Below are 57,671 nucleotides of genomic sequence, written 5' to 3' on the forward strand. Positions count from 1 at the left end.
CACCCTTTCTGCTGCTGGGTGACTACAACGTCATCCCGGATCCCGTTGATGCTGCACGCCCGGACGCCTGGACAGACGACGCCCTGTTTCAGCCTGAAAGCCGCCAGAAGTTTCGTACCTTGCTGAATCTCGGCATGACAGAGACTGTCCGCGCCTGTTCTGAGGCACCGCAAACCTACACCTTCTGGGACTATCAGGCAGGTGCCTGGCAAAAGAACAACGGCATCCGCATTGATCATATTCTGCTGTCGCCAGAGGCCACGGACCGGCTGAATGGCTGCGGGATCGACAAACACGTTCGCGGCTGGGAAAAACCCTCTGACCACGTGCCGGTCTGGGTTGATCTGGCCGCCTAAGTGAATTCTGCTTCCCCGGCAGAAAAGGCCGAGCATTTCTCAGTCTTTTGGAGACACTGGATATGGATTTCGCATCCTTGGCGCTTTTCGCCACCGCGCTCTTCCTGGCCGCTGGTTCCCCTGGCCCAAGCATCGCTGCGCTCGTTTCGCGTGTCATCACGCGTGGCCATCGCGATGTCCTGCCTTTCCTCGCCGCCATGTGGATTGGTGAGGCGATCTGGCTTTCCTGTGCCGTCTGGGGCATGTCGGCTCTGATCGAAACCTTTCAACCCGCTTTCTTTGTGATCAAATGGCTTGGCGTCGCTTATCTTCTGTTTCTTGCCTGGAAGATGTGGACCTCGCCTGACCATACCGACGCCGGCGTGGAATTGCCTAAAACACCCCCGCTTCAGATGTTTCTGAGCGGGCTTGCCGTCACGCTTGGCAATCCCAAGATCATGCTGTTTTACGTCGCGCTTTTGCCGACGCTCATAAGTCTCAAGGGAATGACCCTGGGAAGCTGGGGCAGCCTGGTGGCTGTGATGATCGCGGTCCTGCTCACGATCGATCTAATCTGGATTTTCGCGGCCTCTCAGGCCCGGCGCCTCTTACGCAATGCAAGGGCAGTGCGAATGGCCCACAGGATAGGCGCCGGCATGATGACCGGAACGGCGGCGGCGATCGCTACGCGCTGAGCAAAAGCTGCGGGCCTTCTCTTACCCCTCTGCTGCATGCTATGTTTTTGAGGCGATGGGATAGTCAAACGGCGCTTGCTGCCCGCATTGGCGCAAATCGGGCACATCTTCAGCTTCAAGGTTTTGCCAGTGGCGACCTTTGGAGGCATCTCGTTTTTGGCTGGTTCAGCGGTAGATGCGGCAGATTGCACCTGTCGCCATCTCGGACTGGACTATCAGGTGGGTGCACAGATCTGCCTGAAGAGCCCTGCAGGGAAGCGCGTCGCCGTCTGCGGTATGATGTTGAACAACACGTCCTGGAAGATAACGGACACGCCCTGCCCCAGCGCACATTTCACCCCGAAGCCAAAGGCGACGGAAAAGAAATCAGGCTGATCGATTGCCGCTCCAAAATCTCAATTGCCCGCCGCCTGACCAAGACATGCATTGGCCCGGAGCCACGGCAAGAATGCGCCAGATGGCCTACTGCGTGGTCTGCTGAGCCGCAGTCGTTGCCTGCATCAGATCAGGCCGATTGGTGGATATCCACGTATCGGTCATGGAGCTTGCCAGACGGCGGACGGGCTCACTTGCATGGGCAAAATACTGCTCGTGGAGATCGCCAATCCAGGCGACCGCCGGTTCGCCATCGGCCTGAATGCGGGCAATGCTCATCCACATCAGGCCACGCGCCTTGCGACTGTCGGATTGCCCCATCGTATAGAGCGTCTCTCCAAGGCGTGCCTGCGCACCAATATGGCCCTTGATCGCCGCGAGATTAAACCAGCGCACGGCCAGTCGGTTGCTGCTGGACTGGTAGATGCGCCCCAACTCATACTGGGCGTCCGGATCTCCAAAATAGGAGGCCGCATGGGTAAAGATCTGTTTGGCGCGCGTCACATTGCGCGGAACGCCCTCAGTAATACCATTCAGATAGTAGCTTCCCAACGCTACGAAGGCACTTGCCACAAAGGGCGCATCGGGCGCATCGGGGCGATCATCGCCATGCTCGCGCACAACCTGAGTGTAATACTGGAAGGCCTTCATGTCGTCTTCCTGAACACCGTCGCCGGTCGCGTACATTTTGCCGAGCTTCCAGGCTGCCATCGGTTGACCGTTTTCGGCCGCGTATTGCAGTGAGCTCAAGGCACCAGTCTTGTCACCTGAATAATACTGCCTCGCACCGGCGCGCAGGGCCTCGGTCGGGCTAACGTCACTTGGGCCAATCGACTTGTTCGGCGTCGGTGTCCCGTCAAAGGCATAGGCCCCGGGAACAATTCCGACGGTCAATGCCGTCACCAAGATAAGTTTCCGCAATGCGGACATGATCAAAAACTCTTTCAGCCTGTTTGTTTCCCTCGCCAACCGTGGGAAACAGTAAGAGCTCTTTTCGGCCAGAGTGCGGCCTTTCCGGTCAGGAATGTGGCAAGAGGTTGGATTCATCCTGTCCATGCGGCTTGCCAAAAGCCCTGACTGAATGGATCCGAAACGCAATTCCTGCTCCTGACGCTTCATTTTACCGGTCTTTCCGTCCTGCCTGGTGCAGAACCGGACACGAGGTTCATGCCTCAACCGACGTTATCGAGATGAAGGTGAAACATGGCCGAACCACGGCAGCAATCCCAAGAAGGCGCAACAGGTGCGAGTCTCGTTTCGACTGTTGCCAGAAGGACACAAATCAGCCGAACAAGGCGATCAACGCCGCGCATGACATCAACGCAAGCGCACAAAACAAGTCTAATTGAGACCGAATTTGAGAGTACCTGGACCGTGACATTCGATTTTCCCCCATCGCCGCCGCCGATCTCCGGCTGACGTCTTTTCCCTGACACTGATCCAATCACAAACCGGTTGACATTCCCTTGCCACAATCAACGCAGCTTTAGCGAAGCTGTTAAAAACGGGGGCTTTTGGCGGGAACGCTTTGCTGTTCCGGCTTTGTCCTGAGACAATCAGGTTTGATTCGGCTATAGAACCCGTCAACCCATTGAGATCAGCCCTCACTCTCAGGCATTTCGGCAACACTAGGTGGACCAGTCAGCATGAGTGCAAAGAACGATCTGTTTGCAGGCAACGCAGCCGCGAAGTCCGTAGAAGATGCGCCTGACGCCACACCTGCTGCAGCGCCAAGCAAACAAACACCCCGCCCCACCCCGGTACCGGCCGCGCCTGTGAGCCAGGAAGATGGAGCCTATTCTGCCGCCGACATTGAAGTTCTCGAGGGACTTGAACCAGTTCGCCGTCGTCCTGGCATGTATATCGGCGGCACCGACGAAAAGGCCCTGCATCACCTTTTTGCCGAAGTCATAGACAACTCTATGGATGAGGCTGTGGCTGGGCACGCGACCTGGATTGACGTCTCGCTTGGCGCCGACGGCTACCTCACCGTGACCGATAACGGACGCGGTATCCCTGTCGATCCGCATCCGAAGTTCAAGGACAAGTCGGCGCTCGAAGTCATCATGACGACGCTTCACGCAGGCGGAAAGTTCGACAGCAAGGTCTATGAGACCTCCGGCGGGTTGCACGGCGTTGGCGTTTCGGTGGTCAATGCGCTGTCGGAAGATCTGGTTGTTGAAGTTGCACGCTCGCGCAAGCTCTATCGTCAGACCTTCCAGCGCGGCCATCCTCAAGGCGGGCTTGAGCTGGTCGGAGACACACAGAACCGCCGCGGGACGCAGGTTCGTTTCAAGCCGGATCACCAGATTTTCGGCAAGGGCGCAAAGTTCAAGCCTGGCCGCCTGCTGACCATGGCACGCTCCAAGGCCTATCTCTTCGGCGGTGTCGAGATCCGTTGGCATTGCGACCCGGAACTCATCGGCGAAAAAGACACAACACCGGCGGAAGCGGTCTTTCATTTCCCAGGAGGTCTTCGCGACTTCCTGGCCGAGCGGCTTGAAAAAGAACGCAGGGTCGTTGACGACATCTTCGCAGGACGCACCGCAAAGACCGGAAGTCACGGCGCTGTTGAATGGGCCGTTACATGGTTTGCAGGCGACGGCTTCATCAATTCCTATTGTAACACCGTCCCAACCCCCGAGGGCGGCACTCACGAAGCGGGCCTGCGCTACGCATTGTTGCGCGGCCTGAAAGCCTATGGCGAGCTGACCAACAACAAGAAGGCGTCGCTGATTACCGGCGACGACGTTCTGACCTCGGCCGGCGGCATGCTCTCGGTCTTCATTCGCGAACCCGAGTTCGTCGGCCAGACCAAGGACAAGCTAGCGACCAATGAAGCGACCCGGATCGCGGAAACGGCCGTCCGTGATGCGTTCGACCATTGGCTGACGGCGTCGCCGAACCAAGCCAACAAGCTTCTTGAATGGGTCATCGACCGTGCAGAAGAGCGGCTGCGGCGCCGACAGGAGAAGGACGTCGCCCGCAAAACAGCCGTGCGCAAGCTTCGCCTTCCCGGAAAGCTTGCCGATTGCTCCGCCAACCAGTCTGACGGGACAGAGCTGTTCATCGTCGAGGGTGACTCAGCTGGCGGCTCAGCAAAACAGGCAAGAAACCGGAAGAACCAGGCTGTTCTGCCTCTGCGCGGCAAGATCCTCAACGTGGCCAATGCCGGCCGTGACAAACTTGTTGCCAATCAGCAGTTGGCGGATCTTTCACAAGCGCTCGGCTGTGGCTCGCGGTCTCAATATCGGGATGAGGATCTGCGCTACGAGAAGGTCGTGATCATGACCGATGCGGACGTCGACGGCGCCCATATTGCGTCCCTGCTGATCACCTTCTTCTATCGTGAAATGCCCAATCTCATTCACAACGGGCATCTGTTCCTTGCGGTCCCCCCGCTTTACCGCCTGAGTCAAGGCGGCAAGACGCTCTACGCGCGAGATGATGCCCACAAGGATGAACTCCTGAGCACTGTCTTCAAAGGCAAATCGAAAGTGGAAATCGGGCGCTTCAAAGGCCTAGGCGAGATGCTTCCGGCGCAGCTCAAGGAAACGACAATGGACCCGGCGAAGCGGACCATGCTCAAAGTGGCGGTCACGGGCGATACGGAAGCCCTGACGAACGATACGGTTGAACAGCTGATGGGCAACAAGCCTGAGGCACGTTTCCGCTTCATTCAGGGAAATGCCGAGTTTGCCCACGATCTCGACATCTAAGCCGCGAGAAACGACATTTCCGGGGTCGAAGACATGTTGAAACAATGTGTGAGCCGGTCTGAAGGTGACGTGGCCATTGTGAAGTTGTAAGGTCTGCTGGTTGCTCACTTCAGGATTGTCGTTTAGGTCGTTCAAATGTTGAACACTTTGTATTCCGTATATGATCGGCAACGGCGCCCGCTTCGCGATCATCATTTCATGGTTTTTCCGGACGTCGGACTTGCTTACGCCCGGGTCCCTGGCGACCCCTACCGGGCCGTGACCGGAATCCTCAACCGTCTGGTCGCCGGCTCGGCATCTGAGCGGAAGAGTGTAGACGGTGCACAGGGCATCGACAGCTGGGTGGGCGACATCGAAATCGTCACTGCGCGGCAACTGAAGCGGCGCTTTCCCGATCTGTGCACATTCGCCGTGGTTCAGTCGCCGGCTGAGCGGATACTGTCTGCCTATCGATCGCTGATGGAGGGCGACACGAGCCTGCCAACCTATTTCGACCTCAACCGTTTCGACAAGTCGATGAGCCTTGTGGATTTTGTGTCCCATGTCGCGGCGATCGGGGATATGGGCACCGACAACTTGCTGCGCAGTCAGTCAGCAATCCTAAGCCACCGGTCCAAGCTTGTACCCGATATCGTGGTTGATCTTGCGTCCCTCGCACACACACCGGCCGTGTTGCTCGATCAGCTCTCCGACCGGGCAACGTCACCAGTCGACCTGACCGACGTGGAAATTGACGTTCCGGATCATGATCCGGAGCACTGGGAAATCATGCAAGGGCTTGCTGTTCGCGCGGCACTGAAACAACGGTACAAAAAAGACTACCGCATGTTTTTTGAAGAGCAGAGCGAGATTTCCAGATCTCTCGCATCAAAAACACGCGACACTGGTCTGGCCTTCCAATAGCGGTCGCGTTTTTGAGTAGCCAATACCTGCAGAAGGCCTCGCACCCTGCTCCTTTAAAGTCGGATGTATTGTTTTGACCAAGTCGAAACAAAATAGCTCGCGGCTTTTTTAAATGACCGGAGCACGAATATTTCGCTTTGTCGAAGGCACGTTCGGTGGTTTTCGGGACCGCTGTTAACTGAAATACTTCTCTTACCTGAGCCAGGCGGCTATTTATCTGTTTTTCGGCAAACAGAACGTTGACACTTGGCCCAACAAATGTAGGGTGAGCCTCGAAACGCGCCGAAATTCCGCGCAAACCGTCATCCGTGCAATAACTTACGTGGGCTCTATCGCTCTATGTCATTTAATACTCTCGGCCTTAGCGAGAAGGTTCTCGCTGCAGTTGAAGAAGCTGGTTATTCTGAACCTACCGCAATTCAAGCTGGCGCTATTCCTCAAGTCCTGGAACGCCGGGACGTTTTGGGCATCGCCCAGACAGGAACGGGCAAGACGGCAAGCTTCACACTGCCAATGCTCACGCTTCTGGAAAAGGGCCGCGCTCGTGCCCGTATGCCAAGAACGCTGATCCTTGAGCCGACCCGCGAACTGGCGGCTCAGGTCGAAGAGAATTTCGAGAAATACGGTAAAAATCATCGACTTAACGTCGCGCTTTTGATCGGAGGCGTGTCCTTCGGCGAGCAGGACAAGAAGATCGACCGTGGCGCAGACGTACTTATCGCGACACCAGGTCGACTTCTTGATCATGTTGAGCGCGGCAAGCTGATGCTTCAGGGTGTCGAGATCCTCGTCATCGACGAAGCCGATCGCATGCTGGACATGGGCTTCATCCCCGATATCGAACGCATCTGCAAGCTGATCCCGTTCACCCGTCAGACCCTTTTCTTCTCGGCAACAATGCCGCCGGAAATCCAGCGCCTGACGGAGACTTTCCTTCAGAATCCGGCAAGCGTCGAGGTGGCACGGACATCCTCCACTTCAGACAACGTCACACAGCGCCTGAAAGCTTCTGAGAGCAAGGACTTCGAAAAGCGCGCAGCGCTTCGTGAGCTGCTGGAGCAGTCTGAAGATCTCAAGAATGCGATTGTCTTCTGTAATCGGAAGCGCGACATCACGACCTTGTTCCGGTCGCTTGAGCGCCACGGCTACAACGTCGGCGCCCTGCATGGCGACATGGATCAGCGCACGAGAATGATGATGCTCGACAATTTCCGGAAGGGAAATGTCACGCTTCTCGTTGCCAGTGACGTTGCCGCGCGTGGTCTGGACATCCCCGACGTCAGCCACGTCTTCAACTACGACGTCCCGAACCACGCCGAGGATTATGTCCACCGGATCGGCCGCACAGGCCGTGCGGGACGATCTGGCGCAGCCTTCACGATCGTCACGCCCGATGATCAGAAGTACCTGTCAGCCATCGAAGGCCTGATCGAACAAAATATTGAGTGGATCGGTGACCCGGTTGACTTCGAAGCTGCTGCCGCAGACCGAAAGGCTCGCCGCCGCGGTGGTAAGAGCGCTCCCAAGAGCGCGGATGCAGCCCCGATCGAACAGGACAATCAGGAAACTCCGAAGAAGGCACCTTCGCGCCGCGGTCGGCGTCCGGCTGCTGAAGCTGCCGTCGACGCAGCACAAAGCGAAGAAGCGCCCGCAACCAGGTCACGGCGGCGTCCGGCAAAGCAGGAAGCCGGCGATTCGGCTCCAGCCGCTGCACCGAAGCCTTCTCGCCGCGGAAAATCCGAAAAGAACGAACCGGCCTTCGGAGTTGGCGGTCACATTCCGGCGTTCCTTTTGCGCGAACCACGTCCGAAAAAAGCGTCCTAGGGGAAGTTGTTCCGGGTTAACGCCTAAGCTTAACTTGACCTTAAACCTTACTGTAGAAATTGACAGGTGTGAGCAAGTCACCAGTTCCCGGTGGCTTTACGGCTCTAACTGCGGGTTTTTACATGGCGGAAGAAGACGACCATAAGCGGACCATCGTATACGGTGAGTCTGCCCTCTCCTATATCAAGAGGAACACCCTTCCCGCCTATCCGCGTGCGTACGAGCTTTGGTATACGTATTCGGCCGGTTACAATCATGGGCTGAACCGGGCTATCAATCAGGTCATCAAGACAAACGGTCGCATTTCCACCGAGGAGATGCAGTCAATCTATGGCAAGTTCCTCGCACCAACCCGGCTTGGCGACCGCCTAAGCGACGTTGGTGCGAAGGTCAATCAGGAGGTCGAGGGACTGGTCGATGCGCTAAAGATGAGCGCCGATGCGACTTCCGACTACGGCAACTCGCTCGAGAAGGCCGAGTCCAAACTCAAGTCCCTCAAAGACCCTGCAAAACTTCAGCGTTTTGTCACCAACATGGTGCAGGCGACCCACAATGCGGTGGCCTCTAACAAGCAGCTTGAAACGCAACTTCTCGAATCAAAGAGTCAGATCGAAAGCCTTCAGGCAAATCTTGAAGCAATCAGATATGAATCGCTGACCGATGAGCTGACGACTCTGAACAACCGCAAGCATTTTGACAGTTCAATCGAGCGGACGGTCGCACAGGCTGCGGACAGTTCCTCGTCCTTCGCGCTCCTGTTGACCGATATCGACCACTTCAAGAAGTTCAACGACACGTTTGGCCATCAGACCGGCGACCAGGTGCTCAGACTGGTTGCCCTGGCCGTCAAGCAAAACGTCAAGAGCCACGACACAGCCTGCCGTTATGGCGGCGAGGAATTTGCGATCATCCTGCCTCAGTCTTCGCTGGCTGAAGCCGCCGAGATTTCAGAAAAGATCCGGGTCGCCGTCATGTCCAAGGAACTGGTTAAACGCTCTACCGGCGAGAACCTTGGCCGGATTACCATTTCCATCGGGATCTCGACGTTCAAGCCCGGAGACTCCGCGCACAGTCTCATTGCCCGCGCTGATGAGGCTCTCTATGCCGCCAAGCGCGGCGGGCGCAATAGGGTGAGAAGTGAAGAAGACCTGGCGAAAGAAGACGGTTCAGAGGTCGCCTGACGCGTCTCAAACGCGCCAGACTTTGGTCAACTATCCAGTCCCATTTGCCAAAAATCGGCTTCTAGACGACTTGCCTGATTGAAAATCTCGGACAGAGCGGCAAAACGTGGCTCTGCCATGTAGATTTCGGCTGTTTGATCGATCCAGTTCGAGAAGCCCTGCGCGACCGACTGATAGTCGTCGCCACCATATTCATCAAGCCAACGCCGATAGGCGCTTGCTGCCGGCCCGGTCGGCTTTGCAAGGGCGTTTTCCTGCGCGATTTCTCCATAGCCGACAATGCAGGGTGCCAGTGCCACCTGAAGATCGAGGAGATCACCGCGCAGGCCGGTCTCCAGAACGAAACGCGTGTAGGCCATGGTCTCACTCGCTTCCGGCAGCTTCTCCAGTTCATCGCGTGAGATGCCCCAGCCGGCGCAAAGCTCGATATGAAGATCCATCTCCACATCCATGATCGCCTTCAGCCCTTCCAGCGCATTTTGCATGTCGGAAAGCCGCGGCGACTTGTAGACCGCCAACGCATAGGCGCGCGAAAAGTGAATCAGAAAGAGATAGTCTTGCTGCAGGTAGGTGCGGAACGCACGCTCGGGCAACTCACCGCTCGCAAGCTGCTGCACAAAGCTGTGCCGAGTGTAGGCTTGCCAATCCTCAAGGTTTTCGGCCTTCAGCCGGTCAAACAAGGACATGGATTACGCTTGCGGCGCAGCGAAGTTCGGATCAGCGGCTTGGAGAGACACCGACTCCCCGCAACCACATGCAGAAACTTCGTTCGGGTTTTTGAAGATGAAACCGGACCGGAATTTCGTCACCTCAAAATCCATTTCGGTCCCCAGGAGGAAAAGAACGGCAGAAGGATCGACATAGAGCTTCACACCCTTCTCATCGATCACATCGTCTCCGGGCTTTGCTTCCTCGACCAGATCCATCGTGTATTCCATACCCGCGCAGCCGCCTGTCTTGATGCCGACCCTCAGGCCAAGCACATCACGATCTGCGTTTTCGACGAGTTCGCGAACGCGATCCGCAGCTGCGTCGGTCAGGCTCATCACCTGAAATTTGCTACGTACGGTCATGACTTCCTCTTTTGCGCGTCCGAGTGGCTTGTCTCCCATATAGGATCAGGGAAACTCGTTAAAAGACTACAGCATGGGGCCGTATCTCAATACCAGTTGAGCGCGACCTTGGCTTCGTCCGACATGCGCTCCGGCGTCCAGGGCGGATCGAACACCATGTCGACATTGACCTGACCAATTCCGGGAACCGCTTCCACAGCATTTTGAACCCAGCCCGGCATCTCACCGGCAACAGGACACCCAGGAGCGGTGAGTGTCATGTCGATATTGATGGATCTGTCGTCCTCAATATCAACCTTGTAAATCAACCCAAGTTCGTAGATGTCACAGGGAATTTCCGGATCATAAACGGTCTTGAGCGCACCAACGATATCGGTGGTCAGCCGGTCGAGCTCTTCCATGGGAATGGCTGAACCACCAGCGACGTCCGCGCGCAGCTCTTCACCAGCGGCGTCATGATCAATCGTTGTCGAGTTTTCCATGGTCATTCATAATCCTCAGGCGAAAAAGGCCTGTGCCTTGATCAAGGCCTCATGCAACGCGTCCACTTCATCGCGCGTGTTGTAGAGACCAAAGCTTGCCCGACATGTAGAGGTCACACCGTACTTTGCCAAGAGTGGCTGAGCACAATGAGTACCGGCCCGGACCGCGACGCCCGATCGATCGATGATCGTAGAGACGTCGTGGGCGTGTGCTCCCTTGATTTCAAAGGAGATGATTGCCCCCTTGCCGGGCGCTTCTCCAAAAATCCGAAGGGAGTTGATCTGCGACAGTTTCTCGTGGGCATAGGACGCAAGATCCGCCTCGTGAGCTGCAATTCGATCCCTGCCGATCGCGTCCATGTAATCGAGGGCTGCGCCCAGACCGATGGCCTGTACAATTGGCGGAGTGCCAGCCTCAAACCGGTGCGGCGGTTCATTGTAGGTCACAACATCCTCAGTCACGTCGAGGATCATCTCACCGCCACCGTTGAACGGTCGCATCTGCTTGAGCTTGTCCATCTTCGCCCAAAGCACGCCGATGCCCGAGGGGCCGTAAACCTTGTGACCGGTGAAGACATAGTAGTCGCAGCCGAGATCCTGCACGTCGACCGGAAGGTGGACCGCGGCCTGGCTGCCATCGACCAGAACAGGAATACCGCGTTCGTGCGCGATGGCGCAGACTTCCTTGACCGGTACGATCGTGCCAAGGACATTGGACATGTGGGTAATGGCGACCAGCTTCGTCCGATCGCTCAAGCTGTCACGAAATGCATCGAGATCAAATGAGCCATCCTCCCGAACATAAACCCACTTCAGCTTCGCACCGTGCCTTTCACGGTGAAAATGCCAGGGCACTATGTTCGAGTGATGCTCCATGATCGACAGGACAATCTCGTCGCCCTCACCGAAATACTCACCGCCAAGCCCGTAAGATACGAGATTGATCGCCTCGGTGGTCGAACGGGTGAAAACCACCTCATCCACGGAAGGTGCATTCAGAAACCGGCGCACTTTTTCGCGTGCAGCCTCATAGTTGTCTGTCGCCATGTTCGACAGGTAGTGGAGCCCGCGGTGAACGTTGGCGTACTCCAGGGAATATGCCTTCGTCACCGCGTCGATGACGGCTTGCGGCTTCTGCGCGGATGCGCCGTTGTCCAGATAGACCAGCGGTTTTCCGTAGACTTCACGAGCCAGAATCGGAAAGTCCTTGCGGATCGCTTCAACGTCATAAGACGTTTCAGGCGTCGTCATTTCAGCCGGTGCTGCCGTCATTCGGGCGCTCCTCGTTTCTTAAGCTGCGAGCCAGGCGCGAACGCGGGCGCCCAGTTCTTCTGTGACTGTGTCCTCATCGAACTCTTCGATAGCCTCCGACAGGAAGGCAAGAACCAGCAATGTGCGTGCCTCCGCTTCCGGAATGCCGCGGGCACGTAGATAGAACAGAAGGTCCGCATCCATCTCGCCGCAGGTTGCTCCATGAGCGCACAGGACGTCATCGGCGAAGATCTCGAGCTCGGGCTTGTTCGCCATCTCGGCACCTTCACCAAGCAGAAGTGCCTGGGTCATCATCTCGCCGTCGGTCTTCTGGGCATGAGGAGCAACATTGATGCGGCCCTGATAAACGCCCCTCGCCTCATCATCGAGAACGGTCTTGAAGAACTCACGGCTGTTGCAGTGAGGTACTGCGTGATCAACGATGAGCGTCTGATCGGCCAAATCCCGATCGCGGGCCATGGTCACGCCATAGATTTTTGCTTCGGAATTCTCTCCGGTGAAGGATATGAACTGCTGATTGCGAGCAAAAGCAGGACCGGCAAGAAAGCCGAGGGCCTTGAATTCCGCATCTGCACCGATCCGTGCCAGCGTGGTGAACAGCTTCGCGCCTTCGGCTTTGCCAACCATCAAACGCGTGACCGCGATCTTTGCACCATCGGCAACGTCATAGTCGAAGACAACGTTCGTTTCACCTGTGCCTGTGTCACCGGCAAAGGTTTCCAGCAGCTTGAACGTCGCGCCCTTGGCGACAACGATCCGGTTGCGACTGACCTGGGCGCCTTCTCCCACAGCCACCTGGACCAGCTCAACAGGCTTGGAAACGCCTGCGCCATCCTTGACCGAAATCACGACACCGCCCTGCACAAAGGCCGTATTGAGGGCGAGGGTTCCGTCCTGACCAGCCGTTTTCGGCGTTGCCAGAAGTTCAGAGCCGTTCTCACCTGCCAGCCCGTCATTGAAGTCCGTAACGGTGACACCTTCTTGCGCCAAAGCGTCCACATCGCTCAAGTCGGCATTGAATGTGCCGTTGGCAATGACGATCCGGTAGCGATCAAGCGCGCCGTAGCTTTCAAAACCGTCGAGCACGGCCTTGGTCTCGGCAGACGTCGTCGGCGCAGCGAGTGGTGCGGCCGATTTCATGAAAGCGCGCAGGTCAGTGTATTTGTACTCTTCCACGCGGCGATGGGGCAGGCCCTTCGCCTTGATCTGCTCGGCCGCCGCATCGCGCAGTGCCGTCACTGCGATCGATCCGGCAAGGCTGGGCCGGGCCGCGTCAAAGCGTGCGACAAGCCCGGTTTCTGCCTGGGTGTGGTTGATCGGGGTCGGTGCGTTCATGGCTCTCTCCCCGGGGCTCAGGCGGCTTCGCCGACGTAATCGGCGTACCCGTTCTTTTCCAGCTCAAGAGCGAGCTCCTTGCCACCGGTCTTGACGATCTTGCCCTTGGACAAGACGTGGACAACATCGGGGACAATGTGATCGAGCAGGCGCTGGTAGTGGGTGATGACGATCATCGCGCGCTCTGGCGAGCGCAGCTTGTTGACGCCTTCGGACACGATCCGCAGGGCATCGATGTCGAGACCGGAGTCAGTCTCATCCAGCACGCAGAGGCTTGGCTCTAGCAGAGACATCTGCAGGATCTCGGCGCGCTTCTTCTCGCCACCGGAGAAGCCGACGTTGAGCGGGCGCTTCAACATGTCCATGGTGACGTTCAAGTCAGCAGCCTTCGCACGAACCAGCTTCATGAAATCGGGGATTGTCAGTTCGGCCTGACCACGCGCCTTGCGCTGTGCGTTCATGGCGGTCTTCAGGAATTCCATTGTTGCCACGCCCGGAATTTCGATCGGGTACTGGAACGCCAGGAAGACACCGGCTGCCGCGCGCTCGTCCGGCTCCATGTCGAGTAGGTTCTCGCCGTGGAAGATGATTTCACCTTCGGTGACCTCATAGTCTTCCTTGCCCGCCAGAATGTAGGACAGGGTCGACTTGCCAGAGCCGTTCGGTCCCATGACCGCATGGACTTCGCCGGCGTTCACTTTCAGGTCGATGCCGCGCAGGATTTCGGTGCCGTCTTCGGCGATGCGGGCGTGCAGGTTTTTGATCTCAAGCATCTTTGCCAACCGTTCTTTCGTCAATTGTGTTCTTGCTCGCCATCCGGCGAACGTCCTCGGCTCTTTTTTTCTGCAACGTCCGATGCCGCACCATTTTTGCAGCGAAGAAGGCCACCAGTAAAAAGCCCGTTATTCCAAGTGCGTAGTTTAAATAACCACCAAAGAGAGCGACGAGGCACAGCGGAATGCACAGGCAGAACATAAGCGCAACTATCCGCTCCGATGTCTCAGTCCGTTGCGCGCCCCTTTGCGCTTCCAATCCATTGCTGCCGTTCAAGCGGCGCGCTGCGGATTTGATATGGGAAAGAGCTATTCCCAGCTCCTGATGATCATTTCCGTGCATGACGAGCACTTATCCTACGCTCCCCTCCAGACTGATCGAGATCAGCTTCTGGGCTTCCACCGCAAATTCCATCGGCAGCTGCTGGATCACGTCCTTCACGAAGCCGTTGACGATCAGTGCGACCGCCTCTTCCTCGTTCATGCCGCGCTGCAGGCAGTAGAACATCTGGTCGTCTGAGATCTTGGAGGTCGTTGCCTCATGCTCGAAAACGGCCGACGCGTTCTTGCTTTCGATGTAGGGCACCGTGTGTGCGCCACAGTCCTGGCCGATCAGCAAGGAGTCGCACTGCGTGAAGTTCCGCGTATGGGACGCCTTCTTGTGGGCCGACACCAGGCCGCGATAGGTGTTGGACGAGCGGCCAGCCGAAATGCCCTTGGAGATGATGCGGCTGGACGTGTTCTTGCCCAGATGGATCATCTTGGTGCCGCTGTCGATCTGCTGATAGCCGTTGGAAACGGCGATCGAGTAGAACTCACCGACAGAATTGTCGCCGCGCAGAATGCAGGATGGGTATTTCCAGGTGATGGCAGAGCCGGTCTCGACCTGGGTCCAGGCAATCTTTGAATTCTTGCCACGGCAATCGCCACGCTTGGTGACGAAGTTGTAGATGCCGCCCTTGCCTTCAGAATCGCCCGGGAACCAGTTCTGAACGGTGGAGTATTTGATCTCCGCATCATCCAGAGCAACGAGTTCGACGACGGCAGCATGGAGCTGGTTCTCATCACGCTGGGGCGCGGTGCAGCCTTCCAGATAGGACACATAGGATCCCTTGTCCGCGATGATCAGCGTGCGCTCGAACTGGCCGGTGTTCTGCTCATTGATGCGGAAATAGGTCGACAGCTCCATCGGGCAGCGAACGCCTTCCGGGATGTAGACGAAGGAACCGTCGGAGAAGACAGCCGAATTGAGCGTCGCATAATAGTTGTCGGTCACCGGCACGACCGAGCCGAGGTACTTCTTCACCAGATCCGGATACTCGCGGAGAGCTTCGGAGATCGAACAGAAGATGACACCGGCCTTCTTCAGCTCTTCCTTGAAGGTGGTGACAACGGACACACTGTCGAAAACAGCGTCGACGGCAACCCGGTTCTTCGGCTCGACGCCAGCAAGGATCTCTTGCTCACGAAGCGGAATGCCGAGTTTTTCATACGTCGCCAGCAGTTCAGGGTCGACCTCGTCAAGGCTCTTGGGGCCTTCGACCGATTTCGGCGCAGCCCAATAATAAAGATCATCGAAGTCGATTTTCGGGTAGTCGACACGGGCCCAATCCGGCTCTTCCATCGTCTGGAAGCGGCGCAGAGCATCGAGACGCCATTCCGTCATCCACTCCGGCTCGTCCTTTTTGGCCGACAGGAAGCGAACGGTTTCCTCAGAGAGCCCCTTGGCGCCCTTTTCCGAATCGATGTCGGTCACGAAGCCGTATTTATACTGGTCAACATCGATCGCCTTGACCTGATCGATAGTCTCCTGCACAGCGGGCATATCATTAACTCCATTGCACGAGACTTTGTCAGTCTCGCAGTTTGTCGTTGGTCCATCCCGAAGACGACGCCGATATCCGGCGTCCTGCGGGGTGTTTGTCGCGTCGTCCGAAAACGCCGAATTCGTCAGGCAGCCCTGCTACGGGCCTTAGGGTTCAGCCGATCCACGATGGATGGCCACAGCTCCAGAAAACGGTCGACGTCTTTCGCGCCCGTATTCCAGCCGAGGCTCACACGCAGAGCGCAGCGCGCCTTTTCCTCATCTATGCCCATGGCAGTAAGCACGTGGGAAACCGACACCTTGCCCGAAGAACAAGCCGATCCGGACGACAGGGATACGCTTTCCAGATCAAAAGCGATCAGTGCTGTTTCGGCGGGAACTCCCTCGACCGCGAAACATGAGGTATTCGCCAAGCGTGGCGCGCCCTCTCCAAAAACTGTCACCGATGGGCATATAAGGCGAATTCCCGCTTCTAGCGAGTCCCTGAGGGCAGCTATTTGCGCAGGATTTTCTGCCTCTTTGGCCGCAATCTCTGCTGCAACTCCGAAACCGCAGATGCCTGCGACGTTTTCCGTTCCCGCGCGGCGCCAGTTTTCCTGACCGCCACCGGTCATCAATGCGCCTGGAACGCGCGCGGTGGAGCGCACCACGACCGCGCCCATGCCCTGTGGACCACCAAACTTGTGAGCCGAAAGGGTGATGACATCTGCTTGCCAGGCATCCAGATCAATGGGCATGCGGCCTGCGGCCTGCACCGCATCTACATGAAAGAAACCGCCTGCGGCCTTTACCAGAGAGCCAATTTCTGTGAGCGGCTGGATCACACCGGTCTCGTTGTTTGCAGCCATCACAGAAACCAGTGTGGCGTCATCTTCCGCCAAAAGCCGTTCCAGCTCATCGAGGCGCACAATTCCGTTTTCATCGACTGGCAGTACCGTCTGCAAAGCGGTCGGAAAGCGCCCGCCGGAAGCAACAGACGGATGCTCGCTGGCTCCGCGCAACAGACGATCAAAATAGACCGGCGCTCCCTGATCCTGCCACTGAGGTGTCAGGGCAGTCATGTTCGCCTCAGTGCCACCAGAAACAAAGGTGACCGCGCGCGTCCTGGCGCCACACAGATTGGCAACAGATTCCCGAGCGGCCTCGACACGTCCCCGCGCCCTGCGACCATCGCCATGGACCGAAGAGGCATTGCCGGCATCCATCATGACCTCGACCATACGATCACGAACCTCCGGACGCATGGGCGCGCCGGCGTTGTGATCGAGGTAAACATGAGGTCGCCTGGACGTCATTGTCTGAAACAGCCTGTGATTTGGTAACAGCAGATAGAACTCAGATGCAGAATTACCGCCGCCCGGTCACGGAAAACTTGAAATTTTCCGAGTGGATGACGTAAACGTGCCTCAACTCGGAAAAACGAAGACCTCGATCTGTCCCGGTTTCGGGGGTCGAAAGGGGTCGAACGGACTTTCGAATAATTCTAAACAAGGTTTTAGAAACTCGGAACCTACGAGTCAAGTTTGGACTGAGGGGTTCCACGTATCTAGATCCGCTTCCGCCCGATGCCGCTGTGGCTGCCGTGCGGACAAGAAAGGACAAAACGCTTCATGCCTGAGGTGATCTTTAACGGTCCCGCCGGCCGGCTCGAAGGCCGGTTCCATCCCGCAAAGAAGCGGAATGCGCCGATTGCGCTGGTTCTTCATCTGCATCCTCAGTTCGGTGGCACGATGAACAACCAGATCGTCTACCAGATGTACTACATGTTCGCGCAGCGCGGCTTTGCAGTTCTTCGCTTCAATTTCCGTGGTGTCGGCCGGTCTCAGGGCACGTTCGATCATGGTCAGGGCGAGCTCTCCGATGCTGCTGCCGCGCTTGACTGGGTGCAGACGGTCCATCCCGATGCACGCGCATGCTGGATCGCCGGATTTTCCTTTGGGGCCTGGATCGGCATGCAGCTTCTGATGCGCCGTCCGGAGGTGGAAGGCTTCATTTCTGTTGCGCCGCCTGCCAACCTTCATGATTTCTCCTTCCTTGCCCCCTGCCCGTCTTCCGGCCTGATCATTCATGGCGAAGAAGACAAGGTCGTGCCGCAGAAGGATGTTCAGACGCTTGTCGACAAGCTCAAGACGCAAAAAGGCATCGTGATCGACCATCAGGAGCTGCCCGGCGCGAACCACTTCTTCGAAAACGACATGGATGACCTGATGGACCGTTGTGGCGGCTATCTGGATCGTCGACTTGGGATCACACCGCAGGATTACCTACCTGTCGACTGACCCGGTAAGATTGATCACCTGACGTGCGAAAGCCCGCTGTTTCGGCGGGCTTTTTCATGAGAGGCTGGAAAGGCGATATCAACGATGATCAATGGAACGACAAGGCTCGAGATTCGGCCCGCGGTTTCTCAAGACTACGAGGTTCTGCGCGACCTTTTCACTCACCTCATCCCCAACGACGTTGCCATGACCGAAGACCAGGGCCAGGCCGCGCTGGACGGAATGTTATCCCACCCGGGATTGACGACATTGATCGGGTTTCTTGATCGCGCAGCCGCCACAACTTGCACGCTGATCGTGATTCCGAATTTTACGCGCGGTGGGGCACCTTACGCGGTGATTGAGAATGTGGTCACCCACAAAGACTATCGTGGCGAGGGTTTGGGCGAACAGATCCTTCGACATTCTCAGGACCTGGCCTGGGCGGCCGGTTGCTACAAGATCATGCTCCTGACCGGCACCGACAATCGTGGTGCACAAAAGTTCTACGAGAAGGTTGGGTTCAAGCAATCCAAGACCGGCTTTCAGATCCGCGCTCCGGGATACCCGCCAAGAAAGATGGCGAAATAGAAAGCCTCGCAGTTCGAAAGCTGCGCCTGAAAAATGAAAAAGCCCGCTGTTGCGGGCTCTTTGAAGAATCTTCTAATATTTCAGTTGAGCGAGTGATCTACTGTCCAGGTGTCCAGGCCTGATAGTCGCCTGTAACTTCCGGGCGCGTTTCCGGTGTAAGGATGGAGCCGTCCGGACGATAGGCTTCAGCCGTGCCAGTCTTGTTGGCATGATGCGGTTGCTGCCAGCTTTTTGCGTAATAGGTTTCATCGCTCGGCGGAGTATCGACCCGGTGGTGCATCCAGCCATGCCAGCCTGGAGGAATGGACGAGGCTTCGGCCAGGCCGTTGTAGATCACCCAGCGCTTCTTGCCTGCCCGCTCGCGGTAGTACTTGTTGCCGAACTCATCTTCCCCGACGAATTCGCCTTTCCGCCAAGTGAAAAAGCGGGTTCCCATGGTCTGACCGTTCCACCATGTGAAGAGTTCAAGCAGGAGTTTTTTCATCGCCGCGAAGCGTCCTTGTGGCTTTTAAATGCAGTTCCCGCTGTCAGATGCGTGGCCCCGCAATTCTTGCTGCGACCTCAATTGATCATCTTGGAAACCATCACACGAGAGGCCGATTTGTGCGCGACTATGACGTCAAGCACGCTTTGTGTCCAGTGTCAGCTTTACGGAATAGCAACACTTTCCGGGGCGTTCAGGACTTCCCGATTGGCGTCGGAGCCAGTCAATGACGCTACTTGTTGCGGACAGCGGCAAAGCCCTGTCTGCGAGACGATCGCGGCGAACTGGCCAAGACAACCTTTTTCTTTTTGGGCTCCGCCTCGGAAGCGGACGGCGCATCTGCTTCGCCCTGCTCTTCTGCTCCGGCCTTGTTGAATTCCTTGTCGACTGTGCCTTGAACTGCGGCAAGGCGTCGAATCGCCTGCTCGTGATAGACACGGGCATTCTCGAGCGTCTCAAGTTTCTCGGCCTGCTGGTCGAGCGCTTCGTTGATGCCGAAGATGTTGTAAAAGCCCGAGTTTTCAAGAACCAGCGGCCGATCATCATTCACCAGCCAGCGAAGCCGGTTATAGAGCGTCGAAGGCGCAAGGGGCTTCACCAGCAAATGATGCGCACCAGCACGAAGGGCCTTGTCCACCAGCGCATGGGTGCCATGAGCTGTGACGAAGAGAATCGGAACATAACAGAGCGGCTCCATATGCCGGTGCCGGATCAGACGCAGAAGTTGGTAGCCAGAGGTGGGCGCCATGCGCCAGTCCGTCAAAATCAGATTCGGCGGCTCGGCCAGCATCGACTGCAGCGCCTCATCGACCGAATCAAACACACGGACCCGTGCGACTTTGAAACTCAGCAGGATCGACCGGATAATCGTCTGCATTGGCTTGCTATCTTCGACGATTACCGCGTCGAGATCTTCCAGCCCAAGGCCGAATGCTGCGTGATTTTTCATGTCTGATGCCACCCTTCCTGATCCCACAGGCACAAGATGGACAGAAGCGCTTTAAACCGGCTGAAGTCCCTTCCCCGGTTTTTCTTCAAATTTTCATAGAATCGGTGTGCATTGGATTTAGGCGTCTGGAAAGTAGGGGTTGCAGGCTGCAATCGGCAGTTTCGGCGAGTTCGGTCCCCCTCCCCGCTATCCACAGCCTCCCACCATATTTAGCGTTTGCCCACATATTGAACACTAGGACTTGTCGCTCACACCTTGACGTTAAGAACTCGTTTACACTAGTTTTCCTATGATTGCGGTGCGTATCCGAAACGGGTTCTTCCCGGTTTCGACTCCCCAGTTCCGAGTAACGAGTGCAAGCCCCTGAATTTGGTTCATCCACCTTTCAGGAGCGCTCTATTCGTGTGTCTGGAGATTGGATTTCATCGTGATAAACCTGTTGATGATCACTATATTTAGTAGCATCAATCAGGTGAGACACTAAATATCGGCCCAGCAAGATGGTCCGGTATGCGGAAGACGGCTTTAAGAGGCCTGCCGGGACCGTCGGATGACAAACCGGCACTTTGATGCGGACGAGCGATGCGGACCAGGCTGAGGCAGCCTACCTGGGCCTGATAGACAAGGGGACATGGAATGCGGATAGAGCGGCGATACACCAAAGAGGGCCAGTCACCCTACGCCGACGTGGAATTCCGGACAGCGACGAGTGAGATTCGCAATCCGGACGGTTCTATTGTGTTCCGGCTCGAGGACATTCAGGTCCCGGCCCAGTTCTCGCAGGTCGCGTCCGACATCCTGGCGCAAAAATACTTCCGCAAGGCTGGCGTTCCCGCCAAGCTGAAGGCGGTCGAGGAAAACACGGTTCCATCCTGGCTGTGGCGCCATGAAGCCGATGACAAAGCGCTTGCCAAACTCCCCGAAGAAGAGCGCTTCAACTCCGAGATCGACGGGCGTCAGGTGTTCGATCGTCTCGCCGGCACCTGGACCTACTGGGGCTGGAAGGGCGGCTATTTCGACAAGGAAGCCGACGCGCGTGCTTTCTTTGACGAGCTGCGCTTCATGCTGGCCACACAGAAAGTCGCACCAAATTCTCCGCAGTGGTTCAACACCGGTCTGCACTGGGCTTACGGCATCGATGGCCCGAGCCAGGGCCATTACTATGTTGACTTCCAGACCGGCGAGCTGACCAAATCAGCAACCGCCTATGAGCATCCGCAGCCGCATGCCTGCTTCATCCAGTCGGTTGGCGATGACCTCGTCAATGAAGGCGGCATCATGGATCTTTGGGTCCGGGAGGCACGCCTGTTCAAATATGGTTCAGGCACCGGTTCGAATTTCTCCCGCGTTCGCGGTGAAGGTGAAAAACTATCCGGCGGCGGCAAGTCCTCCGGGCTCATGAGCTTTCTGAAAATTGGCGACCGGGCTGCGGGCGCGATCAAGTCCGGCGGCACCACCCGCCGTGCTGCCAAGATGGTCGTGGTCGACGTAGACCATCCGGACATCGAGGAATACATCAACTGGAAGGTCAAGGAGGAGCAGAAGGTCGCGGCTCTCGTCACCGGCTCCAAGATCTGCCAGAAGCACCTCAGCGCCATCATGAAAGCCTGCATCAATTGCGAGGCGGACAACGGCGAGTGCTTCGATCCGGCCAAGAACCCGGCGCTCAAGCGCGAAATCCGCGCCGCCAAGAAGATGATGGTTCCCGAGAACTACATCCAGCGCGTGATTCAGTTTGCACGGCAGGGCTTCACCAAGATCGAATTCCCAACCTACAATACGGATTGGGATTCTGAGGCCTATCTGACCGTTTCCGGCCAGAACTCCAACAACTCCGTTCGTGTCACCGATGGTTTCCTGAGCGCTGTCGTGGACGATGCTGACTGGGATCTGATGGGTCGGCGCACGGACGACGTGGTCAAGACCATCAAGGCCAAGGACCTGTGGGAACAAATCGGTTATGCCGCCTGGGCGTCCGCTGATCCCGGCATCCAGTATCACACGACCATCAACGACTGGCACACATGCCCTGCCTCCGGTGAAATCCGCGCGTCCAATCCATGCTCGGAATACATGTTCCTGGACGACACGGCCTGTAATTTGGCGTCCTTGAACCTGATGCAGTTCCGCAAGGAAGACGGTTCCGTCGATGTCGAGAACTATGAGCATGCTGTCCGTCTTTGGACCATTGTTCTGGAAGTCTCCGTTCTGATGGCGCAGTTCCCGTCCAAGGAAATTGCCGAACGCTCATACCTCTACCGGACACTCGGCCTCGGCTTTGCCAACATCGGCGGCCTGCTTATGACTTCCGGTATTTCCTATGACAGTGATGAAGGACGTGCCCTTTGTGGTGCCCTGTCCGCTATCATGACCGGCGTTTCCTATGCGACATCGGCCGAGATGGCCGGCGAGCTTGGTCCTTTCCCGGGCTACAAGGACAATGCCGAGCACATGCTGCGCGTCATGCGCAACCATCGCCGAGCCGCTCATGGCGAGGCAGATGGCTATGAAGCGCTCAGCATCGCACCGGTTGCCCTTGACCATGCCTCCTGCCCTGACAAGACCCTGATCGAACGGGCGGGGATTGCCTGGGACCGGGCGCTTGAGCTCGGCGAGAAGAACGGCTACCGCAACGCCCAGTCCACCGTGATTGCCCCGACAGGCACCATCGGTTTGGTCATGGACTGCGACACCACGGGCATCGAGCCGGACTTTGCACTTGTGAAGTTCAAGAAGCTCGCGGGTGGCGGTTACTTCAAGATCATCAACCGCGCGGTTCCCGAGGCCCTGCGCAAGCTCGGATACTCGGAAAGCGAGATTGCCGAAATCGAAGCCTATGCCGTTGGCCATGGCTCGATCGACCAGGCACCGGCGATCAATCCTTCGTCCCTGAAAGCCAAGGGCTTCACCGACGAGAGCATCGCGAAGATCAAGGGCTCTCTTGGCTCGGCCTTCGACATCAAGTTCGTCTTCAACCGCTGGACTGTTGGCGACGAGCAGATGGCAGCCCTGATGGTGCCGGAAGAAAAGCTCGCCGATCCGGCATTCGACCTTCTCACGCACCTTGGCTATTCCAAGGCTGAGATTGAAGCCGCCAATACCCACGTTTGCGGTGCGATGACCCTCGAAGGAGCGCCTTTCCTCAAGGAAGAGCATTACCCGATCTTCGATTGTGCCAACCCGTGTGGCCGCATCGGCAAGCGTTACCTGTCGGTGGAAAGCCACATCCGCATGATGGCCGCAGCCCAGCCCTTCATCTCCGGCGCGATCTCCAAGACGATCAACATGCCGAACGATGCAACGGTCGAGGACTGCAAGGAAGCCTATATGCTGTCCTGGCGCCTCGCCCTGAAAGCCAACGCGCTCTACCGCGATGGCTCGAAACTGTCCCAGCCGCTCAACGCCCAGCTCCTGGCCGATGAGGACGAGGATGAGGATGAAGTGGTCGAAACACTCGCCGCCAAGCCACAGGCAGCACGGGCCGAGGTTGTTGCCGAACGGATTGTCGAGCGGATCGTCGAGCGCGTCGTTCGCGAACAGGAAAAGCTGCCGACCCGCCGGAAGGGTTACACCCAGAAGGCCAAGATCGGTGGTCACACCATCTTCCTGCGCACCGGTGAATATGACGATGGCCGTCTTGGCGAGATCTTCCTTGACATGAACAAGGAGGGTTCAGCCCTTCGTGCCTTCATCAACAACTTCGCCATCTCGGTCTCGCTCGGCCTGCAGTATGGCGTGCCGCTCGAGGAATATGTCGACGCGTTCACCTTCACGAAGTTCGAACCTGCCGGCATGGTCCAGGGCAACGACGCGATCAAGAATGCCACGTCGATCCTCGACTACGTCTTCCGCGAACTCGCCGTATCCTATCTCGGCCGCCATGACCTTGCTCATGTGTCCCCGGACACCTTCAGCAGCTCACCTGTGGCCGGCGAGACGGCCGATGAACGCAACAAGGAGCATCAAGGTGTCGTGTCTCACGGCCTGATCCGCGGACAGACGGAGCGTTTCCGTCTGGTGTCGGACAGCGAACCGGCAGGCACGCTCGTTGAGGCTCTGACCGGTCAGGTGGCCAGTTCCCCTGCAGCCCAGACATCTGCGGTCGCGACGGCGTTTGCTCGCGGCTCCGAAGCGGTGGCTGCCGTGGAAGTCACGACAGCTCCGGCTCCGGCAAAGGCGTCAGCTGCCCAGCAGATCGCCCAGGCGCGGATGAAGGGTTATGAGGGAGAAAGCTGCGCGGAATGCGGCAACTTCACCATGGTCCGCAACGGCACCTGTCTCAAATGCGACACCTGCGGCTCCACCAGCGGCTGTAGCTAAACAAGAAAACGAATTCAGCCCGGGATTTTTCCGGGCTGAATTGCGGATAGGAACAAACAGGAAACCATAAAGCAGACAAAGAAAAAGCCGAGCCATCTCTGGCCCGGCTTCTGTCACGAATAACCCGCTAAGGCATTCGTGGGATGAGAAGTGTCACTCCCCAACACTGTAGCAAGTTTGGTTTTAAACGGAGTCGCACTTCGAGTCGAGTTGGCCTTGGCATTTTCCAAAGCGCAGAAAGAAAATAGCATGCAAGGCGTTAAACCTCTGACTGTATCAAACTTGGATGAAGCTAAACAAAAACTGCGGGCTAGACCGTTGCGTATCGGAATATCAACGCGCGCTCTTTTCAAGCTGGAAGAAGAGCATGAGGTCTTTGAAAAGCAAGGGGTTCAAGCGTACGCCGATTTACAGCTAGAGCGCGAGAACGAGGTCCTTGAGAAAGGGGCCGCATTCGAAGTCGTTGACAGACTTTTGCGTCTGAACGAAACCGGGCAAGAGCCATTCGTACAAATCGTGCTCCTTTCGCGCAATTCTCCTGATTTGTCGCTGCGTGCGTTCAATTCCATCAAATTTTACGGATTGCCTGTCGTCACTGGAAGCTTCACAAGCGGAGCATCACTTGGCCCTTTCATTCTTGCCTGGAAAATAGACCTCTTCCTTTCCAATGAGCACACCGACGTGAAAGCCGCAATTGATGCCGGCACGGCGGCGGCGCGGTTGGGGCCCGTTTCATCGAATTGGCAAAGGGAAGCCTCCGACGAAGTTCGGATTGCGTTCGATGGCGATGCGGTCGTCTTCAGCGCTGAATCTGACGAAGTTTACAAAAGAGAGGGACTTGAAGGCTTCCGAAAGTTTGAGAGCCAGAATGCAAGCAAACCAATGGAAGGTGGTCCGTTCGGTGAATTCCTGAAAAAACTATCTGTCCTTCGTGCGATTTATCTCGATGAAAATGGCGTCAGCAAAGTACGGATCGGGATTGTGACCGCTCGCGACAGTGCCGCCCATGCGCGTGTCATAAACACGCTTCGGGCTTGGGGCACACCAGCCGACGAGGCTCACTTTGTGGGCCAGTGGAATAAAGCGCCGATCCTAAAAGCATTTGGGGCGCACATATTTTTCGATGACCAAGAAAAACACGTTCTTGGCGCTTCTGGCGTAGTGGCCGCGGGACATGTACCCGGTCCGCACGATGGCAGCGCTCCGGTTATTCCTTCCGGAGACCTCCCTGCCTAGACCTCATCATATGGCAGGATTAAATATCCGACGCGTCGGCCATTCTCGCTCTGCGTCAAGATAGACTGCTCATTCAGCACTCAAAGGCTGCTCACCTGGCGAAAGGCAGCTGATATTCGGTGCTATCCCCACCGAAACAAAAAACCCGCCCATCGGAGACGATCGGGCGCGTTTTTCATGGGCGTTCGAATTAAAGTCTGCCGCTGGAACGCAAGTGCCCTTCGATGAAGTGAGCCCCCCTGGGCGGCCCTTTTTTGCGTTTCCGAAAGCTAACTGTTTGACGGCGAAGCCCACAGGCGGCGACAAACAACTCCAAGGATATGAACTCTATTTCTACAATGAGCGCACCCGCTTCATTCGACAGTTTCACGACACCGCCGTGTCCCCCTCCAATCGCTTTTCGCGCTTTCCATGTACCTGCGGATACCCTAGTCAGCAGATCAAAACTTCACTTTGTCTCCACCCTTGAGGTCGAGTATTTCTCGGGCTTCATCTGGTGTTGCGACCTCGTTGCCGAGGTCTTCGACGATCCGACGGATCTTGGCGACTTGCTGGGCATTGGATTCAGCCAATTGCCCGCGGCTGATGAAGAGGCTGTCTTCCAGACCGACCCGAACATTGCCGCCCATTTGGCTGGCGGTGGTTGCCATCGGGATCTGCACATTTCCCGCCGCCAGGATTGACCAGCGGTAATCATCACCAAAAAGCTTGTCAGCAGTCTTTTTCATGAAGACCAGATTGTCGATATCAGCGCCAATACCGCCCAGGATCCCCATGACGAACTGTATGAAGATCGGCGCCTTGAACAGCCCGATATCCATGCAGAACTTCAAATTGTAGAGGTGCCCGACGTCATAGCACTCGTGCTCGAACTTGATGTCATGCGGCGCCAGTGTTTCCGCAGCTTCCTGGATATCCTTGAACGTGTTGCGGAAGATGTTGCCATCGGAATTGGCGACATAGTCCTTTTCCCAATCGAATTTCCAATTGTCATAGCGCTTAGCGAGTGGGTGGAACGAGAAATTCATGCTGCCCATGTTCATGGAGCACATCTCGGCGCTGAAGGTGGCTGCGGGTCTGATCCTGTCCTGGATGGAAAGCGTCAGTGAGCCTCCTGTAGAGATGTTCACAACAGCGTCTGTCGCCTGCTTGATGCGTGGCAGAAACGGGGTGAAGTCGGCAGGATCAACCGACGGTGCCCCGGTTTCATTGTTCCGTGCATGCAAATGCAGGATAGACGCTCCAGCTTCCGCAGCTTCGATCGCTTGCGCTGCGATGTCATCATGGGTGTAGGGCAGCGCGTCCGACATCGTCGGCGTGTGGATCGCTCCCGTGACGGCACAGGTGATGATCGTCTTTTGCTTGTTGCGGGCCATGCCTCACTCCTGATTTGTTTTGGTTTTTACGACACGGCGCGATAGTGGGAAGACTTCCAATCCGGTGCGGTCCTTAATGATGCCCCAAATCCCCTTTGGCGCTTTCAACATGACAACAATGGCAACCAAACCAAGGATCAGAAGGTAGGTGGTACCGAGATCTGCCAACAGTTCCCGCAATAGGAAGAACACAATCACCCCGATGATCGGGCCTTCGAGCGTGCCAATTCCGCCAATGACAACAATGAAAATGACGAAGGCCGTCCAATCGTTGACGCTGAAAGCTGCATCCGGGGAAATTCTAAGCTTCTGAAGAAAGATCAGGGCGCCCGTCATGGCGGTCAAACCGGCTGCGCCGACATATACGAAAAACTTGTTGCGCCAGATGTCGATGCCGAAGCTTTGGGACGCAACCTCGCTGTCGCGGATGGCTGTCAATGCCAGCCCTTTTCGGGAGCGCAGGAGCAGATAGATCGACGCCAACACCACAACCGCCATGCCCAGTGCCAACCAGTATGTTGTCGCTTCGCGCATGGACCGGCTGGAGGCCATCGATTTGACAACAGCAATTGGCAAACTCGTACCAGACCCTCCGCCGAGGGCAGAAACTTGTGCAAACGACAAGCGAAACACCTCGGCAATGACCCAGGTCCCGATGGCAAAGTATGCGCCCCGTAGGCGGAAGATCAGCAACGCGACAGGAACCGCGATCAGCGCACCAAGGATCCCAGCCAACGGGATCGCCGCCAACGGAGACATTCCGGTAAAGATCGCCAAGGCAAACAGCATGTAGCCGCCAAAACCGACGAACGCCTGCTGGCCAACCGAAACCAGCCCGGCATATCCCGCCAAAAGGTTCCAGAGGCACGCCAATGAGAGATAGAGAAAGACTTCACTCAGAAGCCGAAGGTCTGCACGCCCGGCCCACCAGGGTGCGGCAACCAGCGCGATCAGGACCAGAAGTCCGATGATCGCGGCGGTCCGGCTGGCGTTTGAAGATCGCGAAATGGAGTAGGTGCTCTCTGACATCTTCAGTCAATCCTGGGAAACAGGCCACGTGGCCGAACAGCAAGGACAACAAGGAAGGCGATGTGGCCTGCAAGTAGCTGCCAACCTGGGTTGATCTGGGCACCGATATTCTGACTGACGCCGAGAATGATGCCACCGATCAACGTGCCCCAAAGATTGCCAAGGCCACCAATGATCACAGCTTCAAAGCCAAAGATCAGGCGCCCCGGTCCGATTGACGGATCAAAGCTGGTGCGGATTCCCAGGAACACGCCTGCTACCCCGACAACGGCAAGTGATAGCGCCATGGCCAGCCCGAAGACATGTGCCTTGTTCAGCCCCATCAGCTGGGCAATGTCCTGCTTATCGGAGACAGCACGGAAAGCGCGACCAAGAGCAGAATGGTAAAAGACCCATTGCAGGCCGGCGATCACGACAACGGCCACGACAAACATCAACAGCGGCAGCACACCGATTGCGATGCCACCTGGCACCGAGATACTGGCCGTTTCCAGAGCGCCTGCGCTCATTTTCTGAGGGTCTGCGCTATAGATTTCCAATAGGCCGTTTTGAATGATGACCGAGAGACCAAACGTCACGAGAAGTGGCGGTAGAATGTCATCGCCGAGCGTCTGGTTAAGGACGCCACGTTGCAGAAGATAACCGATGGCAGCCATCAAAGGGACCACCAGACCAAGTGCCACCAGCGGGGAAACGCCCAAGGCCGTTGTGATTGACAACCCCAGAAAAGCTGCCAGGACAATGAAGTCTCCATGGGCAATGTTCACCAGACGCATGACCCCAAAGATCAGCGAAAGGCCTGCTGCAAAGAGTGCGTATAGCCCTCCAAGCAGGACACCTTGTACGATGGCATTTATCCAATCCATCTCAAACTCCGAAATAGGCTGCGCTGATCTGCTCGCGGGTCAGCGACTGCGGCGCACCTTCAAGAGAAATGCGGCCTTCCTGGATGCAATAAACCCTGCTGGAAACGCTGAGTGCCTTGGCAATGTCCTGTTCAACGATGATTGCGCTCATGCCTTCGCCAATGATGTTTGGAAGCGCGTCGTAGATCGACTTGATAATGATCGGGGCAAGACCAAGACTAATTTCATCGAATAGAAGAATTTCCGGATTGGACATCAGAGCGCGGCCAATCGCGACCATCTGTTGCTGTCCGCCGGAAAGGGCAGTTGATGGAACGTGGCGCCGCTCTTTCAAAACCGGAAAGAGCTCAAACACCTTTTCCAGTGACCACGGTCCTTTGTGTCCTATCTGTCCGCCAATGATCAGGTTTTCTTCGACTGACAAGGACGGAAACAGCTGGCGGCCTTCCGGCACCATGGCAATCCCAAGGCGGGCGATCTGGTCGGCGCGAAGCGTGCCAATCGGCTCCCGGCGCCATAGAACCATGTCAGCCTTGTTCTGAACCAGACCCGTAATGGAACGCATCAAAGTGGTTTTACCTGCGCCATTGGCGCCAATCACGGCTATCACTTCGCCAGGATACACATCGATGGACACGCCAAAGAGCGCTTGAAAATCTCCGTAGTGCGCTTCCAGCTGCTTTGTCGACAAAAGAGCTTCAGGCATTTGCATCCACTCCCATGTAAATCTCCTGCACAGCTTGGCTTGCCATGGTCTCCCTCGGATCGCCCTCTGCGATTTTCTTGCCGAAATCGATCACAATCAGCCGATCGACAACTGACAGGAGCGCATGAACGATGTGCTCGATCCAGATGACGGAAAGCCCTGTCTTGCGGATAGTATTGATGGTCTCCACCAGATCATGACATTCCTTTTCGGTGAGCCCACCCGCGATTTCGTCGAGCAACAGAACTTTTGGCCGGGCACACAATGCTCGCGCCAACTCCAGACGTTTGCGGCCCAAGAGAGTGAGCTTTCCGGAAATGTGATTTGCCTTGTCGATCAAGCCGGTCAGTTCCAGAACCTCGAGGCAGTGGCGATTGGCTTCTGCCTGTTTGCCTTGAGTGCCGTGGGTCGCTGCGACCAGCGTGTTTTCAAACACTGTCATGCCGGAAAACGGCTGAGGAACCTGAAACGATCGCGCCACCCCTGCCCGACACCTTTTGGCTGCTGAATGCCGGGTCACGTCCTGTCCATTGAGAACCACCCGCCCCCTGTCTGCCCGAATTGTTCCGGTGATCAGATTGAACATGGAGGTTTTGCCCGCACCATTGGGCCCAATCACCCCCAGCGCCTCACCTTGAGCGAGCTTATAGGTCAGATCATCGGCAACCGTGATCGCGCCATATTTCTTGGAAACACCATTCAGTTCTAAGACCACTGACATGAATTTTTTCCCTGATTGCCGGCGCACAGCCCTTGGGCTGTACGCCTGCTGAATTCATGACAGGAGCTTCAATTCACCTGTGGTGGGAATGAACGGAGCGCTGCGGTTCGAGGTGATCACCAGATCGAAGCCGTCCGTTCCTTTCTGCCACTGACCTGCGACAAGCGGCGTCTTGGTGACGTTCCGTACCGGACCACTGCTCCAATCAACAGGACCAACAACGGTCGATATTCTGGTCTGTTTGATTGCATCCAGGGTCGCAGCCGGATCTTCCAGATCAGCAGAGCGTTTGATGACGTCGGTGGTCACCTCAAACAGGGCATGTTTGAAGCCGATCGGCTGGGTCCAAGGGCGCTTTGACGCTGCGGCGTAGCCTTCTGCAAGCTCCCTGGCGCTCACGCCCGTCAGCGAAGAGGCAAACGGGTGATCAGGTGACCACCAGATCTCTGACGTCAGACCATCGCCCCGGTCGCCGAGAGAATTAATGACAGACGGGAACAACAAGGCCTTGCCTATCGTCACGACCTTCGGATGGAAACCCTGCTGGGCTGCCTGCGACCAGAAATTGCCGAAGTCTGGGGGGATCATGTTGCCGGTGATGATCTCACATCCTGCGTCCTTGAACGCCGAAATCTGTGACGTGAAGTCATCCGTCATCGGTTGATACCGGCCCGGATCCACCAGCTGGAACCCCTGTCCTGCCAGCGCAGGCGGGAAGCCATGCATTTCATCGCCCCAGGCGTTTCCATCCGCATCATTCGGGAAAAGGCCGCCAACAGTCTTGGCCGCCCCGCTCTGCCCCCAAAGATCAAGGAACGCGTGTATGACGTCTTCCAGTCCCCAGAAGAAGTGGTAGGTGTAATCGAACCCGACAGCCGGGTCGCCGTTACGGCCAAAGAAATAAGGCTGCCACGGGCAATCTGTCGTGATGCACGGAACTTCGTTCAGTTCGGCCTGATCGGAAACCGGGTTTGTCGTGTCAGGTGTTGACGCCGCCACGATGATATCGACTTCATCACCAAGGATCAGTTCAGAGGCGACTTCAGCAGCGCGGTTCGGGTTCGACTGGCTGTCCTTCGACAGGATCTCGACCTGATAGGTCTTGCCGTTGTTTTCAATGCCGCCGGCCAATGCGGTCTTGATACCCTCAAGCACATAGTCATCGGCTTCGGCAAAACCGGCAAGCGGTCCGGTGCGCGGGCTGACATGGCCAATCTTGATAACCGGATCCGCGGCATAAGCGCGGGTTCGGGTCAGGATCGCTGGCGCTGCCAAAGCGACTGTCGCTCCACCCAAAAAGCCTCGACGGCTGATATTCAGTTTCTTCCCATACATCGTCTTTCCTCCCAGAATCGCGATTCGCACATGTTCTGCTATGACAAGATCGTCTCAAGCCTTCGCAGGTGAGCTGCAACGCGTTGGCGGACCTCCTCCGCTTCCTCCGGCGTCCAGCTCATGAAACCCTCACCACTTTTCATGCCGAGTTTGCCTGCTTCGACAAGCTCACGCAGATAAGGGGAAGGTGCTGGCCGGCTATCCAAGTCGGCCAGAACATTGTCGTGTATGTCGAGGGTCAGATCGGTGCCGACCAAATCGGCATTCGCGAGTGGCCCCAGCACAGACAGGCGGCGTCCGAAACTTGCGTTGACCACTTGATCGATAGCCTCTGCGGTGCAAACACCGTTTTCAACGAGGTAGATCGCTTCCCGCCACATGGCGTGTTGCAGCCGATTGCCGATGAAACCGGCAACATCCTTTTCAACCCGGACCGGCGTTTTGCCCACGCTGGCCAATAGATCGACGGTCGCTTCGATGGTTGGTTCGGAAGTCCACTCGGTGCGAATGACTTCAACCAGCGGGATCATATGGGGCGGGTTCCACCAATGTGTCCCGACCGCGCGTGTCTTGTCCGACAGATCCGACATGATCGTTGTTATCGGAATAACTGACGTGTTTGACGCCAAGATCGCACTGGATGGCGCATGCGCCTCAGCATCCTTGAACAATGCCTTTTTGAGGTCCGGCTTTTCCGGGGCTGCCTCAAAGACATAGTCGGCATCTGTCACACACATTTCAATGTGCGGCGCCGTATGGATCCGTTTCAGAACAGCATTTGCCTCATCGTCGGCAACACCCATGGCCTCCAGACTTGCCGAAACACGTCCATGCAACGCGTCCAGGCTTTCAGCGAACGGATCGTAGACTTTTACCTGATGGCCGGCCCGGGCAAAGGTCAGGGAGATACCATGCCCCATCAACCCTGCGCCAAGAACAGATATGTTGAGTGCTGCTGCCATCTCTAACCTGCCGTGTAACCGCCGTCGGCATAAAGGATATGCCCGGTGTAGAAATCAGAGGCGCGAGATGACAGGAAGAGCAACGGACCGATCAGATCTTCCGGCTCTCCCAAACGTCCCTTGGGGACGCGTGCCAGAAAACCGTCTCGAAAAGCCTTTGCTTTTTCGTCGTCTTCAAACATCCAGGCTGTCAGGGGAGACCGAAACACGGTTGGTGCAATGGCATTGACCGTGATGTTGTCTTCGCCCAGCTCACAGCCAAGTGCTTTTGTTATGCCGTCGACTGCGGCCTTGGAGGCGCAATAAGCCGTATATCCAGCCGGATGACCGAGAAGTCCGCGCGCTGAAGAGACAAGCACGATCTTGCCGCCGCGCGACTGGGCTTTCATTTGACTTGATGCAGCACGAGCCAGAAGCCAAGATTGGGTGACATTGGCATCCATGACGCCCTCGAAATCATCAGGGGTGAGCGCGTCAATCTTGGCGACCTTGTTCATGCCCGAGGCAACGACAAGAACATCCAGCGAGCCGAATGCTTCGACAGCCAGTTGAACGAGACGACCGCAAGCTGCTTCATCACTTGGCCGGATTGCCAGTTGAGCAACATCTGCACCCAAATCTGTGCATTCCGCAGCAACTTCCGCCAAGGCTTTCTCATTCCCGGCTGCGAGGACCAGTTTGCATCCGGCACCTGCCAGCGCCTTGGCTGCGACTGCGCCAAAAGCACCCGACACTCCGGTAATCAAGGCGACCTTGTCTTTGACATCAAACATGCCAAGAGGATTTTTCCAATTGTCAGACATCAATTTGCCTTCGCCGGGTAAGGGATCACCACAAGCATCGAGCAGGTGTGATTGGATCTGTTTTCCAACGTCCGAACTTCACCCGGCGCGATGGTGCAGCTGTCGTATTTCCGCAAAACGGTTTCAGACCCACCGCTCTCGACAGTCATTTCGCCGTCCAGAACCACGTAGACCTTTTCAAACGGGGTGGTATCGGGTCCCGCGCCGCCGCCGGGCAGGAACTGGCTGAGGCCGACCCATTGGTTTTGCGGGCCGCCGTCTTCAAACCCTTGAAGCCGCAGCCCAACAACGTCGCGGTGGTTTGGCGCTTCATAGGGCTGCGCGTCTTCAAAACGCTTCACATGCATCGGCTTTCCTCCCAAGCTTTGCACGAGCTGCTGCCGTAACCCGGCAGCAGCTTATGATCCTAGAATTCCTCGCCAGCCTCGATCCGGTACTGCTGCCCCTTGTCGAGCATTGCAACCAGACGAATGATGCAGCCGTCGCCGCGATCCCAGTTCCAAGGGAAGAAGGCGAACGTGCAGCGCTTGCCCGTGACCGCATCAAGATCGCCGCCAACGTTTTCAATGCCGAGGATGCCGTTACTGAACAGCTTCTGGTGGACGGGCTCCCACTCCGGGAAATCGTCTTTCCAATCGCGGCCGCCAGACCATTCCTTATATTCTTCTTCAAGGTGCGGAAGGATCGGCCCGTTGCGTTGCGGTCCGATAGCAGTTGCCAACGGATGATCGTTTGCCTGGGTGTCGTGACCGACAACCTTGATACCTTTTTCGACCATCCAGTCCGCGGCCGAAGGGACGAGGCCCGGGCAATAGGCAAAATAATCGCCGTCTTCATATTCCTTGTGCCATCCGGTGTTGATGATCAGGACATCGTTCTTGCGAATGGCGTGACCGCAGGCTTTTTCAAGGTCGTCACCGGTGATCTGCTCCCATTTCTTCTTGGGAATCGACACAACAAGGCCTGATCCAAAGAAATGCGGCAGCGGCACTTCATCAATAAACGGCGTCCCCTGAACCACATGCGCCGGCGCATCGATATGCGTGGTGACATGCATGGTCGTGGTGATGGTCTGCGAGAGCACGCCGGACTTCGCCATGTAGTGCTTTCGGTCAATCTGCACATCTTTGAAGTACGGCCAGTTCGGGCACTGAAAACCGTAGCGGTGGCTGAGGTTATAGAACTCGAGCCCCATGTCATTGTTCAGGTTCTCTTCGAAATCGATCCCGCGAATTGTAACCGTCATAGTGTCCTCCCGGCGGTCAATGCCTATCTGTATTGCAAAACGGTACAGTTGTATCATAATGCGGTCAAGCGATTTCCTCGACAGGTCGGTGAAACTTGCCTATATGCTGGAGCGACACGGGTTTCCGGCAGAGTTATCGGGGTGGAGGCAGAACTTTGAACGCTGTTATTTCGGACAAGAAAACGCAGAATAGTCAGGGAATTCAGGTGATTTCACGCGCCGCTGAAATTCTGCGAATCTTGAAACTGGACAATTCCGGCCTCAGTCTTGGACAGATTGCCGAACGCGTACAGCTGCCCCGCTCTACGGTACAAAGAATTGTCAATGCTTTGATTTCAGAGCGACTTGTCATGGCGAGTTCAGCCGAAGGTGGTCTCCGGCTCGGGTCCGAAATTCAATCTCTTGCCGCGGCGGGCCGCATCAACATGGCCGAGTTGGTTGGGCCAACGCTGACAGAGCTTTCAAGAGAGACCAAAGAAACAGTCGATCTCGCGGTCTTCCGGGACGATCACATGGTTTTCGTCGACCAGGTTGTCGGCTCCCATCGCTTGCGAACCGTATCAGCTGTCGGGGAAGTCTTTCCAATGACAGACACCGCCAATGGCAAAGCTGCCTTGGCGCTTATGGAAGATGATGTTCTTGTCTCAATTGCCGCGCGCGAATTGAAAACCGGCCCGAATTCAAACGACGAGCCGTCCAAACCATTGTCAGAGTTCCTGAAGGAAATCGAGGACATCCGGCAAACCGGGATCGGCTGGGATCTGTGCGAGCACACAGAAGGCATTTCAGCCGTCGGCTTTGCCTTCAAGGATCCCATGGGCCAGATCTACGCGGTCTCTGTGCCAGTTCCGTCGCACCGGTTTGGGAAACTCAAGGACCGTCTTGCTGAATTGCTTCTCGGCGCAAAGAACTCCATCGTGCGGCTGATTTAGAGTTTTCGGAGGTTCGTCTTCACGGGGAAGCACTGGATCAATCCAAATAGTTTGGCTTTTTATCGAACTAGATAGACAGCAACAAACGGACCCGCATCACGCAAGATCTCCATCGCTATATTTAAAACTCCCAATTCCCCCCTTTCCTCTTCCGAGCTGCAGCTATCTCGCAAGCGACACAAACTGCCCAAAAATCAAGAAAAAGCTCTTATCAGGTGGGCCAGAGTTTGGCGGTATATTGCGCGGCGCGCCCAGATGGCAGACTTGGACCGTGACAGCCTTGCCAGCAGTCTGAACCCGGCGCAGAAGCTCGTATCCAAAGACCATCTGCGCCAGCTTACTCCGGGCGTGGGAGTTCTAGGCTGTTTAGTTGTGATCGAAATTTATGCCCTCGAATTTGATCTACCTCAGCTCCATCTTGCAGGCGTTGCTGCGCACGACACGATACGGCCGTGCGATGTCTCAATCCGCTCAAATAGCAGGTCACAAAGGAGAAAGTGACTGAAATCCCGTGGCCCAGCTGGCTTTCAAAGCCGTCCGCGGTGGAGCGTTGCCGGGGCACCTGCGATGGAATTCAGAAACATGGGAAAGACCTTACCCGCCGCAAGTCGCGATGGTGGTCTCATCGGCAGAACTCTCCGGTTCTGATCTTGCCGCCGTGGGTCACGGTCTTGGTTTCGAAAAGATAGCAACCCTCGGCGTCAGACGGACTATAGTGAATATAGTAGTCTTCGCCCTTGTAGCTGTAGTCCATGCTGCGACGGCCATCTTCTTCCTGGGTAAAGATCAGGCTCTCGACCCCGCCCGCGGGGGGACGGCCAGGCTCTGCTCTTCGCCCCGTGGCTGAGTTGGTAAGTGGGGCCGTGCGCGGAAGGTCGCGAAGGTCTTCGACCTCTCCCATCAGACATTGCACGATATAGGGAGCGTCTTCGGAGGTATGGTAGCGATAGCCAAAGAGGTCGTCCGGCTGGCCGTTGCAGACATCCAGCATTCCTTCGACAACTGGCGTGCCGTCCGGATTGTTGTCGCCATAGATCGGGAATCCGTCAAAGGCCCAACCGATGATGGCGTCGTCGCCTGCGTTGACCATCTGTTCGATCATGCAGACAGGTTTGACGTGATAGTGATAGTCGTCGCCGCGCCCCGCATGGCCTCCACAGACATCAAGCTGTTGTGTCTGATAGGTGTCGTGCCGGGTCTGGTGATGATAGAGATCTTCTTCGGTCATCTCCCCTCCGCCAGTATAGTCGAAAATCGGCACGCCATTGACAGCCACGCCAAGTGCTGCGTCACGGGTTTGCGGCATCTCGCTTAGAACCGGAGCCAGCGGGATCGGGGCATCATACTTCTTGGCGGGAACCGGCACTTGTTCGTTGGTGCCGACGATGCCGGTCATCAGCTGATGATCGGGATAGGTATCCGACGAGATGATTACCTTGCCATCCTTGCAAGTGACCGTCACATGATCGGAAAAACCGGCCTCTGCAACCGAGGCTTTCACTGCATCGCAACGGGTCTGTGCATCAAGGGTGTGATCCTCATGAGCATGGATCGGCGCCACAAGCGCTGTTACAGAACCTAGGAGAAAGGCGAAGACGCCAGTTTTTTTGACGGTAGAGTTCTGTTTCATGGAGCTTTCCTTCAGCACCCGTTCGGCGCTGTGTGTTCCATCGAACGAGCAGATCACTTGGCCTGAATACGGCCTACTCGACCTCAAGGCGGCAGAGCACCGTGTTGCTTTGCTCAAGATCAGGGCCCCAGATGAGTTCGGCATTGGGATCCCAATCGATGCGGTCGTAACCGCCCTTTGGGCTGACCTCGCGCGCGGAATAGACATCCGCCTGCGGCCAGGTTGAGGCATTGAAACCAGGCTGGTCCCAGCCAGCGGGCTCCGCCTTCGTCTCAAATCCACAAGCGCCCTGCCCTGCGACCGGGTTCTTGTCGCGCTCGCAGGACTTGTCCAGCGGCGCCGTATGGGTCACGAAGCACTGCCAATCGGAATTGCTGACCGCCACCGTTTCTCCGGCAGCGTTCTTGATCTGAAGGATGATCCCGCCATCGCCCATCTGCTGCCGCCGCGAGCCGATGTACTCAAGACCAGTGTCATCCTGCTTGAAGTCCTTGGCGATGAAGCCGATGACGAAAGGCCGCTCGGCCTCGAATTCAAAGCTTTCGGCATTGAACGACCGCTCGGTTGTGATGGGAACGTGGTCTTCCGCGACTTGCGTCCCGTTGATCCGCATCTCAAACCAATTGTCAGCCCAGACGTCTGCAGAAAAGGGCTCGGCAGCGAGAGTAGTCGCCGAAAGGGAAAGCAATGTGGCTGCGATGGTCACGAGCTTCATGGTACTGATCCTGATGCCTGGTTAGCTTTAAGATATGCCTAGCACAGCTTTACGGCCGCCGATTGTCGATAAGTGTATCGAAATGTAAGGCAAACCCTGGCTGCTTGCGTCACCGGGCTGGCGCGGACTTCCGTGAGCAAGGTGCTGGCGGGCCTTAATGAAAGTCACGGCTGGGAAAGAGGTGCTTGGCCTGCTCGCGGGGGTGACGCGCGGTGGGGCGCTGACGAACCGGGCGTGGAGCCTCGTCGGCTTGCGGCTGGGTGATGCCGATGGCCTCGTCCAGAGGATGCCCCAGGTCCGCCAGGCGGTGAGACAGGTCTTCGATATGATCCGCGATGAGATGAACAACGATGCCTTCACGCTCAAGCCGTCCAGTGACGCGCAGCAGGCGCCCGCCCATGACAATACGGCGAAAGCGGTCATAGACCCTTGGCCAGACCACAACATTGGAGACACCGGTCTCATCCTCCAGGGTGAGGAAGATCACGCCGGAGGCCGTGCCCGGCCGCTGGCGGGTGATGACGAGGCCGCAGACGCTGGTACGCTGGAGCGGTGCATCGATCAGCTGATCGTGGGGTGTAAGGCCAGAAATGGCGGGACGCAGAAGCTCCATCGGATGAGCTCGCAGCGTGAGCCGCATGGCCACATAATCCTCGACCACCTCCTCCCCCAGATGCATGGCCGGCAGCTCTACCTTCGGCTCGCGAATTCCTTCTCCATCAAGAGGATCGGAGAAGAGCGGCAGAGGCTTTGGCGCACGGATCGCCCGCACCTGCCAAAACGCGTCCCGGCGTGTGAGCCCCATCCCGATAAAAGCATCCGCCTCTGCGAGCCGTTCCAGCACGGAGGGCAGCACCCCAGCCCTCAGCCAGAGGCTTTCAGGATCGGGATAGCCGTTGCCCCGCGCCGCCACGATCCAGCCCGCGTCTTCTTCCCGAAAGCCCTTGATCTGCCTGAAACCGAGCCGCAAGGCCCATGATCCATCGGCGCGGCGCTCAAGCGTGTTGTCCCATACGCTGCTGTTCACGCAAATGGGCCGCACTTCCACGCCGTGCTCGCGAACATCCCGCACGATCTGGGCCGGAGCATAAAACCCCATCGGCTGGGAATTCAAAAGCGCGCAGGCAAAAATCGCGGGATAGCGGCATTTGAGCCAGGAAGACACATAGGTCAGCATGGCGAAGGCCGCGGCATGGCTTTCGGGAAAGCCATAATCGGCGAAGCCCTCGATCTGGGAAAAGCAGGCCTCTGCAACCTCCCGGGAATAACCGTTTGCCAGCATGCCCTTGACGAAACGATCCCGGTGATGGGCAATCGTCCCCATGCGGCGAAAGGAGGCCAGAGAGCGGCGGAGCTGGTCCGCCTCCTCGGCGCTATAGCCGGCCCCGACCACGGCGATCTGCATGGCCTGCTCCTGAAACAAGGGCACACCGAGGGTCTTGTGGGTGACCTCCGCTAGCGCTGGACCGAAAGGTTCCGGCTTCTCAAATCCCTGCCGCCGCCTGATATAAGGCCTGACCATACCGCCTTGAATGGGGCCGGGTCGGACGATCGCCACCTCGATGACGAGGTCGTAAAACGTTCGCGGCTTCATGCGTGGCAGGAAGTTCATCTGCGCCCGGCTTTCGACTTGGAAAACCCCCACCGCATCGGCCTTGCACAGCATGTCGTAGGTCGCCTTGTCTTCCTGGGGCACCGTTGCGAGTGTGAGCTCCATCTTCTCATGGCTTGCCAGAAGCTCGAAACTCTTGCGCAGACAGGTCAGCATGCCCAGAGACAGGACGTCGATCTTCAAAATTCCCAAGGCATCGATGTCATCCTTGTCCCATTCGATTACTGTCCGGCCCTCCATGGCCGCGTTTTCGATAGGACAGAGTTCGTCGAGACGGTCGCGGGTGATAATGAAACCGCCGACATGCTGGCTCAGATGTCGGGGAAAACCGATGATCTCGCCGATGAGGTGAATGGTCTGGGCGAGACGGCGGTTTTCCGGGTCCAGACCGAGCTGGCGTGCCTGTTCCGGATCTGCACCCTTGTTGGACTGTCCCCAGATCTGGCCGGACAGACTGGCGGTTACATCCTGGCTGAGGCCCATGACCTTGCCGACCTCACGGATCGCAGCCCGGGTGCGAAAGTGGATTACGGTGGCGCAAAGCCCGGCGCGATGGCGCCCGTATTTTTCGTAAATCCACTGGATGACTTCCTCGCGCCGCTCATGCTCGAAATCCACGTCGATATCCGGCGGCTCGCCGCGATGGCGCGAGATGAAACGCTCGAACACCATGCCGATCATGTCCGGAGAAACATCGGTGATCGCGAGCAGGTAACACAAGATCGAGTTGGCGGCCGAGCCCCGCCCCTGGCAGAGAATGCCGCGTGCACGCGCCTCCGCCACGATATCGTGGACAGTCAGAAAATACGCCGCATAGCCAAGTTCCCCGACCAGGGCGAGTTCCTTGTCGACAAGCTCATACACCCGTTCCGAGGCGCCGTCAGGATAGCGGCGCCCAATACCCGCGCGCACCAGCCGTTCAAGGCGGTCCTGGGGAGCTTCTCCCTTCGAGATCTCGTCGGGGTACTCATAGCTGAGCTGTGACAGGTCAAAACTGCACCGGGCAGCGATCTCAAGTGTACGTCGCAGCGCGGCCGGATGAGAGCTGTAAAGCCGAGCCATATCCGGCTCACCCTTGAGCCGACGCTCCGCATTGGGAAGCGCACGGGTGCCGATCCGGTCGATGGTAAGCCCTTCGCGCATACAGGTCAGGACATCGGCCAGCTGACGCCGGGCCCCGCGGTGCATGAGCACATCGCCGACCGCCACCATGGGCGCCGAGGTCTTGAGGGCCAGCATGGCACAGGCATCGAACCAGATCCGGTCCGAGCCGTCATAACGGGGCGCTGCGCCAAGAAAGACATGACCGGGAAACCGGCGTTGCAGCCTTTGAACCGGTTCGCAGGCGGTTGCCAGATCACGCGGGGGCAGAGCGATCATGATCATGCCCCGGCAACCCTGTTCCAGATCGGCAAGATCAAGATGGCATTCGGCTTTCTCCGCCCGCTGCTTGCCAAGGGTGAGCAAGCGCGCGAGCCGGTGATAAGCCGCCCTGTCCGTGGGCAAGGCGAGCCATTCAACCGGACTGTCACGCAGCACCAGACGGGTCCCCACGATCAGCCTCGGCAACTGTACAGTGTCAGGCCGCTGCAGATAGATGGACACCCCCGCTTCCTGGCGGGAACTGTGATCGAGCTGATGGGTTGAACGAATGCGCAGCGCCTCTTCAGCCTCCTTTCGGAGGGTTTTCAGGGCTGAATAGGCCCGAACCACACCGGCCAGCGTGTTGCGATCGGTGATGGCGATGGCCTCAAGACCGAGTTCGGCCGCGCGCAGAACCAGCTCTTCAGGATGAGAGGCTCCGGTGAGAAAGGTGAAGTTCGACGTGACGCAAAGCTCGGCATATCCTTGCGAAAACCCTCCGAAATTCTGAAGATCCGAGCCACAATGAAGGTTCATGCAAATTCACCTTGCACGAACCAGCCGGGGCTTTGCGGAGTGTGGAAAAGCCAGAGGCGATGACCCTGGCTTGTGTTGACTTTCCAATAGTCGCGAACGCCGGAGCGCCAATTGTCATCTTCCAGCCACCACTCGGCAGCGATCCGTTCAGGTCCCGTGGCGCGGGCCGTGGTGAACGACATGCGGCGCCAGCGAAACCGCTCGGGCGGGCGATTGCCTTGCCCCATGATCGGTTCGGGCGGAAACATGCGGATCGGCCGCGGACGGAAACTCGTCCAACCACCCCTGGCCTCGCTGAAAGCAGCGGGAACGACAGCGAAGGCGCGTTCCGGCACATGACTATCGACCGGCTGAAACCGTTGAATGTTCTCCAGACCGATCCTCGTGCCGATCCGGGTCATGAGATCGTCGAGCTGGTCCTTGCACACGTTTGCGACATGGCTGACCTGCTCGGGTGGCAAGGGCAGGACTTCAACCGCTTCCAATCGTATCCGGTCGATGCCGTAGCCGGCGTCGACATCTGCAACCCCGCGTGCGAACAGGGGCAGGATACGCCGGGCATCACGCAGCGGGCGCGCCAGCCGCAATTCGACCGTCCGCGCCTCCTGATCAACCCGGCTCAGGGTCAAACAAAGGATGCGCGCACCCGCGCCATTTTCCTGCAACTTGTCGCAAAGCCGGTCGAGCAACCGCGCAGTCACACCCATCACATCATCAACCAGCCCGATCGGCTCGGGCATCGTCATGCGCACGCCATAATGAGGAGGATCAGAAAGAGGAGAAATCTCCTCATTCTGGCGCCCGAGAGCCTGGTCAAGGCGGCGGAGCAGCGTAAGGCCGAAACGACGGGCCAGAGGCGCACGGTCCGTGGTCTCAAGATCGGAAATGGTCCGCAGACCCAGACGCTGAAGCCTGGTGACCAGCTCCGACTCCAGACGCAGCGCTGTCACGGGAAGAGCGCCAAGCGTCTCCAATGGCTTGCCCGGCTCGCATACGCCTTCACCGTGATGGGCCAGCGCCCATGCTGCTCCGCGACTGTCGGCCAGCCCAAGGCGGACGGACACGCCGGCCCGCATGAGCCTCTGGCGCATGTCGGCCAGCATCGGCGCCTCACCCGAAAACAGATGTGCGGAGCCGGTGATGTCGAGATTGAGACCGTCAATGCCATCCATCCCAACCCATGGGCAATAGCGCAAGGCCCATCGCTGCAGGGCCTGGAGAAAGCGCATGTCGGCCGCCGGATCGGCGGGCCTGCTCTGCAACTGGGGGCAAAAGGCGCGAGCGTCAGAATAGGACATGTCCCGATGCAGCCCCTGCCGCTCGGCTTGTGCATTCAGACAGTACAGCCGGTTGGCGTTCTTGGTGTTGAGGGTCAGAGCGAAAGGGCCGTCAACCGGACGCGCCCTTAGAACCCGGTCGCTCGCCAACCGGGGAAACCACATGGAGACGACGCGTTTGCGGATCCCACCGAACATTCCAGGCTCCATTTGTTCCCTTTTTGTTCTTAATAATACTCCAATGCATGAGAGTCGAGTCTTCTCTATCGGGATCAAACACCGGCGAGGTGTGCCAACGGGTCTCGGCTGCGTTTGAGCCCATGCCTTCAGGAACGATGCAAAGCCCTGTCGTGTTCCCCACCCGGGCGGCCAGTTGCAGCCTCCGGCCTTCGCGCAGGTCCAGTGGCTGGGTGATTTCGATCACGACACATGAAAGCGCTTCATTCCTGAGCGCTTCTTCGGCAACGGCAAGACCATCGGCCTGGTTGCCCGGCCGCGCCAGAAGAAGATGCGTGGGATCCAGAAGCGAGGAAAGTCCCACAGGATAAAGCTCTTCCCGCGACCAGTTCTTGCTCACCCAAAGGGCTGACCCTTGCGCGGCAGACAGCGCGATGGCGGCAAAGCTCAAGGCGGAAGGCCCGCAAACTTCATGCACGCGGGCTCTTTGCAAGGGAAATGAGGTGAAACGATCTTGGGACATGAGAACAAAATGGCAGTGAATGGGCTCTTTTTCCAGCCTGTATAAATCGACGAGGGTACCCTTGCTATATAGCGACACAAAAGCTTGGACGTGCCGCCCTCGCCTCCGTAATATCTTGCCGGATCACGTCAATTCGCAAGCTGACCCATGGCTGTAGCGCCCGGTCAGGCATGCGTCTCCAGTTGCAAGGACTTGGAATGAGCAACAGCTCCTATTATGCGCCCACCGGCGGCCATCCGCCCCAAACGCAGCTTCTCACCGACCGCGCCATGTTCACCGAAGCCTATGCGGTGATCCCCAAAGGAACCTTGCGCGATATCACGACAAGCTTTCTGCCGTTCTGGGACAAGACGCGCCTGTGGGTGATTTCACGCCCCTTGTCCGGCTTTGCCGAGACCTTTTCGCAGTACATCATGGAAGTTCAGCCCGGTGGTGGCAGCCAGAAGCCGGAGACGGATCCTGAGGCAGAAGGCGTTCTTTTCGTTGTCGAGGGAAGCTTGAGCCTGACCCTGTTCGGCAAGGTGTTCCAGATGGACGAAGGCGGCTATGCCTATATCCCCCCCGCCACTGACTGGCAGCTGCTGAACGAGAGCGACGCACCGGTCAAGTTTCACTGGATCCGCAAGGCCTATGAGAAGGTCGAAGGCCTCGATGCGCCGACGGCATTCGTCACCAATGAAAAAGATGTCACACCAACGGCCATGGCCGGAACGGAAGGAAAATGGGCGACAAGCCGCTTTGTCGACCCGCAAGACCTTCGCCATGACATGCATGTGACCATTGTCACCTTTGAACCTGGCGCCGTCATTCCATTTCTCGAAACGCATGTGATGGAACACGGGCTCTATGTGCTGGAAGGCAAGGCGGTCTACCGGCTCAACCAGGATTGGGTCGAAGTGGAGGCCGGCGACTACATGTGGCTGCGCGCCTTCTGCCCCCAGGCCTGTTATGCGGGCGGGCCGGGAAAATTCCGCTACCTGCTCTACAAGGACGTCAACCGCCACATGAAGCTGCGGTGAGTTGAGCATGTCCAGGACAATCACCATTGAAAGCCTGACACGAGAGGCCTTTTCCCCTTTCGGAGACGTTCTTGAGGCGACGGGCGAGCCGGACAAGGTCATCAATCAAGGACTTTGCGGACGCTATCACGATCTGGCCGACATCGATCTGTCAGGTGACGGGGCACGAGCCGGAATAAGCCTGTTCAAGTCGGACAGGCGCACCCTGCCCTATCGTCTGGAGACGGTCGAGCGGCATCCTCTGGGCAGCCAGGCCTTTTTGCCCATGACCCACGAGCCGTTTCTGGTCATCGTGTGCCCTGACGAGAATGGAAAGCCGGGTACGCCTCGCGCCTTCATGACCGCGCCCGGCCAGGGCATCAATTTCCACAAGGGAACCTGGCACGGCGTTCTGACGCCCTTGTCAGAACCTGGCCTCTTTGCCGTCGTCGACCGCATTGGCCCGGGGGACAATCTGGAAGAGGTCTGGTTCGACGCGGCTTATTTGGTCGCGCAAGGCTGATCATTTTCTTTCCTTTTCCATCGGCCAGACCACGGCCTGCCGATCACCTGGAGACTTGATTTCATGAACACTTTGCGATCCACCTGCTCGGCTCTTGCCGGGGCCATGTGTATGTCAACAAGTCTGATCTCGGCGGTTAACGCCCAGGACGGCGGTTATGAGGTTTCCAACCTCCCCGCAGCCATCGCTGCGATTGGGACCGAGCAGCTGGACTGCTATCTGGAAGATGCCGTTCCCGCCTTCGGTTTTCAAAAGCTGGACCTTGCAGACGGCGCGACGCTCTATGTGGTGCCCTGTCAGAACGGCGACGTGAACATTGAATCCTACCTGGCGCGGCTCGAGCCGGACAGCAGCGTTACACTGTTCTCATTTGCCGTTGAACCAGGCAGTGGCGCTGAAACCTACCCTTCGGCCATCAACCCGGAAGTCCTGAAGAATGGGCTTGTCGTTCAAACCAGCTCTTTCTACGGACCGGATGCCAATTGCGGCGTGTTCGACATCCATGAACTGAATGAAGATGGTACGGCCTACACTCTGATTGAACGCCGAGAAAAACCTGAATGCTCGGGCGACTATGCGCCACCACAGGACTATCCCGTGGTCTGGTCGGCCCGCTGACCCTCTAAAAGCGTCTCAAGCCAAATAAGCTGACCCTCTAAAAGCGTCTCAAGCCAAATAAAAAGGCGACCCCAACGGCCGCCTTTTTCATATTCATCTGCAGATCACTCAGGCTTGCGCCGTTTCCGCCGTAGCGACCTTCTTGTCCTTCTTCGGCGGGCGGACCCGGAAGAACAAGGCGTAGAGCACCGGTGTCGCAATCAGGGTCAGAACCGTGGCGAAGGCCAGGCCACCCATGATGGTCACAGCCATGCCGCGGAAGAACGCGTCGTAGAGCAGTGGTGCCATGCCGAGGATGGTGGTGATCGCCGCCAGCATGACCGGGCGCATACGCGACACGCTGGCATCGACGATCGCCGTGTATTTTTCCCGGCCCTCACTGATCAAAAGGTCGATTTCCTCAAGCAGGACGATGGCGTTCTTGATCAACATGCCCGAGAGGGACAGGAAGCCGAGCAGCGACATGAAGCCAAAGGCCGTGTCCGTTCCAAGCAAGGCCAGCGCAACGCCGTTGATCGACATGGGCACCATCAGCCAGATGATCAGCGGTTGGCGCACCGATCCGAACAGGAGGATCGAAATGATCAACATGATCAGGAAACCGAGCGGCAGCTGCGCCCCAAGCGATGCCTGCGCATCATTGGTGCTTTCGTATTCGCCGCCCCACTCCAACGCATACCCGGCAGGAAGCTGCATGGCCTCGATCTGAGGACGAACGCGCGCCAGCGCAGATGCCGCGGTTTCCGTACCCGTTGTTTCCGCCTTGACCGTCAGTGTCCGGACGCGGTCGAGCCGGTGGATCAACGTGTCCTGCGGCTCCATGACGAATTCGGACACGACCTGATCCACGGGCACATAGCGGCTCTGACTGGAGCTCCAAACCAGGGTGTCGTAGATCGTCTCGGTGGTGGAAACGCCGTCCTGGCGCTCCTTGCGCACGATAATCGGGATGGTCTCATCCCCGTCGCGGTAGCCGCCGGCCTGCACGCCGTCAGTCGCAAACTTCAGGGACTGGGACAGATCCTGCCGTGTGATGCCCGCGATCCGTGCGCGATCTTCGTCAAACAGCGGCCGAACCACCAGCTCGCGCTGACGCCAGTCAGTACGTACATCACCCAGCTTGTTGTCAGGCTTCATGAAAATGGCCTGGGCCTCATCTCCAAGCGCCTTGAGCACGTTCGCATCCGGGCCGGAGAACCGAGCTTCGATCTTCGCTCCGCCACCGGGACCGAAAACGAGTCTTTTGGTCATGATCTGGGCCGCCGGGAAATCCGCATAGAAGCGTTCGCGCAATTCAATGGCCAGAAGATCGATGTCATCACGGCTCTTCGTGCGGATGATCATGTGACCGTAGGAAGGATTGGCCGATTCCGGTGCATAGGTGAGCATGAACCTTGTTGCGCCGCCTCCGGCGTAGGTCGTGACCGTCTCCACACGGTCGTCGGCCAGGACGAAGGCTTCCATGGCTTTCAGGTCGCGCTCGGTGGCACGAATGTCGGTGCCCTGCGGCGCCCAGTAATGCACATAGAAAATCGGCGTATTACTGTCAGGGAAGAAGGCCTGTTTCACGCTGCCGAAGCTGATCACGCAGGCCACGGTGACGCCGATCAGGATCGCGATGGTCAACAGTCTGGCATGGAGCGAGCCGACCAGAAGCCCCCGGTAGAGCTTGTAGAGAATGCCCTTGTAGGGATCATGTTCCGGTCCAGCTTCGGAGGTCCGAAAGAAGTACTTACCGAAAAGCGGTGTCACGGTAACCGCGAAGACCCATGACAGCAGCAATGAAATACCGATGACCGCAAAGAGCGAAAACAGGAATTCACCTGTCGCATCAGGTGAAAGGCCGATGCCGGAAAAGGCCATGATCCCGATGACCGTTGCCCCAAGGAGCGGCCATTTCGTCTGCTTCACCACCTGACTTGCCGCCGGAATCGCTTTTTGCCCGCGCTGCATGTTGATCATCATGCCTTCGGCAACCACGATGGCATTATCGACCAGCATGCCCATGGCGATGATCAGCGCCCCAAGCGAAATACGCTCCATCTCGATGGTGAAGATACGCATGAACAGGACGGTGGCCATCACGGTCAGCAACAGAACCGTGCCGACAACGAGGCTTGCCCGCCAGCCCATGAAGAGGCAGAGCACCCCGATCACGATGACAACCGACATGGCAAGGTTGACAATGAAGCCGTTGACCGAGTCATCGACAATGACGTTCTGCTGATAGATCGGCTGGATTTCCATGCCGAGCGGCAGATTGCCTTCTATCTCAGCCAATTTGGCCATCACCCGCGCACCAACGTCGACAATGTTGGTGCCATCGATCTGTGAAACGCCGAGCGTTACGGCGTCCTGGCCGTCGTGACGGATCAGCAGGTTCGGCTCTTCGGGTTCGCCCAACTCCAGCGTCGAGAAATCAGACAGACGGATCATCGCTGTCGAGCCCGGCTTGCCGACAATGAGATCCCTGATGCTGCCATATTCGTCAAAGGCAGACGCGGTCATAAGCTGGATGCGTTTGTCGCCGGAAAGGCCCGACCCATTGGTCTGAATGGCGTTTTCCGCCGACAGTACATTTGCAACATCGGTCAGGGAGATGCCGAGGCCGGCCATCTTCTCCTGAGAGATGTTCAGATAGATATTGTCCTCGGGTTCTCCGGCGATCTCGACCTTGGCGACGCCTTCCACAGTCAGGAGTTCGCGCCGGATCTTCTTGACGGTCTGGCGGATTTCCCGTCGCGAATAACCATCTGCGGTAAAGGCGTAATAAAGTCCGAAGACGTCCCCAAAGCTGTCATAGACCAGCGGCGGCTGGACCCCGTCGGGAAGGTTACGGGTTTCGTCGTTGACCTTGCGGCGCAATTCATCCCAGACCTGCGGCAATTCGGAACCGTCGTAAGTGGGCTTGATTTCCACCTCGATCCGCGAGAGGCCCGGCTGGGAGACAGACGTAATCTTGTCGAGCTGAGACATCTGCTGGATTGCGGTTTCCAGCTTTTCCGTCACCTCTGTCTCGACTTCGGCCGCCGTCGCGCCCGGATAGGCGGTGATCACCTGCGCCTGTTTGATGGTGAAGGCGGGGTCTTCAAGACGGCCGACTGTGCTGAGGCCCCAAAGCCCCCCCAGAAACGCCAGGAGCACGATCATCCAGGTGTTGACCGGCTTTTCGATTGAGTATCGAGCTATATCCACGGGAATTTATCCGAAATGGCTGTCGTTGCGGGATCAGGGAAGCGGACGGATGGTCTGGCCTTCGCTCAGGAGAGCGACGCCTGCCGAAACGATCCTGTCACCCTTGGCGATGCCATCCATGACGGGGATGTAGTCCCCGGTCACGACACCGATTTTCACAGGCACCTTGGTGACCGCACCGGAACTTTCATCAAACCGCCAGACATATGCCTTTCGGTCTCCATCCACCGCAACCGATGACGTGGGAACCAACAGGCTCTTGGCCAGGTCCAATCCCTCCGGCAGCAGCTTCACGATCACGGCCGCCGTCATGCCGGGATAGATCTGTGCATCCGGCTCGCTCTCCATCGCCAAGGTGACCCGGTAAGTCTGTGTCACAGTGTCCACCTCGGTGGAATGCTCGCGATAGACCAGCGGAAACTCCTGGCCTGGAATGGACGGAAATTCCGCTTGAATGGATGCGACCTGATCTTCAGAGACTTTGGCGAAAAGCGCTTCCGGCACGTTGATGTCGATCTGGATCTCGGAAACGTCCTGAACACGAACGACTGCCGTTCCCACGCTTACGGTTGTAAAACTGTCGACCAGCCGGCGGGTGATGATGCCGTCGAACGGGGCATGAATCTCGGTGTATTCAAGGTTCTGCTCGGCCGCGGCAAGCGCTTCGACAGCCAGATCGTATTCATTCTTCTGGTCGTCGTAGCTCTTTTGCGAAATGACCGAACGGTCGCGCAGTGTTTCCAGCCGGTCCAGGTCCTGCCTTGCCTGCTTGAGTCGCAGTTTGCCTTCGCGCACCGCCCGCTCATAATCCGTCGGATCAAGTTTCGCGACCAGGGCCCCCTTATCGATTTCCTGGCTTTCGCGAACCGGAAGCTCGACCAATTTGCCGGCCACCTGAAAGGACAAGTCGACGGTCTGCACCGCCTCGACGCGCCCGGTGAAGCGGCGCGACTGAAGGCCAACCTGATCTGAAACGGTGAAGATCTTCGCCGGTCGTGGCTGGGCACTCAGGGCAGCCTCAGCCTCCGCGGCCGGGTCCGGCCCCTCTTCCTGACACGCTGCGACGAAGGCCGCTAGCATGATCACAGGCGCAAGACGCCGCAAGAAAACACTTTGATTGAGCACACTCATGTCCTGTCTTTCAATCTTTTGGCTCAGCGCCGGCCTTCGACATTCACGCGGCGACGAAGCTCGGCCAGCACAGCCAGACGCTCCTCATCCGTGTGAAGGGCCACACAATGAGCATTCGAAAATTGCAGTCCTTCCAGCGCGGACCAAATCACCAGCGCGCCCGTCAAATCTGCCGTTTCAGTTTGTATGTTGGATTTCAACTGGCTCTTGAGCTCGAGAATCGGCGCTACAAGACCAGGAAAGCTCAAGTTGGCGACCATCAGAGCTCTTGCGACCGACAGTTCGTTCTCGATCCAGCGCTCTGTGACATCGATCATCGCAGCCAGCGTCGGGCTGTCGGCATCCAGATAGAGCTGACGCCGCTCCTCAACATCGACCGCGAAACGGTCCGCAACATGCTGCACCATGGCAACGACCAGAATGTCCTTGGTCGGAAAATTGTAGAGGACGCCGCCTTTGGAAAATCCGCTGCGCTCGGCCACCGCGTCGATGGTCAAACTGAGCGCGCCCTCCTCCCGCACGATATCGAGTGCGGCGTCGAGGATCTCGATCTTGGTTGTCGGCGGTTTCCGATTCTGGCGCAGTTTCATGTTCGGCCAATCATGCAGGGATCATTTCCGGGCAGTCTTGTGAGTGCCCGTAGCACTGCGGCGCCTCGTAAACTTGTGAGTTTAAATAATCCGTCCGGTCGGTACAGACAAGTGCTAAAAATTAGGCAGATATCGCGAAAACAAGCCCGAGCGACATCAATAACCCTACCGGCGGCATATAGAAAAGAGAGCTCAGCCTTGCGGGGCGCAAGGTCTTGCGCGCGACCGCGGAAAACAATATTAGGCGGCCTCGCCTGCAACTGCAGCCTCTTCGCCGGCTGCCTTTTTGGCCGCGTCGCGCTCCGCAAGCTCAAGATTCAGAGCGAATTCAAGATATTGGCTGGCTGGCATCGGCGCCGCGAAATAGTAGCCCTGCGCAGCGGTCACGCCGAGTTCACGCAGTCTTTCGACCTGCTCTTCCTGCTCGACACCTTCGGCAATGATGCCCATTCCCAGGTTGTCTGCAAGCTCGACCATCGAATCCACAATAGTCGTCGAACTGTCATCGTCGCCAATAGCATCAATAAACATCTTGTCGATCTTGATGATGTCGATGCCCAGTTTCTGGAGATAGGCCATGCCGCCATGGCCGGTGCCCACATCATCCAATGCCACACGGACGCCAAGGGCCTGCAGCTCGGCGATGATCTTGCGCGCCAGCTCAAGATCCTCAAGCGGATAACGCTCGGTGACCTCGACCACAATCTGCTGGAAGGAAATATCGGATTCCTCGTAGATGGACTTGATATCGTTGACCACATCACGATTTCGGAAATGTCCGGCGAACAGGTTGATCGAGAGCTTCAGATCCGGGTTTTCCAGATGAAGCTTGCCAACCTCCTCACAGGTCTGCTCCATCAGGTGCCGCGTCATATCAAAGATATGGCCATTTCTCTCGGCATATTCCATGAACTGTCCCGGCGACACGATCATGCCGTTTGGCCGACGCCACCGCATCAGCACCTCACAGCCGCGAAGCTTGCCTGTCTCGATATCCATGACCGGCTGGTAGTAAGGAATGAATTCGCCATTGCGGATCGCGGCGATGAAGTCGTCGTTGGCCTCATTTTCCGGCCGCCAGGAGAACCAGACACCGATGGCGACAAAGAGCAAGGCAAAGGCAGCACAAGCGGTCGCCGCTATGATCTTCAGATCATGAACAACCTGGATCGCAGCCGACTTGGGTGCAACCAGCGTAGCCTCCAGCGGATATCGCCCGGATCGGACCTGAACGACGATGGCATTGTCCGGATCTGAGCTTTCGGAGTTGTAGCCACCGGTCTCGAACCAGAGAATATCGTTGCCAAGCCGCAGCTCCGCGCGCCTGTAAGCCCGCAGGTACTCAGGCCCCGGGTCGGCGGCAATGGCGACCGGCGTAACTTCGGCAAAAAGGCGATAGCCGTTGCCCAGATCCCAACTGACGACGGCGACGCGCGCGCCCAGGAACGACTTGTCCAGCATGCCGATACCAACCAGCGGTCCATCCTGCTGAAGGATCGGCAGGATGGCCTCCCCCGTCAGCTCCATATCCGGAACGATACACATGCGCTTGCCATCCCGGTCAACAAGGCCGATGGCATCTATGTAGCCTTCGCTGGAAATCACCGACTGCAACAACCCGCGGTCTTCTGCATCGCAGGTCTGAATATCGTCCCGGTCCAGGCGCTGAAGTGCGGATACTGTACTGCTGATCGCATTGTCGGCGCGCTGGATATAGCGATCGCCCATCGCCTCAAGTTCACGCTCTGCCTGACTTTCAGCGTATTGATTCAAAATCATATTGGCCGCGAAGAGCGGCGCGGTCGCAAGAACAACCGCAATAACGACCGCCCTGAAAAATATGATGTAGCGCTGTGACAACGACTGGCCCGCAGGTGAACAAACTCTTTAGAACAATGCTCTAAAGGCGTAAACAACCACTGAACACCCTGTCATATTTAACCGATATCAAGGCGCTCGACGACGCCATGGACGATAGATCTTCGGGAGATGACCGGCTCCAGGCTTCAGGGTCAGCTCACGGGCAACGAAGGAGGCATTCATGCAGGCACTTTTCATCGGTCAGGCCTATATTGACGTGACCTTTCTGGCCGACCACCTGCCCACCGGAGATGAGAAGGCGATTGCCCGTGACTACGCGGTCAGCTTCGGCGGCAACGCAGTGACGGCGGCGTTTTGTTGCGCCAAGTTGGGCGGAAAGCCAGAGCTCATGTGCTCTGTCGCCGACGACTGGCTTGGCCGCATGTTTCGCGACATGGCAATGCAATACGGCATTACGGTGCACAGCCGGAAAGTGAAGGAATCCTCGCTGTCCTTCATCATGCCCAAAGGCGGCAAGCGTGCCATCGTGCGCTGTCGGGACGATGAGTATCTCCACCCCTTCCCGCCCCTCACCATCACGGACGTGCGCGCTCTTCACCTGGATGGCCATATGCCAGATGCAGCGCTCCACTACGCAAAAGCGTGCCGGGAAGCAGGGAAATTGACCTCTCTGGATGGCGGAGCCGTGCGAAGCAATACCGACGAGCTGCTTGAATTCATTGACGCAGCTGTCGTTTCTGAACGGTTTTGCGAGCAACTGGGCAAATCCACCGGCGAAACCCTGAACTATCTTCGCTCAAAAGGCTGTCCCATCGGAGCGGTGACACTCGGCGAGCATGGCACTGTCTGGTATGAGGGCGACGGCCCGGACACAATTTTGCCAGCGCTTGATGTTCCTGTCGAAAAAGTCATTGATTCCAACGGCGCAGGCGACATTTTCCACGGTGCCTATATCACCTCCTATCTGCGGAACCCTGAGGCTGGATGGAATGAGCACTTCCGATTTGCACGAGGCGCGTCGACCCATTCGATCCAGCATCTTGGCAATGAAGCAAGCCTGCCGACGGCAGATGACATTCAACGTGCTATTTCAGGGTTTCCTGAAAAAGCGGCCTAATTTTCGCGCGTCTGTCCTTTCGTAAATTCAGACAGCATCCGCATCTCTTCTTGCGTCGCAACGAGCTCTGGCTCATCGTGCCTGCGGCAGGGATCCAGACCGAAAAATGATCCGGAGATTTACATGAAACGCCCAGTTCACAGCTCCCGCTCCACGCTCGCCGCCGGTGTCTGGCTCGGAGCTATGGCGCTCGCATTTTCTGCAGAAGCGTTCACACCAAGCGGCAACCAGACAGCAGATTCCTTCCTGGAACTTCTGGAAGCCGAGGGCCGCACGGTTGAGAGCTACTCTTCCGTTGACGAGAGCGGAGACACGGTCTCCATTCTGGATATCGAGCTCAAGGATGAAGCAGACGCGGACATGTCCGCGTCGATCGGCAAGATTGATCTGACCGGCGCCGTAAAGCTTGCAGGCGGCCGGACCAAGGTTGATGCGCTGACCCTCTCGGACCTGACGATGAAAGCGGCGGATGGCTCCCTTCATGTTGCCTCCTTTTCCTCAACCGATATGGTTCTGCCTTCAGCCGCGGAAATGGCCGGATCCGACGATGTTCCGCCGATTGCTCCGTCATACGGAGAGGTCGAGATCCTGGATGCTACGGTAACGGACGACGAGGACAACCAGGCGACCGTCGAACGTATTTTCATTGCGATCGACGCGATGGACGGCGATCTGCCGACCGCCTCACGTTTCAACATCAAAGGCCTGGTCCTGGACGCAGAGACCATCGACGACGACGCCAGTCAGACCATGGCAGACCTTGGCTATGAGAAAGTCACGGTCGACATCGAGGGGGCTGGCAAATGGGATCCCGATGCAGCCACAGTCACCTTGGAGAACCTCAAGTTGACCGGCGAGGACGCCGGCACGTTCCAGATTAGCTTGAAGCTGGGTGGCATCACCCGTGACCTGGTCAAAAAGTTGAACGAGACGCAGGGCCAACCCGAGGATGCCCTTGGTCTTATCCAGGGCGTAACCGTCGAAACTATTTCTCTGAAACTCGACAATGACAGCATTGTCGAGCGCGCTCTTGACCGGCAGGCCAAGGAAGCTGGCATGGAACGATCCGAGCTGGTCGCTCAGCTTGAGGGCGGTCTGCCCATGATGTTGTCGATGCATCAGAACCCAGAGTTTCAGACCAAGGTTTCAGCAGCACTCGGAAGCTTTCTTAAAAGACCCGAGAGCCTGAAAGTCACGGCCTCCCCGTCAGCACCTGTTCCGGTTGCCCAGCTCATGGGAACCGTCATGATGGCACCGCATACCTTGCCGCAGGTCCTGGGAATTGACATAGCTGCCAACGCAGACAACTAACGGCAAGCAAAACAAGAAAGCCCGGCCAGCACGGCCGGGCTTTTTACTGACCGGGAGGACGTCATGATCAAGCCAACCCATGACTGGCAGCAACATTTCATCGGAAAGCTGGCCGCTCTGGGCCTGACACTGGTCATCACGACAGGTGCATCGCCCGTTTCAGCACAAACGGACAAGGAGGCTGTGTCGCCCTCACAGGCAACGTCTGTCGACGTCGCCCCCAATGCAGCCGCAAGCCTGTTGGCCGGTTGGTTTGCAGATCTTGATGCCAGCGATGCGTTTTCGGCACGCTATTCGGCCATCCTGCCCGGCGACCGAAACCGCTCGGCAGTCATCAGAGACGGTGTGCTGAGCTATGAGCTTCCGGCCGAGAGCCTTTTCGGTGCAGGTGATCTGAAATTAAGTCTCCGCTTCGATGAAATCAGTTTTGATGGCCTGCGCCTCATGGGCGACAAGTTGCATGCGGGTGCAATCGAGGTGCCCGGCTCTCTGGATATTTCCATTTCGTTCGAGCCGGAAAGATCAAGCAGTGCTGAAAATACTGCCGTGCCAACCAACACTGGCAGCACCATTGAGATCAGCTATGAAGATCTCCTCATAGAAGGTCTCTCTTTCCCGGTTTCCCTGCCGGACGCAAAGTCTACCAGCGGGCCGTCAGCGCTTGTCCTTTCCTATCTGACCGCGTTGCGCGACGTGAAGATCGCACGTGCCTTTGCGACACAGGCCACGGCAACAAGTCGCTTCGATACAGGCGAGATGAGTACGGCGCTTTATGAAGACATCGTCTTGATCGCCCTTGAAGACGGACGCATCGCGGAACAGGGCATAGGAAAAATTCGCACAATCGAGGAGATAACACCGGACCACGTCCAGTCTCCGATCACCAATATGGATTTGACCGTTCACGACTTTGTTCTGCACGGTCTCGACATGGTTCCGATTATCGCACTGCTCGGCGGGCCTGTGGACGCCGACCGGACGGTTCTGCTCGACCGCGAGGAATTGTCTGAAATCCACTTCTCGACCGGTGATGTCTCGGGAACCATAGGCAATGTCCTGATCGAGGATATCGATCTTCTCAGCCTGGAACCACTTTCATTCTTCCCGCTTTTGGTCCAGGAGACAGCTGGCAAACCAGTGGCTGAAGGTGACCTGGCCGTTGCGGCAATGGAAGCCATCGGCGTCTTCTCTCTTGGCCGTTTTCAGATCGATGAGCTCGAGGTGGAGGCGGAAGATGGCAAGGGATCGATCCGCCGTATCCTTGCCCGTGAGCTAAGCGGAATGGGCGCGCGGGAGCTCTCCGTGGATGGCGTGAAAATCGAAGTGATGGACGGAGGCAGCGCCTATGTCGCACACGCAGGGTTAAGCCGGCTGGCTTTTCCGCCCTTCGCCGCACTGCTGGCTCTCGACGATGTCGCTGAGCCGACCCCGAGACAGATCCGGGAAGCGCTCCCCACCGTTGGAAAAATCCTGCTGAGCGATCTCGACCTGAAAATCGGATCTGCCGCGTCCGGTCCGTCAGACTCAACAGGCAGCACCTGGTTTCAACTCGATCTTCTGGAACTCTTGCAGGGCGGATTTGTCTCGAACATCCCGACCAGGACTTCCTTGATCGTCGATGGCATCGGCATGCCGACAAGTCTTTTGGACAATCCAGCACTTGAAACCATGCTGGAAAAGCTCAACGTCAGAGAAGTCGAGATCAATCATGCCCTCTCCCTTGCCTGGAATCCGGATACAAAGGACCTCATTCTAAGGAACATATCGCTGCAGCTGCTCGACGGCGGCAAGGCGTCTCTATCGCTTGTGCTCGGCAATGTTCCACCGACCCTTTTCACAAGGCCTGAGCTTGCCCGGATCGCTCTTGCATCAGCGACCTTCAAATCAGGACATGTAAGACTCGAAGACGCGGACCTTGTCGCCGCTTTCATTTCTGATGAGGCAGCAAAAAACAGCCTGTCAGAAGAACAGCTTGCTGACGGTCTGGTCGAAACACTTCGTGGTGAACTCGGAACCTTGTCGGACACCCAATTCGGCGCAGACCTGATTTCTGCGGTCCGGAAATTTCTCGAAGACCCCGACGAATTGGTCATCGATCTGACACCGGCCTCCCCTGTGCCCATGACCGAATTGCTCGGCCTGGCGGTAACGAACCCGAACAAGATCCCAGAGCGCCTCGGAGCCCGGGTCACAGCGACACGGTAGAGCTGAGCAGGAAGAGAGTTTAAGGCGCTTCCTGCTTCGCCTGCTCCTGAAATTGCAGGTCGCACAAACGCCGATAGATGCCGTCATGAGCATAGAGGCTGGCGTGCGTGCCGCTCTCGACCAGCTGCCCCTTGTCAAGGACGTGGATCTGATCGGCATGACGCACAGTCGACAGGCGGTGTGCAATCACCAAGGTGGTTCGGCCTTCCATCAGGCGGGTCAATGCGGTCTGCACCTTGGCCTCGGACTCCGCATCTAGGGCAGAGGTTGCCTCATCAAGCAGGAGGATCGGAGCATCGCGCAGCATCGCGCGTGCAATGGCAATACGCTGGCGCTGGCCCCCAGACAGATTGCCTCCGCCTTCGCCCGCTGAGGCCTCATATCCGCCAGGCAGGGACATGATAAACTCATGGGCGTTAGCGTCTCGGGCAGCCTGAATGATGTCGTCCTCCGACGCGTCCGGCCGTCCAACGGCGATGTTTTCCCGCAGGGACCCGTCAAACAGGAAAGTATCCTGGGTCACAAAGGCGATGTTCGCCCTCAGAGAGGCAATGCGCACAGTCGCCAGGTCCTGACCGTCGACAAGCACTTGGCCGCTTTGAGGCGCGTAAAACCGCTCAATCAAACTGAATAGGGTGGATTTACCTGCCCCGGAAGCCCCAACCAGCGCTGTCGTGCGCCCTGCTTCGGCGGTCAGCGTCAGGCCGTTGAGAGCCGCGCTTT

General features: G+C 57.4%; 49 protein-coding genes (2 of these 49 cut by a window edge). 17 read left to right on the forward strand and 32 right to left on the reverse strand.

All coding sequences use genetic code 11. The annotated features are described in order from the left end of the window. Positions 1 to 356, forward strand: partial view of an exodeoxyribonuclease III gene (gene xth / locus ABJZ52_RS20500; RefSeq protein WP_348190691.1) — the 3' portion only. Its footprint begins 427 nt before the window's first position; the window shows 356 of its 783 coding nt (coding positions 428–783); its start codon lies beyond the left edge, outside the window; it ends in the stop codon at positions 354 to 356. A gap of 62 nt (positions 357 to 418) precedes the next feature. After that, positions 419 to 1,030: a LysE family translocator gene (locus tag ABJZ52_RS20505; protein WP_348190693.1), complete on the forward strand. Its 612-nt coding sequence runs from the start codon at positions 419 to 421 to the stop codon at positions 1,028 to 1,030. A 462-nt stretch (positions 1,031 to 1,492) separates the two neighbouring features. Here the strand turns inward: ABJZ52_RS20505 and ABJZ52_RS20510 are convergent, their stop codons facing one another. After that, on the reverse strand, positions 1,493 to 2,308 hold the full coding sequence (locus ABJZ52_RS20510; RefSeq protein ID WP_348190696.1) for a tetratricopeptide repeat protein: 816 nt from the start codon (positions 2,306 to 2,308) through the stop codon (positions 1,493 to 1,495). Between the two features lie 743 nt (positions 2,309 to 3,051). Here ABJZ52_RS20510 and parE point away from each other — a divergent pair. The 4 genes from parE (at position 3,052) to ABJZ52_RS20530 (ending at position 9,032) form a co-directional block, all read left to right on the forward strand. Next, the gene (parE, locus tag ABJZ52_RS20515) at positions 3,052 to 5,124 is read left to right on the forward strand and encodes a DNA topoisomerase IV subunit B (protein ID WP_348190699.1); all 2,073 of its coding nucleotides are present in this window, start codon (positions 3,052 to 3,054) and stop codon (positions 5,122 to 5,124) included. A gap of 135 nt (positions 5,125 to 5,259) precedes the next feature. Continuing rightward, complete coding sequence (locus ABJZ52_RS20520) at positions 5,260 to 6,027, forward strand: hypothetical protein (RefSeq protein WP_348190702.1); 768 nt, start codon at positions 5,260 to 5,262, stop codon at positions 6,025 to 6,027. A 339-nt stretch (positions 6,028 to 6,366) separates the two neighbouring features. Next, the gene (locus tag ABJZ52_RS20525; RefSeq protein WP_348190705.1) at positions 6,367 to 7,851 is read left to right on the forward strand and encodes a DEAD/DEAH box helicase; all 1,485 of its coding nucleotides are present in this window, start codon (positions 6,367 to 6,369) and stop codon (positions 7,849 to 7,851) included. Between the two features lie 68 nt (positions 7,852 to 7,919). After that, positions 7,920 to 9,032, forward strand: coding sequence for a GGDEF domain-containing protein (locus ABJZ52_RS20530; RefSeq protein ID WP_348190707.1), 1,113 nt, complete (start codon positions 7,920 to 7,922; stop codon positions 9,030 to 9,032). A 26-nt stretch (positions 9,033 to 9,058) separates the two neighbouring features. Here the strand turns inward: ABJZ52_RS20530 and tenA are convergent, their stop codons facing one another. The 9 genes from tenA to ABJZ52_RS20575 all read right to left on the reverse strand — a co-directional run bounded on the left by tenA (position 9,059) and on the right by ABJZ52_RS20575 (position 17,087). Further along, positions 9,059 to 9,718, reverse strand: coding sequence for a thiaminase II (gene tenA, locus ABJZ52_RS20535; RefSeq protein ID WP_348190710.1), 660 nt, complete (start codon positions 9,716 to 9,718; stop codon positions 9,059 to 9,061). A 3-nt stretch (positions 9,719 to 9,721) separates the two neighbouring features. Then, on the reverse strand, positions 9,722 to 10,105 hold the full coding sequence (gene sufA, locus ABJZ52_RS20540) for a Fe-S cluster assembly scaffold SufA (RefSeq protein ID WP_213214906.1): 384 nt from the start codon (positions 10,103 to 10,105) through the stop codon (positions 9,722 to 9,724). An 86-nt stretch (positions 10,106 to 10,191) separates the two neighbouring features. Further along, entirely contained in the window at positions 10,192 to 10,587 is a 396-nt protein-coding gene (locus tag ABJZ52_RS20545; RefSeq protein WP_348190994.1) for an SUF system Fe-S cluster assembly protein, read from the reverse strand. 15 nt (positions 10,588 to 10,602) lie between these two features. After that, on the reverse strand, positions 10,603 to 11,859 hold the full coding sequence (locus ABJZ52_RS20550; RefSeq protein ID WP_348190714.1) for a cysteine desulfurase: 1,257 nt from the start codon (positions 11,857 to 11,859) through the stop codon (positions 10,603 to 10,605). Between the two features lie 18 nt (positions 11,860 to 11,877). After that, positions 11,878 to 13,194, reverse strand: coding sequence for a Fe-S cluster assembly protein SufD (sufD, locus tag ABJZ52_RS20555; protein WP_348190717.1), 1,317 nt, complete (start codon positions 13,192 to 13,194; stop codon positions 11,878 to 11,880). A gap of 17 nt (positions 13,195 to 13,211) precedes the next feature. Continuing rightward, on the reverse strand, positions 13,212 to 13,967 hold the full coding sequence (sufC, locus tag ABJZ52_RS20560) for a Fe-S cluster assembly ATPase SufC (protein WP_192111208.1): 756 nt from the start codon (positions 13,965 to 13,967) through the stop codon (positions 13,212 to 13,214). Beyond that, on the reverse strand, positions 13,960 to 14,310 hold the full coding sequence (locus ABJZ52_RS20565) for a hypothetical protein (RefSeq protein ID WP_348190720.1): 351 nt from the start codon (positions 14,308 to 14,310) through the stop codon (positions 13,960 to 13,962). Before ABJZ52_RS20565 ends, sufC begins: the two co-directional genes overlap by 8 nt. 9 nt (positions 14,311 to 14,319) lie before the next feature. After that, entirely contained in the window at positions 14,320 to 15,792 is a 1,473-nt protein-coding gene (sufB, locus tag ABJZ52_RS20570; protein WP_348190723.1) for a Fe-S cluster assembly protein SufB, read from the reverse strand. 125 nt (positions 15,793 to 15,917) lie between these two features. Further along, entirely contained in the window at positions 15,918 to 17,087 is a 1,170-nt protein-coding gene (locus ABJZ52_RS20575; RefSeq protein ID WP_348190725.1) for a cysteine desulfurase family protein, read from the reverse strand. 315 nt (positions 17,088 to 17,402) lie between these two features. Here ABJZ52_RS20575 and ABJZ52_RS20580 point away from each other — a divergent pair, with 315 nt between their 5' ends. Beyond that, on the forward strand, positions 17,403 to 18,071 hold the full coding sequence (locus ABJZ52_RS20580; RefSeq protein WP_153769327.1) for an alpha/beta hydrolase: 669 nt from the start codon (positions 17,403 to 17,405) through the stop codon (positions 18,069 to 18,071). An 84-nt stretch (positions 18,072 to 18,155) separates the two neighbouring features. Then, positions 18,156 to 18,641 (forward strand): GNAT family N-acetyltransferase, encoded by a 486-nt coding sequence (locus tag ABJZ52_RS20585; protein WP_348190728.1) that lies wholly within the window; start codon positions 18,156 to 18,158, stop codon positions 18,639 to 18,641. Positions 18,642 to 18,738: 97 nt separating this feature from the next. Here ABJZ52_RS20585 and ABJZ52_RS20590 read toward each other — a convergent pair whose 3' ends face one another. Both ABJZ52_RS20590 and ABJZ52_RS20595 read right to left on the reverse strand, forming a co-directional pair. Next, on the reverse strand, positions 18,739 to 19,125 hold the full coding sequence (locus tag ABJZ52_RS20590) for an NADH:ubiquinone oxidoreductase subunit NDUFA12 (RefSeq protein ID WP_348190730.1): 387 nt from the start codon (positions 19,123 to 19,125) through the stop codon (positions 18,739 to 18,741). Between the two features lie 232 nt (positions 19,126 to 19,357). Further along, complete coding sequence (locus ABJZ52_RS20595; RefSeq protein WP_348190733.1) at positions 19,358 to 20,074, reverse strand: response regulator; 717 nt, start codon at positions 20,072 to 20,074, stop codon at positions 19,358 to 19,360. Positions 20,075 to 20,710: 636 nt separating this feature from the next. Here ABJZ52_RS20595 and ABJZ52_RS20600 point away from each other — a divergent pair. Continuing rightward, positions 20,711 to 24,394, forward strand: coding sequence for a vitamin B12-dependent ribonucleotide reductase (locus ABJZ52_RS20600; RefSeq protein ID WP_348190736.1), 3,684 nt, complete (start codon positions 20,711 to 20,713; stop codon positions 24,392 to 24,394). Positions 24,395 to 24,610: 216 nt separating this feature from the next. Further along, positions 24,611 to 25,630: a 5'-nucleotidase gene (locus ABJZ52_RS20605; protein ID WP_348190738.1), complete on the forward strand. Its 1,020-nt coding sequence runs from the start codon at positions 24,611 to 24,613 to the stop codon at positions 25,628 to 25,630. Between the two features lie 440 nt (positions 25,631 to 26,070). On the opposite strand, the gene ABJZ52_RS20610 is transcribed toward ABJZ52_RS20605, so the two are convergent. The 10 genes from ABJZ52_RS20610 to ABJZ52_RS20655 are packed head-to-tail and all read right to left on the reverse strand — an operon-like array spanning position 26,071 to position 34,674. Then, positions 26,071 to 27,006 carry a 3-keto-5-aminohexanoate cleavage protein gene (locus ABJZ52_RS20610; protein WP_348190741.1) on the reverse strand — a complete coding sequence of 312 codons (936 nt, stop codon included), beginning with the start codon at positions 27,004 to 27,006 and terminating at the stop codon, positions 26,071 to 26,073. A 3-nt stretch (positions 27,007 to 27,009) separates the two neighbouring features. Beyond that, a complete protein-coding gene (locus ABJZ52_RS20615; protein ID WP_348190744.1) occupies positions 27,010 to 28,035 on the reverse strand; it encodes a branched-chain amino acid ABC transporter permease in 1,026 nt (341 codons plus the stop codon). Between the two features lie 2 nt (positions 28,036 to 28,037). Then, entirely contained in the window at positions 28,038 to 28,901 is an 864-nt protein-coding gene (locus ABJZ52_RS20620; RefSeq protein ID WP_348190746.1) for a branched-chain amino acid ABC transporter permease, read from the reverse strand. 1 nt (position 28,902) lies between these two features. Then, the gene (locus ABJZ52_RS20625; protein WP_348190749.1) at positions 28,903 to 29,613 is read right to left on the reverse strand and encodes an ABC transporter ATP-binding protein; all 711 of its coding nucleotides are present in this window, start codon (positions 29,611 to 29,613) and stop codon (positions 28,903 to 28,905) included. Continuing rightward, the gene (locus ABJZ52_RS20630; RefSeq protein ID WP_348190752.1) at positions 29,600 to 30,328 is read right to left on the reverse strand and encodes an ABC transporter ATP-binding protein; all 729 of its coding nucleotides are present in this window, start codon (positions 30,326 to 30,328) and stop codon (positions 29,600 to 29,602) included. Before ABJZ52_RS20630 ends, ABJZ52_RS20625 begins: the two co-directional genes overlap by 14 nt. Positions 30,329 to 30,382: 54 nt before the next feature. Next, a complete protein-coding gene (locus tag ABJZ52_RS20635; RefSeq protein WP_348190753.1) occupies positions 30,383 to 31,663 on the reverse strand; it encodes an ABC transporter substrate-binding protein in 1,281 nt (426 codons plus the stop codon). 38 nt (positions 31,664 to 31,701) lie between these two features. Next, positions 31,702 to 32,625, reverse strand: coding sequence for a 3-hydroxyacyl-CoA dehydrogenase family protein (locus tag ABJZ52_RS20640; RefSeq protein ID WP_348190755.1), 924 nt, complete (start codon positions 32,623 to 32,625; stop codon positions 31,702 to 31,704). Positions 32,626 to 32,627: 2 nt separating this feature from the next. Further along, positions 32,628 to 33,398, reverse strand: coding sequence for an SDR family oxidoreductase (locus tag ABJZ52_RS20645; protein WP_348190758.1), 771 nt, complete (start codon positions 33,396 to 33,398; stop codon positions 32,628 to 32,630). Between the two features lie 29 nt (positions 33,399 to 33,427). Continuing rightward, the gene (locus tag ABJZ52_RS20650; protein WP_348190760.1) at positions 33,428 to 33,775 is read right to left on the reverse strand and encodes a cupin domain-containing protein; all 348 of its coding nucleotides are present in this window, start codon (positions 33,773 to 33,775) and stop codon (positions 33,428 to 33,430) included. A gap of 59 nt (positions 33,776 to 33,834) precedes the next feature. Continuing rightward, positions 33,835 to 34,674, reverse strand: coding sequence for a cyclase family protein (locus tag ABJZ52_RS20655; protein ID WP_348190763.1), 840 nt, complete (start codon positions 34,672 to 34,674; stop codon positions 33,835 to 33,837). A 155-nt stretch (positions 34,675 to 34,829) separates the two neighbouring features. On the opposite strand from ABJZ52_RS20655, the gene ABJZ52_RS20660 reads away from it, so the two are divergent. Then, positions 34,830 to 35,606, forward strand: coding sequence for an IclR family transcriptional regulator (locus tag ABJZ52_RS20660; RefSeq protein ID WP_348190766.1), 777 nt, complete (start codon positions 34,830 to 34,832; stop codon positions 35,604 to 35,606). Positions 35,607 to 36,228: 622 nt separating this feature from the next. Here the strand turns inward: ABJZ52_RS20660 and ABJZ52_RS20665 are convergent. The 5 genes from ABJZ52_RS20665 to ABJZ52_RS20685 form a co-directional block, all read right to left on the reverse strand. Next, entirely contained in the window at positions 36,229 to 37,236 is a 1,008-nt protein-coding gene (locus ABJZ52_RS20665; protein ID WP_348190769.1) for a YHYH protein, read from the reverse strand. A 73-nt stretch (positions 37,237 to 37,309) separates the two neighbouring features. Continuing rightward, positions 37,310 to 37,951 (reverse strand): PEBP family protein, encoded by a 642-nt coding sequence (locus ABJZ52_RS20670; protein WP_348190771.1) that lies wholly within the window; start codon positions 37,949 to 37,951, stop codon positions 37,310 to 37,312. A 154-nt stretch (positions 37,952 to 38,105) separates the two neighbouring features. Next, positions 38,106 to 41,462 (reverse strand): error-prone DNA polymerase, encoded by a 3,357-nt coding sequence (locus ABJZ52_RS20675; protein WP_348190774.1) that lies wholly within the window; start codon positions 41,460 to 41,462, stop codon positions 38,106 to 38,108. Next, positions 41,459 to 42,937 carry a DNA polymerase Y family protein gene (locus tag ABJZ52_RS20680; protein WP_348190776.1) on the reverse strand — a complete coding sequence of 493 codons (1,479 nt, stop codon included), beginning with the start codon at positions 42,935 to 42,937 and terminating at the stop codon, positions 41,459 to 41,461. The genes ABJZ52_RS20675 and ABJZ52_RS20680 overlap by 4 nt, the downstream gene beginning before the upstream one ends. Continuing rightward, positions 42,852 to 43,394: a hypothetical protein gene (locus ABJZ52_RS20685; RefSeq protein ID WP_348190778.1), complete on the reverse strand. Its 543-nt coding sequence runs from the start codon at positions 43,392 to 43,394 to the stop codon at positions 42,852 to 42,854. Before ABJZ52_RS20685 ends, ABJZ52_RS20680 begins: the two co-directional genes overlap by 86 nt. Before the next feature lie 242 nt (positions 43,395 to 43,636). Here ABJZ52_RS20685 and ABJZ52_RS20690 point away from each other — a divergent pair, with 242 nt between their 5' ends. The 3 genes from ABJZ52_RS20690 to ABJZ52_RS20700 all read left to right on the forward strand — a co-directional run bounded on the left by ABJZ52_RS20690 (position 43,637) and on the right by ABJZ52_RS20700 (position 45,578). Further along, on the forward strand, positions 43,637 to 44,458 hold the full coding sequence (locus ABJZ52_RS20690; RefSeq protein WP_348190780.1) for a bifunctional allantoicase/(S)-ureidoglycine aminohydrolase: 822 nt from the start codon (positions 43,637 to 43,639) through the stop codon (positions 44,456 to 44,458). A gap of 7 nt (positions 44,459 to 44,465) precedes the next feature. Next, positions 44,466 to 44,960, forward strand: a complete 495-nt coding sequence (locus tag ABJZ52_RS20695; RefSeq protein WP_348190783.1) for an ureidoglycolate lyase — start codon at positions 44,466 to 44,468, stop codon at positions 44,958 to 44,960. Between the two features lie 63 nt (positions 44,961 to 45,023). Then, the gene (locus tag ABJZ52_RS20700) at positions 45,024 to 45,578 is read left to right on the forward strand and encodes a hypothetical protein (protein ID WP_348190785.1); all 555 of its coding nucleotides are present in this window, start codon (positions 45,024 to 45,026) and stop codon (positions 45,576 to 45,578) included. Positions 45,579 to 45,686: 108 nt separating this feature from the next. Here ABJZ52_RS20700 and ABJZ52_RS20705 read toward each other — a convergent pair whose 3' ends face one another. The 4 genes from ABJZ52_RS20705 to ABJZ52_RS20720 all read right to left on the reverse strand — a co-directional run bounded on the left by ABJZ52_RS20705 (position 45,687) and on the right by ABJZ52_RS20720 (position 52,354). Then, a complete protein-coding gene (locus tag ABJZ52_RS20705; protein WP_348190788.1) occupies positions 45,687 to 48,773 on the reverse strand; it encodes an efflux RND transporter permease subunit in 3,087 nt (1,028 codons plus the stop codon). A 33-nt stretch (positions 48,774 to 48,806) separates the two neighbouring features. Next, complete coding sequence (locus tag ABJZ52_RS20710; RefSeq protein ID WP_348190790.1) at positions 48,807 to 49,904, reverse strand: efflux RND transporter periplasmic adaptor subunit; 1,098 nt, start codon at positions 49,902 to 49,904, stop codon at positions 48,807 to 48,809. Between the two features lie 23 nt (positions 49,905 to 49,927). Then, on the reverse strand, positions 49,928 to 50,494 hold the full coding sequence (locus tag ABJZ52_RS20715; protein WP_348190793.1) for a TetR/AcrR family transcriptional regulator: 567 nt from the start codon (positions 50,492 to 50,494) through the stop codon (positions 49,928 to 49,930). A 240-nt stretch (positions 50,495 to 50,734) separates the two neighbouring features. Continuing rightward, positions 50,735 to 52,354 carry an EAL domain-containing protein gene (locus ABJZ52_RS20720; protein WP_348312933.1) on the reverse strand — a complete coding sequence of 540 codons (1,620 nt, stop codon included), beginning with the start codon at positions 52,352 to 52,354 and terminating at the stop codon, positions 50,735 to 50,737. 181 nt (positions 52,355 to 52,535) lie between these two features. Here ABJZ52_RS20720 and ABJZ52_RS20725 point away from each other — a divergent pair, with 181 nt between their 5' ends. From ABJZ52_RS20725 to ABJZ52_RS20735, 3 genes are all read left to right on the forward strand, one after another. Beyond that, a complete protein-coding gene (locus ABJZ52_RS20725) occupies positions 52,536 to 53,432 on the forward strand; it encodes a sugar kinase (RefSeq protein ID WP_348190798.1) in 897 nt (298 codons plus the stop codon). 123 nt (positions 53,433 to 53,555) lie between these two features. After that, entirely contained in the window at positions 53,556 to 54,743 is a 1,188-nt protein-coding gene (locus ABJZ52_RS20730) for a hypothetical protein (RefSeq protein WP_348190800.1), read from the forward strand. 63 nt (positions 54,744 to 54,806) lie between these two features. After that, complete coding sequence (locus ABJZ52_RS20735; RefSeq protein WP_348190803.1) at positions 54,807 to 56,948, forward strand: hypothetical protein; 2,142 nt, start codon at positions 54,807 to 54,809, stop codon at positions 56,946 to 56,948. Positions 56,949 to 56,967: 19 nt separating this feature from the next. Here the strand turns inward: ABJZ52_RS20735 and ABJZ52_RS20740 are convergent, their stop codons facing one another. After that, positions 56,968 to 57,671 carry the 3' end of an ABC transporter ATP-binding protein gene (locus tag ABJZ52_RS20740; protein ID WP_348190805.1) on the reverse strand. It continues 1,087 nt past the right edge of the window, so only the last 704 of its 1,791 coding nucleotides appear in the window; its start codon lies beyond the right edge, outside the window; it ends in the stop codon at positions 56,968 to 56,970.

This window comes from Roseibium sp. (genome assembly GCF_039982295.1).
Lineage (GTDB): Bacteria > Pseudomonadota > Alphaproteobacteria > Rhizobiales > Stappiaceae > Roseibium.

Excerpts from the sequence above, each read along its gene's own strand:
- ABJZ52_RS20505 (WP_348190693.1), top strand. The coding sequence starts at position 419 with ATGGATTTCGCATCCTTGGCGCTTTTCGCCACCGCGCTCTTCCTGGCC.
- parE (WP_348190699.1), top strand. The coding sequence starts at position 3,052 with ATGAGTGCAAAGAACGATCTGTTTGCAGGCAACGCAGCCGCGAAGTCC.
- ABJZ52_RS20520 (WP_348190702.1), top strand. The coding sequence starts at position 5,260 with ATGTTGAACACTTTGTATTCCGTATATGATCGGCAACGGCGCCCGCTT.
- ABJZ52_RS20525 (WP_348190705.1), top strand. The coding sequence starts at position 6,367 with ATGTCATTTAATACTCTCGGCCTTAGCGAGAAGGTTCTCGCTGCAGTT.
- tenA (WP_348190710.1), bottom strand. The coding sequence starts at position 9,718 with ATGTCCTTGTTTGACCGGCTGAAGGCCGAAAACCTTGAGGATTGGCAA.
- sufA (WP_213214906.1), bottom strand. The coding sequence starts at position 10,105 with ATGACCGTACGTAGCAAATTTCAGGTGATGAGCCTGACCGACGCAGCT.
- ABJZ52_RS20545 (WP_348190994.1), bottom strand. The coding sequence starts at position 10,587 with ATGGAAAACTCGACAACGATTGATCATGACGCCGCTGGTGAAGAGCTG.
- ABJZ52_RS20550 (WP_348190714.1), bottom strand. The coding sequence starts at position 11,859 with ATGACGGCAGCACCGGCTGAAATGACGACGCCTGAAACGTCTTATGAC.
- sufD (WP_348190717.1), bottom strand. The coding sequence starts at position 13,194 with ATGAACGCACCGACCCCGATCAACCACACCCAGGCAGAAACCGGGCTT.
- sufC (WP_192111208.1), bottom strand. The coding sequence starts at position 13,967 with ATGCTTGAGATCAAAAACCTGCACGCCCGCATCGCCGAAGACGGCACC.
- ABJZ52_RS20565 (WP_348190720.1), bottom strand. The coding sequence starts at position 14,310 with ATGCACGGAAATGATCATCAGGAGCTGGGAATAGCTCTTTCCCATATC.
- sufB (WP_348190723.1), bottom strand. The coding sequence starts at position 15,792 with ATGCCCGCTGTGCAGGAGACTATCGATCAGGTCAAGGCGATCGATGTT.
- ABJZ52_RS20575 (WP_348190725.1), bottom strand. The coding sequence starts at position 17,087 with ATGACGTCCAGGCGACCTCATGTTTACCTCGATCACAACGCCGGCGCG.
- ABJZ52_RS20580 (WP_153769327.1), top strand. The coding sequence starts at position 17,403 with ATGCCTGAGGTGATCTTTAACGGTCCCGCCGGCCGGCTCGAAGGCCGG.
- ABJZ52_RS20585 (WP_348190728.1), top strand. The coding sequence starts at position 18,156 with ATGATCAATGGAACGACAAGGCTCGAGATTCGGCCCGCGGTTTCTCAA.
- ABJZ52_RS20590 (WP_348190730.1), bottom strand. The coding sequence starts at position 19,125 with ATGAAAAAACTCCTGCTTGAACTCTTCACATGGTGGAACGGTCAGACC.
- ABJZ52_RS20595 (WP_348190733.1), bottom strand. The coding sequence starts at position 20,074 with ATGAAAAATCACGCAGCATTCGGCCTTGGGCTGGAAGATCTCGACGCG.
- ABJZ52_RS20600 (WP_348190736.1), top strand. The coding sequence starts at position 20,711 with ATGCGGATAGAGCGGCGATACACCAAAGAGGGCCAGTCACCCTACGCC.
- ABJZ52_RS20610 (WP_348190741.1), bottom strand. The coding sequence starts at position 27,006 with ATGGCCCGCAACAAGCAAAAGACGATCATCACCTGTGCCGTCACGGGA.
- ABJZ52_RS20615 (WP_348190744.1), bottom strand. The coding sequence starts at position 28,035 with ATGTCAGAGAGCACCTACTCCATTTCGCGATCTTCAAACGCCAGCCGG.
- ABJZ52_RS20620 (WP_348190746.1), bottom strand. The coding sequence starts at position 28,901 with ATGGATTGGATAAATGCCATCGTACAAGGTGTCCTGCTTGGAGGGCTA.
- ABJZ52_RS20625 (WP_348190749.1), bottom strand. The coding sequence starts at position 29,613 with ATGCAAATGCCTGAAGCTCTTTTGTCGACAAAGCAGCTGGAAGCGCAC.
- ABJZ52_RS20630 (WP_348190752.1), bottom strand. The coding sequence starts at position 30,328 with ATGTCAGTGGTCTTAGAACTGAATGGTGTTTCCAAGAAATATGGCGCG.
- ABJZ52_RS20635 (WP_348190753.1), bottom strand. The coding sequence starts at position 31,663 with ATGTATGGGAAGAAACTGAATATCAGCCGTCGAGGCTTTTTGGGTGGA.
- ABJZ52_RS20640 (WP_348190755.1), bottom strand. The coding sequence starts at position 32,625 with ATGGCAGCAGCACTCAACATATCTGTTCTTGGCGCAGGGTTGATGGGG.
- ABJZ52_RS20645 (WP_348190758.1), bottom strand. The coding sequence starts at position 33,398 with ATGTTTGATGTCAAAGACAAGGTCGCCTTGATTACCGGAGTGTCGGGT.
- ABJZ52_RS20650 (WP_348190760.1), bottom strand. The coding sequence starts at position 33,775 with ATGCATGTGAAGCGTTTTGAAGACGCGCAGCCCTATGAAGCGCCAAAC.
- ABJZ52_RS20655 (WP_348190763.1), bottom strand. The coding sequence starts at position 34,674 with ATGACGGTTACAATTCGCGGGATCGATTTCGAAGAGAACCTGAACAAT.
- ABJZ52_RS20665 (WP_348190769.1), bottom strand. The coding sequence starts at position 37,236 with ATGAAACAGAACTCTACCGTCAAAAAAACTGGCGTCTTCGCCTTTCTC.
- ABJZ52_RS20670 (WP_348190771.1), bottom strand. The coding sequence starts at position 37,951 with ATGAAGCTCGTGACCATCGCAGCCACATTGCTTTCCCTTTCGGCGACT.
- ABJZ52_RS20675 (WP_348190774.1), bottom strand. The coding sequence starts at position 41,462 with ATGAACCTTCATTGTGGCTCGGATCTTCAGAATTTCGGAGGGTTTTCG.
- ABJZ52_RS20680 (WP_348190776.1), bottom strand. The coding sequence starts at position 42,937 with ATGTTCGGTGGGATCCGCAAACGCGTCGTCTCCATGTGGTTTCCCCGG.
- ABJZ52_RS20690 (WP_348190780.1), top strand. The coding sequence starts at position 43,637 with ATGAGCAACAGCTCCTATTATGCGCCCACCGGCGGCCATCCGCCCCAA.
- ABJZ52_RS20695 (WP_348190783.1), top strand. The coding sequence starts at position 44,466 with ATGTCCAGGACAATCACCATTGAAAGCCTGACACGAGAGGCCTTTTCC.
- ABJZ52_RS20700 (WP_348190785.1), top strand. The coding sequence starts at position 45,024 with ATGAACACTTTGCGATCCACCTGCTCGGCTCTTGCCGGGGCCATGTGT.
- ABJZ52_RS20710 (WP_348190790.1), bottom strand. The coding sequence starts at position 49,904 with ATGAGTGTGCTCAATCAAAGTGTTTTCTTGCGGCGTCTTGCGCCTGTG.
- ABJZ52_RS20715 (WP_348190793.1), bottom strand. The coding sequence starts at position 50,494 with ATGAAACTGCGCCAGAATCGGAAACCGCCGACAACCAAGATCGAGATC.
- ABJZ52_RS20725 (WP_348190798.1), top strand. The coding sequence starts at position 52,536 with ATGCAGGCACTTTTCATCGGTCAGGCCTATATTGACGTGACCTTTCTG.
- ABJZ52_RS20730 (WP_348190800.1), top strand. The coding sequence starts at position 53,556 with ATGAAACGCCCAGTTCACAGCTCCCGCTCCACGCTCGCCGCCGGTGTC.
- ABJZ52_RS20735 (WP_348190803.1), top strand. The coding sequence starts at position 54,807 with ATGATCAAGCCAACCCATGACTGGCAGCAACATTTCATCGGAAAGCTG.